The 57,207-nt window shown below is 62.4% G+C and carries 50 protein-coding genes and 1 pseudogene (1 of these 51 only partly in view); 37 read left to right on the top strand and 14 right to left on the bottom strand.

The window, feature by feature from the left end:
* Both AC3WJW_RS21360 and AC3WJW_RS21355 read right to left on the bottom strand, forming a co-directional pair.
* Nucleotides 1-406 carry the 5' end (the start) of a class I SAM-dependent methyltransferase gene (locus tag AC3WJW_RS21360; protein WP_493727276.1) on the bottom strand. 407 nt of this gene lie to the left of the window's left edge, so only the first 406 of its 813 coding nucleotides appear in the window; its start codon is at nt 404-406; its stop codon lies beyond the left edge, outside the window.
* A gap of 44 nt (nt 407-450) precedes the next feature.
* Complete coding sequence (locus AC3WJW_RS21355) at nt 451-720, bottom strand: DUF4242 domain-containing protein (protein ID WP_429397753.1); 270 nt, start codon at nt 718-720, stop codon at nt 451-453.
* 177 nt (nt 721-897) lie between these two features.
* Between AC3WJW_RS21355 and AC3WJW_RS21350 the strand changes: the two genes are divergently transcribed.
* On the top strand, nt 898-1,875 hold the full coding sequence (locus AC3WJW_RS21350) for an AraC family transcriptional regulator (RefSeq protein ID WP_493727275.1): 978 nt from the start codon (nt 898-900) through the stop codon (nt 1,873-1,875).
* Nucleotides 1,876-1,951: 76 nt separating this feature from the next.
* On the top strand, nt 1,952-2,413 hold the full coding sequence (locus AC3WJW_RS21345) for a GNAT family N-acetyltransferase (RefSeq protein ID WP_493727274.1): 462 nt from the start codon (nt 1,952-1,954) through the stop codon (nt 2,411-2,413).
* Nucleotides 2,414-2,430: 17 nt separating this feature from the next.
* On the opposite strand, the gene AC3WJW_RS21340 is transcribed toward AC3WJW_RS21345, so the two are convergent.
* The 3 genes from AC3WJW_RS21340 to AC3WJW_RS21330 all read right to left on the bottom strand — a co-directional run bounded on the left by AC3WJW_RS21340 (nt 2,431) and on the right by AC3WJW_RS21330 (nt 4,360).
* Nucleotides 2,431-3,648: a cytochrome c biogenesis protein DipZ gene (locus AC3WJW_RS21340; protein ID WP_493727273.1), complete on the bottom strand. Its 1,218-nt coding sequence runs from the start codon at nt 3,646-3,648 to the stop codon at nt 2,431-2,433.
* 145 nt (nt 3,649-3,793) lie between these two features.
* Nucleotides 3,794-4,048, bottom strand: coding sequence for a hypothetical protein (locus AC3WJW_RS21335; protein WP_095968207.1), 255 nt, complete (start codon nt 4,046-4,048; stop codon nt 3,794-3,796).
* Nucleotides 4,049-4,096: 48 nt separating this feature from the next.
* Nucleotides 4,097-4,360: a DUF2790 domain-containing protein gene (locus AC3WJW_RS21330; RefSeq protein ID WP_102701713.1), complete on the bottom strand. Its 264-nt coding sequence runs from the start codon at nt 4,358-4,360 to the stop codon at nt 4,097-4,099.
* Nucleotides 4,361-4,666: 306 nt separating this feature from the next.
* Here AC3WJW_RS21330 and AC3WJW_RS21325 point away from each other — a divergent pair, with 306 nt between their 5' ends.
* Nucleotides 4,667-5,407: a response regulator gene (locus AC3WJW_RS21325; protein ID WP_102701714.1), complete on the top strand. Its 741-nt coding sequence runs from the start codon at nt 4,667-4,669 to the stop codon at nt 5,405-5,407.
* Entirely contained in the window at nt 5,404-6,714 is a 1,311-nt protein-coding gene (locus AC3WJW_RS21320) for an ATP-binding protein (protein ID WP_493727272.1), read from the top strand. The genes AC3WJW_RS21325 and AC3WJW_RS21320 overlap by 4 nt, the downstream gene beginning before the upstream one ends.
* Before the next feature lie 353 nt (nt 6,715-7,067).
* Here AC3WJW_RS21320 and AC3WJW_RS21315 read toward each other — a convergent pair whose 3' ends face one another.
* Nucleotides 7,068-7,907, bottom strand: a complete 840-nt coding sequence (locus tag AC3WJW_RS21315; RefSeq protein WP_493727271.1) for a helix-turn-helix domain-containing protein — start codon at nt 7,905-7,907, stop codon at nt 7,068-7,070.
* 94 nt (nt 7,908-8,001) lie between these two features.
* Between AC3WJW_RS21315 and AC3WJW_RS21310 the strand changes: the two genes are divergently transcribed.
* Nucleotides 8,002-8,922: a LysR family transcriptional regulator gene (locus tag AC3WJW_RS21310; RefSeq protein WP_256357968.1), complete on the top strand. Its 921-nt coding sequence runs from the start codon at nt 8,002-8,004 to the stop codon at nt 8,920-8,922.
* 136 nt (nt 8,923-9,058) lie between these two features.
* Here AC3WJW_RS21310 and AC3WJW_RS21305 read toward each other — a convergent pair whose 3' ends face one another.
* Nucleotides 9,059-9,973, bottom strand: a complete 915-nt coding sequence (locus tag AC3WJW_RS21305) for a LysR family transcriptional regulator (RefSeq protein WP_454237830.1) — start codon at nt 9,971-9,973, stop codon at nt 9,059-9,061.
* 71 nt (nt 9,974-10,044) lie between these two features.
* Here AC3WJW_RS21305 and AC3WJW_RS21300 point away from each other — a divergent pair, with 71 nt between their 5' ends.
* From AC3WJW_RS21300 to AC3WJW_RS21205, 20 genes are all read left to right on the top strand, one after another.
* On the top strand, nt 10,045-11,085 hold the full coding sequence (locus AC3WJW_RS21300) for an AraC family transcriptional regulator (RefSeq protein ID WP_493727270.1): 1,041 nt from the start codon (nt 10,045-10,047) through the stop codon (nt 11,083-11,085).
* A gap of 466 nt (nt 11,086-11,551) precedes the next feature.
* A complete protein-coding gene (locus AC3WJW_RS21295; protein WP_493727269.1) occupies nt 11,552-13,492 on the top strand; it encodes an acyltransferase family protein in 1,941 nt (646 codons plus the stop codon).
* Between the two features lie 485 nt (nt 13,493-13,977).
* Nucleotides 13,978-15,330, top strand: coding sequence for a UDP-glucose dehydrogenase family protein (locus AC3WJW_RS21290; RefSeq protein ID WP_493727268.1), 1,353 nt, complete (start codon nt 13,978-13,980; stop codon nt 15,328-15,330).
* Entirely contained in the window at nt 15,327-16,343 is a 1,017-nt protein-coding gene (locus AC3WJW_RS21285; protein WP_493727267.1) for an NAD-dependent epimerase, read from the top strand. The genes AC3WJW_RS21290 and AC3WJW_RS21285 overlap by 4 nt, the downstream gene beginning before the upstream one ends.
* A 145-nt stretch (nt 16,344-16,488) precedes the next feature.
* Entirely contained in the window at nt 16,489-17,235 is a 747-nt protein-coding gene (locus AC3WJW_RS21280) for a sugar transferase (RefSeq protein ID WP_493727266.1), read from the top strand.
* Entirely contained in the window at nt 17,236-17,883 is a 648-nt protein-coding gene (locus AC3WJW_RS21275; protein ID WP_493727265.1) for a CpsD/CapB family tyrosine-protein kinase, read from the top strand.
* Nucleotides 17,884-17,904: 21 nt separating this feature from the next.
* Complete coding sequence (locus AC3WJW_RS21270) at nt 17,905-18,933, top strand: polysaccharide biosynthesis/export family protein (protein ID WP_493727264.1); 1,029 nt, start codon at nt 17,905-17,907, stop codon at nt 18,931-18,933.
* Between the two features lie 16 nt (nt 18,934-18,949).
* Nucleotides 18,950-20,542: a GumC family protein gene (locus AC3WJW_RS21265; RefSeq protein WP_493727263.1), complete on the top strand. Its 1,593-nt coding sequence runs from the start codon at nt 18,950-18,952 to the stop codon at nt 20,540-20,542.
* Nucleotides 20,539-21,633, top strand: coding sequence for a glycosyltransferase family 4 protein (locus tag AC3WJW_RS21260; protein WP_493727262.1), 1,095 nt, complete (start codon nt 20,539-20,541; stop codon nt 21,631-21,633). Before AC3WJW_RS21265 ends, AC3WJW_RS21260 begins: the two co-directional genes overlap by 4 nt.
* Entirely contained in the window at nt 21,630-22,997 is a 1,368-nt protein-coding gene (locus AC3WJW_RS21255; protein WP_493727261.1) for an O-antigen ligase family protein, read from the top strand. The genes AC3WJW_RS21260 and AC3WJW_RS21255 overlap by 4 nt, the downstream gene beginning before the upstream one ends.
* Nucleotides 22,994-23,962 carry a glycosyltransferase family 2 protein gene (locus AC3WJW_RS21250; protein ID WP_493727260.1) on the top strand — a complete coding sequence of 323 codons (969 nt, stop codon included), beginning with the start codon at nt 22,994-22,996 and terminating at the stop codon, nt 23,960-23,962. The genes AC3WJW_RS21255 and AC3WJW_RS21250 overlap by 4 nt, the downstream gene beginning before the upstream one ends.
* On the top strand, nt 23,955-25,091 hold the full coding sequence (locus tag AC3WJW_RS21245; RefSeq protein ID WP_218500434.1) for a glycosyltransferase: 1,137 nt from the start codon (nt 23,955-23,957) through the stop codon (nt 25,089-25,091). Before AC3WJW_RS21250 ends, AC3WJW_RS21245 begins: the two co-directional genes overlap by 8 nt.
* Before the next feature lie 12 nt (nt 25,092-25,103).
* The gene (locus tag AC3WJW_RS21240; protein WP_493727259.1) at nt 25,104-26,105 is read left to right on the top strand and encodes a polysaccharide deacetylase family protein; all 1,002 of its coding nucleotides are present in this window, start codon (nt 25,104-25,106) and stop codon (nt 26,103-26,105) included.
* Nucleotides 26,102-27,406, top strand: coding sequence for a lipopolysaccharide biosynthesis protein (locus AC3WJW_RS21235; protein WP_218480352.1), 1,305 nt, complete (start codon nt 26,102-26,104; stop codon nt 27,404-27,406). The genes AC3WJW_RS21240 and AC3WJW_RS21235 overlap by 4 nt, the downstream gene beginning before the upstream one ends.
* Nucleotides 27,403-29,322: a hypothetical protein gene (locus AC3WJW_RS21230; RefSeq protein ID WP_493727258.1), complete on the top strand. Its 1,920-nt coding sequence runs from the start codon at nt 27,403-27,405 to the stop codon at nt 29,320-29,322. The genes AC3WJW_RS21235 and AC3WJW_RS21230 overlap by 4 nt, the downstream gene beginning before the upstream one ends.
* A gap of 86 nt (nt 29,323-29,408) precedes the next feature.
* The gene (locus AC3WJW_RS21225) at nt 29,409-30,098 is read left to right on the top strand and encodes an N-acetyltransferase (protein WP_493727257.1); all 690 of its coding nucleotides are present in this window, start codon (nt 29,409-29,411) and stop codon (nt 30,096-30,098) included.
* A 4-nt stretch (nt 30,099-30,102) separates the two neighbouring features.
* Entirely contained in the window at nt 30,103-31,314 is a 1,212-nt protein-coding gene (locus tag AC3WJW_RS21220; RefSeq protein ID WP_493727256.1) for a GNAT family N-acetyltransferase, read from the top strand.
* The gene (locus AC3WJW_RS21215) at nt 31,286-32,080 is read left to right on the top strand and encodes a ChbG/HpnK family deacetylase (protein ID WP_493727255.1); all 795 of its coding nucleotides are present in this window, start codon (nt 31,286-31,288) and stop codon (nt 32,078-32,080) included. The genes AC3WJW_RS21220 and AC3WJW_RS21215 overlap by 29 nt, the downstream gene beginning before the upstream one ends.
* A gap of 304 nt (nt 32,081-32,384) precedes the next feature.
* Complete coding sequence (locus tag AC3WJW_RS21210; RefSeq protein WP_493727254.1) at nt 32,385-33,080, top strand: GNAT family N-acetyltransferase; 696 nt, start codon at nt 32,385-32,387, stop codon at nt 33,078-33,080.
* Nucleotides 33,081-33,331: 251 nt separating this feature from the next.
* On the top strand, nt 33,332-33,640 hold the full coding sequence (locus AC3WJW_RS21205) for an addiction module antidote protein (RefSeq protein ID WP_007973802.1): 309 nt from the start codon (nt 33,332-33,334) through the stop codon (nt 33,638-33,640).
* A 14-nt stretch (nt 33,641-33,654) separates the two neighbouring features.
* On the opposite strand, the pseudogene AC3WJW_RS21200 reads toward AC3WJW_RS21205, so the two are convergent.
* Nucleotides 33,655-34,468 (bottom strand): annotated as a pseudogene (locus AC3WJW_RS21200) (class I SAM-dependent methyltransferase).
* A gap of 172 nt (nt 34,469-34,640) precedes the next feature.
* Between AC3WJW_RS21200 and AC3WJW_RS21195 the strand changes: the two are divergent.
* Nucleotides 34,641-35,021 (top strand): hypothetical protein, encoded by a 381-nt coding sequence (locus AC3WJW_RS21195; RefSeq protein WP_493727253.1) that lies wholly within the window; start codon nt 34,641-34,643, stop codon nt 35,019-35,021.
* Here the strand turns inward: AC3WJW_RS21195 and AC3WJW_RS21190 are convergent, their stop codons facing one another.
* The 4 genes from AC3WJW_RS21190 to AC3WJW_RS21175 all read right to left on the bottom strand — a co-directional run bounded on the left by AC3WJW_RS21190 (nt 35,022) and on the right by AC3WJW_RS21175 (nt 41,008).
* Nucleotides 35,022-36,455 carry a sigma-54-dependent transcriptional regulator gene (locus tag AC3WJW_RS21190; protein ID WP_493727252.1) on the bottom strand — a complete coding sequence of 478 codons (1,434 nt, stop codon included), beginning with the start codon at nt 36,453-36,455 and terminating at the stop codon, nt 35,022-35,024. It lies immediately after the preceding gene.
* Nucleotides 36,424-37,917 (bottom strand): sensor histidine kinase, encoded by a 1,494-nt coding sequence (locus AC3WJW_RS21185; RefSeq protein WP_493727251.1) that lies wholly within the window; start codon nt 37,915-37,917, stop codon nt 36,424-36,426. The genes AC3WJW_RS21190 and AC3WJW_RS21185 overlap by 32 nt, the downstream gene beginning before the upstream one ends.
* A gap of 103 nt (nt 37,918-38,020) precedes the next feature.
* Nucleotides 38,021-39,133, bottom strand: coding sequence for an SCO family protein (locus AC3WJW_RS21180; RefSeq protein WP_493727250.1), 1,113 nt, complete (start codon nt 39,131-39,133; stop codon nt 38,021-38,023).
* 429 nt (nt 39,134-39,562) lie between these two features.
* On the bottom strand, nt 39,563-41,008 hold the full coding sequence (locus AC3WJW_RS21175; RefSeq protein ID WP_493727249.1) for a sensor histidine kinase: 1,446 nt from the start codon (nt 41,006-41,008) through the stop codon (nt 39,563-39,565).
* 276 nt (nt 41,009-41,284) lie between these two features.
* On the opposite strand from AC3WJW_RS21175, the gene AC3WJW_RS21170 reads away from it, so the two are divergent.
* From AC3WJW_RS21170 to AC3WJW_RS21155, 4 genes are read left to right on the top strand one after another with little or no spacing between them, the layout of a single operon-like run.
* Nucleotides 41,285-42,631, top strand: a complete 1,347-nt coding sequence (locus AC3WJW_RS21170; RefSeq protein WP_493727248.1) for a hypothetical protein — start codon at nt 41,285-41,287, stop codon at nt 42,629-42,631.
* A 35-nt stretch (nt 42,632-42,666) separates the two neighbouring features.
* A complete protein-coding gene (locus AC3WJW_RS21165; RefSeq protein ID WP_493727247.1) occupies nt 42,667-44,916 on the top strand; it encodes an Ig-like domain-containing protein in 2,250 nt (749 codons plus the stop codon).
* Nucleotides 44,917-44,976: 60 nt separating this feature from the next.
* The gene (locus AC3WJW_RS21160; protein ID WP_493727246.1) at nt 44,977-45,438 is read left to right on the top strand and encodes a curlin; all 462 of its coding nucleotides are present in this window, start codon (nt 44,977-44,979) and stop codon (nt 45,436-45,438) included.
* Between the two features lie 29 nt (nt 45,439-45,467).
* Nucleotides 45,468-46,919: a curlin gene (locus AC3WJW_RS21155; RefSeq protein WP_493727245.1), complete on the top strand. Its 1,452-nt coding sequence runs from the start codon at nt 45,468-45,470 to the stop codon at nt 46,917-46,919.
* A 180-nt stretch (nt 46,920-47,099) separates the two neighbouring features.
* On the opposite strand, the gene AC3WJW_RS21150 is transcribed toward AC3WJW_RS21155, so the two are convergent.
* Complete coding sequence (locus AC3WJW_RS21150; protein ID WP_493727244.1) at nt 47,100-47,393, bottom strand: DUF1330 domain-containing protein; 294 nt, start codon at nt 47,391-47,393, stop codon at nt 47,100-47,102.
* A gap of 70 nt (nt 47,394-47,463) precedes the next feature.
* On the opposite strand from AC3WJW_RS21150, the gene ribBA reads away from it, so the two are divergent.
* From ribBA to AC3WJW_RS21120, 6 genes are all read left to right on the top strand, one after another.
* Entirely contained in the window at nt 47,464-48,573 is a 1,110-nt protein-coding gene (gene ribBA / locus AC3WJW_RS21145; protein ID WP_493727243.1) for a bifunctional 3,4-dihydroxy-2-butanone-4-phosphate synthase/GTP cyclohydrolase II, read from the top strand.
* Between the two features lie 305 nt (nt 48,574-48,878).
* On the top strand, nt 48,879-49,904 hold the full coding sequence (locus tag AC3WJW_RS21140) for an ABC transporter substrate-binding protein (protein ID WP_493727242.1): 1,026 nt from the start codon (nt 48,879-48,881) through the stop codon (nt 49,902-49,904).
* Entirely contained in the window at nt 49,901-50,845 is a 945-nt protein-coding gene (locus AC3WJW_RS21135; protein ID WP_493727241.1) for an ABC transporter permease, read from the top strand. Before AC3WJW_RS21140 ends, AC3WJW_RS21135 begins: the two co-directional genes overlap by 4 nt.
* 6 nt (nt 50,846-50,851) lie before the next feature.
* Nucleotides 50,852-51,661, top strand: coding sequence for an ABC transporter permease (locus tag AC3WJW_RS21130; RefSeq protein WP_007976227.1), 810 nt, complete (start codon nt 50,852-50,854; stop codon nt 51,659-51,661).
* 16 nt (nt 51,662-51,677) lie between these two features.
* Entirely contained in the window at nt 51,678-52,832 is a 1,155-nt protein-coding gene (locus AC3WJW_RS21125) for an ABC transporter ATP-binding protein (protein WP_493727240.1), read from the top strand.
* A gap of 264 nt (nt 52,833-53,096) precedes the next feature.
* Nucleotides 53,097-54,812, top strand: coding sequence for an amidase (locus tag AC3WJW_RS21120; protein WP_493727239.1), 1,716 nt, complete (start codon nt 53,097-53,099; stop codon nt 54,810-54,812).
* A gap of 365 nt (nt 54,813-55,177) precedes the next feature.
* Here the strand turns inward: AC3WJW_RS21120 and AC3WJW_RS21115 are convergent, their stop codons facing one another.
* Nucleotides 55,178-56,176: a bile acid:sodium symporter family protein gene (locus AC3WJW_RS21115; protein WP_218504021.1), complete on the bottom strand. Its 999-nt coding sequence runs from the start codon at nt 56,174-56,176 to the stop codon at nt 55,178-55,180.
* Between the two features lie 84 nt (nt 56,177-56,260).
* Between AC3WJW_RS21115 and AC3WJW_RS21110 the strand changes: the two genes are divergently transcribed.
* Complete coding sequence (locus tag AC3WJW_RS21110) at nt 56,261-57,049, top strand: AraC family transcriptional regulator (protein WP_429398243.1); 789 nt, start codon at nt 56,261-56,263, stop codon at nt 57,047-57,049.
* The last annotated feature ends 158 nt before the right edge of the window (nt 57,050-57,207 follow it).

The following is a 57,207-nucleotide window of genomic DNA, read 5'->3' as shown; positions in this document are numbered from 1 at the left end:
CTCGCGCCAGTTCCGCGGCGGCTTTGGACTGGTCCGGCGTGAACATCACACCGAAAGTGGAAAGCACGACATCGAAGCTGCCGTCGGCAAAGGGCAAGGCTTCGGCATCGGCGACCTGGAAGGCGACATTCAGGCGTTCTGCCCGGGCCCGCTCTTCGCCGCGTTCGAGCAAGGCGGCGACATAGTCGGTGGACGTCACCTGGCAGCCGCGGCGCGCAGCCGCGAGGGTCGCATTGCCGTTGCCGGCGGCGACGTCGAGTACGCGTTCATCGCACAACAGGTCGCAGGCTTCGGCCAGTTGCTCGCCGACGATTTGCAGGGTGGTGCCGATCACGGCGTAGTCGCCGCTGGCCCAGGAGGCCATTTGACGGTTTTTCAAGGCAGTCAGATCAATGGGTGTACTCATGGAGGCAGTCTCTGGGTTGAAACACGAATCGGGCCTGATCGCGGTTACTCCGCTGTCGTCGGGTCGATGATGTTCATGACCCGGGAAATGCGGTTGGCGGGAAAACCACTGATCCTGGCGTGCTCCTGGATCTGCGCCTCGTTCGGCGAGATGTACACGCAGTAGAGCTTGTCACCGGTGACATAGCTCTGCAGCCACTGCACCTCCGGCAATTCACGCAAAGCCTGGCAGGACTTCAGCGAAGCGGCTTTCAAATCCCTTTCCGACAGAGCTCCGGCGCCCTGGATCTCACGTTCAATGACGAACTTAGGCATGGCAACCTCTCTTTATTGTTCTGGATGGCAGGGCGCGTTCACCCTGTGATCAAACTATCGTCCTGACGGGCGCTGGCGTCCTGCCCGATCGTCGCCCAAGCCTGCCCGATCGTCCGGAGATTCCACACGGCGCACCGACGCGTTCACAATCAGGAATCCTGTCACGGGGAAATCCCTATGGACGCTCTGTCACAGACCCTGCGGGTGGTGCACCTGGTCGGCGCGATCTTCATCAACGCCCGGTTCACTGCGCCCTGGTGCTACCAGTCGCCCAGCGCCGACACGGCCGCGCCGTTCCTGGAGCCCGATGCGGAACGGGTGGTGATCTTTCACCTGATCACCGAGGGCGAGTGCTATGTCGAGCTGGGCGATGACCCGCCGCTGCTGCTGAGCGCCGGCGACGTGGTGATCTTCCCTCAGGGCGACGCCCATCGCATGTGCTCCCGACCCGGATTACCCCCGGCCACGGGTGCACGACTGGATGCGGTGCTGGCACGCCGGCCCCGCCAGCTGAGTTATGGCGGTGGTGGCGCGGTCACCCGCCTGGTGTGCGGCTACCTGGCGTGTGACACGCGCCTGGCGGGCATGTTGCTCAAGGGTTTGCCGCCCGTGGTGCGGGTCAACGTGCGCGGTTCGGATGCCGGTATCTGGCTGGAATCCTCCGTGCGCTACGCCCTCGCCGAAGCCCGCTCGCCCCGCCCCGGCGGCGAAGGGGTCCTGGCCAAACTCGCCGAAGTGCTGTTCATCGAAGTGCTGCGCCTGTACATGAACGAACAGGGCGAAGGTCGCACCGGCTGGCTGGCCGGAGTACGCGACCGCATCGTCGGCGCCGCCCTCAACGCCTTGCACAAAAAGCCCTGCCACGCCTGGACGCTGGACGAACTGGCGCGCACCGCCAGCACTTCAAGATCGGTGTTGGCCGAGCGCTTCCAGCAACTGGTGGGGGTGTCGCCGATGCAGTACCTGACGCAATGGCGGATGTTGCTCGCCGCCAACCTGTTGCGCAGCAGCAACAACTCATTGACGCGCATCGCCGAGGAAGTGGGTTACCAGACCGATACCGCCTTCAGCCGCGCCTTTCGGCGCGAGTTCGGTGCACCGCCGGCGGCGTGGCGGCGTGGTCAGGCGGCCTCGAATCACATGAGCGGTCGCTGAACCGGCAGGGGCGACAGCACCGCCCGGGCCCGCTACTCTCGCTACCCAGCGACTGAATTCGGAAAGGACTCATCACATGACACCCCGCCTGGACTGGCTTGCTCGACATATGCAGCACAGCAATACATTCGCTTCGTGGATCCACCGGCAGTTCCACTACGAATACGCCGGACAGCCCCTGCCCGACTGGCAACGGGAATTCGCCGAAGGCCAGGACAACGGCGACTGGAAGTGCCTGATCGCCCTCGACCACGACGACCTGTTGGGCGGTGCGGCACTGGCCAGGGCTGACCTGACCCATCGCCCGGATCTGGGGCCCTGGCTCGCGTGTGTGTTCATCACTCCCGAGGCACGCGGCAAGGGCCTGGCGGAGCGTTTGATCGAAGGGATTTGCGCGCAAGCCAAAGCCAACGGCGAGAAGAGGAACTACCTGCACACCCAGGACCAGAGCGCTTATTACGCCAGGCGTGGCTGGGTTGTGCAGGAGCGCTTTCAGGCATGGGAAAAAGATCAATGGCTCATGGCGCGAGACCTGTGAGCCATTGATCGAATGGTTCAAGCCGCTGGCGCGCTGGCCTTGGCCTCCTCCAGCAACTGCTGGATCACTTTCTCCTGCGTGTCGTAGCTGCCTTCACCGAAGTGGGTGTAACGCACCTGCCCCTTGGCATCGATGATGTAGTGCGCCGGCCAGTACTGGTTGTCGAAGTTGCGCCAGATCGCGTAGTTGTTGTCGATCGCCACCGGGTAGGTGATGCCGTATTCCTTCACCTTGTCCCTGACGTTGTCGATGATGCGTTCAAAGCCGTATTCAGGCGTGTGCACACCGATCACCACCAGTCCGTCCTTTTCATATTTCTTCGCCCAGTCCTTCACGTACGGCAGGGTGTGCTTGCAGTTGATGCAGTCGAAGGTCCAGAAGTCCACCAGCACCACCTTGCCTTTCAGGGCTTCGTTGGTCAGCGCCGGTGAGTTGATCCAGTCGACCGCGCCGGACAACGACGGCATCGCGCCCTGGGCGTTGCCCATAGTGCTGTCGGCCTTGACCTTGCTGACCAGGTAATCGACGACTTTCGGCACGGTCTCCAGCACGTTCTTCTCGACACGGCTGACACCTTGCGATGAGGTGTTGGCCAGCAACAGGTCATTGGCCCCCGTTGCGATCACTGCCGCACCGGCCAACACCGCAACCCCCGCGCCCCGGCGCAGCCAGCCAGTGACCGGAATCGACGGTTTCAAGCGATTGACCAGGCCACGGCCGGCAAAGATCAAGACGCCCAGGGACAGCGCACTGCCCGCGCCATAGGCCACCAACAACAGGCTGGTACCGGCGTTCGCGCCCTGCAGCATGGCGCTGGTGAGAATCACCCCGAGGATCGGCCCGGCGCAGGGTGCCCAGAGCAGCCCGGTGGCGACACCGATCATGATCGACGCCAGCGGCCCGGACATCTTGCGCGAGTCCGGGTCGATGCGATTGCCCAGCAGCACGAAGGGGCGCGCCAGCCAGTCACCGACCCGGGCGGAAATCAGCGACAGGGCGAACAGCACCATGACGAACAAGGCAACATGGCGGCCGGTGTTGCTGGCCTGTATCACCCACTCGGTGCTGACCACGGCCAGGCTGGAGACCAGGGCGAAGGTCAGGACCATGCCACCGAGGGTCAGCAGGATCGAGGCGCGTGTGCGGTCGGCCCCGGCGAACAGGAATGGCACGACCGGCAGGATGCACGGGCTGAGGACGGTCAATATGCCGCCCAGGAAAGCGATGAGTAACATGGGATCACCTGATGCAGGTTAGAGGGCGACACAAGGCCAGTGTGGGAGCGAGCCTGCTCGCGATGGCGTCCGGTCAGGCGACACATCATTGACCGGACAATCGCTTTCGCGAGCAGGCTCACTCCCACAGTGGATTGGGGTGTTTTCAAGCTGTCTGTTCATCCAGCAACTGCCCCTGAGGCGTGCGGCTGGCACCGTTCTCGGCGAGCATCTGCCCTTGCGGCGTACGGCTGGAACCGTCTTGCGCAAGGAAGCCCTGGGTGCCCTTCTCTGCCACGGGTGTCAGCTGGAAGCAGGTGTTGCTGCCGCAGGCGCTTTGCTCGACAGAGGCGTTGGCATGGGCCGCCGCACCGGCGACGGAAAAGGCGATGGCGGTAAGAAAGCGGGATACGTTGTTCATGATGTCCTTCCTGATTCAATGGGATTAAGCGGTCGTTGATCGCGGCACTCAGTTTTCCGAGTTGCAGTGGTCGGCGAATTTGCTGTAATCCAGCACCTGGGTTTTCGACTGGGAGTCGAGGTACGTCAGCCGTGCATTGACCACGCCGCAGGAAGGCGTAGCGTCCTCGGTCAGCGAAACCACTTTGCTGATGTCAAGATGGGTGCCGTAGGTGTAGGTTTTAGGCGCAACATCGGCTTCGGCGCGGGCCGACAGGGTGCAGATGTTCAGGGCGGCAAACAGGCAAGCGGCGTAGACGGCTTTGGTGTTCATGGCGAGTTCCTCAAGGTTTCAACAGGTCGTTGGTTCGTTGGGCCGAGGCGGTCTGGTTTGCCTCGATGGAACCTATTAAAAGCCTGCGAGGTATCTCGTCTGTGTCGGGAATCGGCGTGAATCAATCGGTACGTATCAGAACCGGGCGCAGATACAAAGCAATACAAAACCCCTGAAAATCGGCTTTTTTGCCTTCGTGTGTATCCGCAGGCAGGCCGGATACACTGCAATACAAAGGGCGGCAGGCGACCCCGCCCGGGCTCGATAGACTGTGTGGCAATCCCCATTCATCAGAGGTTTGGCCCAATGGATCACGTTGATCACATCCTCATCGTTGACGATGACCGCGAAATCCGCGAGCTGGTAGGCAACTACCTGAAGAAGAACGGCCTGCGCACCACCGTCGTGGCGGATGGGCGGCAGATGCGCGCGTTTCTGGAAACCACCCCGGTGGACCTGATCGTGCTGGACATCATGATGCCGGGGGACGATGGCCTGCTGCTCTGCCGCGAATTGCGCGCCGGCAAACACAAGACCACGCCGGTGCTGATGCTCACCGCGCGCAACGATGAAACCGACCGCATCCTCGGCCTGGAAATGGGCGCCGACGACTACCTGGTCAAACCCTTCGCTGCCCGTGAACTGCTGGCGCGGATCAACGCGGTGCTGCGACGCACCCGCATGCTGCCGCCGAACCTGGTGGTGACCGAAGCCAGCCGTCTGCTGGCCTTCGGCCGTTGGCGCCTGGACACCTCGGCCCGACACCTGCTCGATCAGGACGGCACCATGGTGGCCCTGAGCGGTGCCGAATATCGATTGCTGCGGGTGTTTCTCGACCATCCGCAACGGGTGCTCAACCGCGATCAATTGCTCAACCTGACCCAGGGCCGCGACGCCGACCTGTTCGACCGTTCCATCGACCTGCTGGTCAGTCGCCTGCGCCAGCGCCTGCTCGACGACGCCCGCGAACCGGCCTACATCAAGACCGTGCGCAGCGAAGGCTATGTGTTTTCCCTGCCGGTGGAAATCCTGGGCGATCAATCATGACGCGGGCGCTGCATTGGCCGCGGACCCTGGCCTCGCGGCTGTCGCTGATATTCCTGATCGGCCTGATCCTCGCCCAGGCATTGTCCTTCGGTGCGCAGTACTACGAACGCTACGAATCCTCGAAAAACACCATGCTGGGCAACCTGGAAACCGATGTTTCCACCTCCATTGCCATCCTCGACCGCTTGCCCGCCGATGAACGAGCCGCCTGGCTCAAACAACTGGAGCGGCGCAATTACAGTTACCTGCTCAACGAGGGTTCGCCGGGCACGCCCATCCGCACCGACATGCCCGATGCGCCCATTGCCATCGCCTCGATCAAGGACGCCATCGGCCACGATTACCCGATGACCTTTATCGACATCCCCGGGCCGAAAAAACACTTTCAAGTGCACCTGAACCTGGCGGATGGCAGCCCGTTGACCATCGACGTCCGCCCGGCGATGGTGCCGCTGTCGCCCTGGCTGCCCATCGTGTTGCTCGGGCAACTGGCGCTGATGCTCGCCTGTTCCTGGCTGGCGGTCAGAATCGCCATCCGCCCCCTCACCCGCCTCGCCGACGCCGTCGAAACCCTGGACCCCAACGCCCACCCCGTGCTCCTGGACGAAAAAGGCCCGACCGAAGTCGCCCACGCCGCCAAGGCCTTCAACGCGATGCAGGCACGCATCGCGGCGTACCTGAAGGAACGCATGCAATTGCTCGCGGCGATCTCCCACGACCTGCAAACCCCGATCACGCGCATGAAACTGCGCGCCGAGTTCATGGACGACTCCAGCGAAAAAGACAAACTGTGGAACGACCTGGGCGAGATGGAACACCTGGTACGCGAAGGCGTCGCCTACGCCCGCAGCATCCACGGCGCCACCGAAGAAAGCCGCCGCACCGACCTCGACTCGTTCCTCGACAGCCTGGTGTTCGACTACCAAGACATGGGCAAGGACGTTCAGCTCACAGGCAAGAGCACCACCGTCATCGACACCCGCCCCCACGCCCTGCGCCGGGTGCTGGTCAACCTGACGGACAACGCATTGAAATTTGCCGGAGCTGCCGAGATGCGCGTGGAAAAACAGGCCGACGGCAAGCTGTCGATCAAGATCCTCGACCGTGGTCCGGGGATCGCCGAGGAAGAACTGAAGCACGTGATGGAACCCTTCTACCGCGTGGAAAACTCCCGCAACCGCAGCACCGGCGGCACCGGGTTGGGGTTGGCGATTGCCCAGCAACTGGCGATCGCCATTGGAGGGTCGTTGACCTTGAGCAATCGTGAAGGGGGTGGGTTGTGTGCGGAGTTGAGATTGCCGGGGTAGAGGGATTGGCTTGGGGGTGAGGATGTTGGACCAGCCCTAGAAAATGGTCGGCTGGAAGGCCGCCTTCGCGGGCAAGCCCGCTCCCACAGGACCTGGTACTGATGGGAGAGTGTTTCCCTGTAGGAGCTGCCGAAGGCTGCGATCTTTTGATTTTGATTTTTGACCATGTCGAAAGGGCGCAAGATCAAGATCAAAAGATCGCAGCCTTCGGCAGCTCCTACAGGCCGAGCGTTAGCTCGCCTGCCGCATCTTGATCCACCCGCCCCCGGATGAATACCGGAGCGGGAGGCCGTACGTAAGGGCGAAACCGTCAGCCGCCGTTACCGAAGAAACGGATATGTACCCAACAAAGACTACACCCCCAGACGAAACTGCTTGGGCGTAACCCCAAACCGCTTACGAAACGCCCGAATAAAATTACTGGCCTGCCGATACCCCAACCGCTCGGCAATCCGCTCAATCGGCTGATCCCCCGCCGTCAACCAATGCCGCGCCAACTCCAGACTGTCGCTGCGACTCTGTTGCGCCGCCGCAGTCTGCCAATGCCGCAACATGCTCTGATGCAAAAACGCATTAGCCCCCAACAACGGCTCATCAAGGCTAACCGCTGGCAGGCTCAAACACGGATGTGCCCCCTCCAGCACCTCGATACCCACGCTACGCAACCACTGCCCGGCCGCCTGCTGCGGCGTCAGGCGAACGCTGACAAACACCTCGGCCGGCGCCCGCCCCAAACGTCGGGCGATGTTGCGCACCAACGTCAGGGTCGCCGCATCGAGGCCGAAAAAATGCGCCTGTCGGCCAGCATTGCGCAGGTGCAGGCGGGCCTGCCCGTCACCCTCCTCCAGTTCCGCCACCACATAGTTGGTCACCCGTGGCAGGAAATCAGTGAAGCACGCCAGGCTCGCGCGCAAGGTGGCGGCGGAGTCCAGCAGGATGTTCAACCCCCGCAACGTGGTGGTCGCCATGCCATTGACCAGCTCACAGCCAAACGACACCCCCGCGCCCGCACGTTCGCATTCGTTCCACAAGCGCTCGACCAGGTGCGCAGGCACCTGCAGATCCTGCCCTTCGAGTAACGAAAGACAGATGCCGGCCCGTTGCAGCAGTTGGTCCTGGCACAGGCCGGACTGCCGGGCATGGCTGAGAATGGTTCGGGTGAAAGCGCTGGAAATGAACGGTTGGCTGGTCATGGCACGTTACGGCGAGAAGACAGGCGTGTACTTATGCCAGCCTCTATGCTATCGATCCAATGCATTAAAAGTATCCGCCAAATGCAGGAGACGCATGATGGATCTACGACAACTCCGCCACCTTGTCGCCCTGGCCGATTACCGCAATTTCGGGCGTGCCGCCGAGGCGATCAACCTCAGCCAACCGGCCTTCAGCCGTAGCATCCAGACCCTGGAGCGCGACCTCGACTGCGCGTTGGTGGAGCGCAGCAGCCGCGAATTCCGCCTGACGGGCCAGGGTGAACTGGTGCTGCAACATGCCCGGCGCCTACTCGCCGGCAGCCAGGCCTTGCACAACGAACTGACGCAATACAACGGCTTGACCGGTGGCGAGTTGCACTTCGGCTGTGGTCCGTATCCGGCACAGTTGCTGGTGCCCGAGGCGCTGGCGGAATTCATCCAGGCGCACCCGGCGATCCGCATCAGTTTCCACCAGGGCGACTGGGAACAACTGGCGGTCTGGCTTCGTGAACAGCAGATCGAATTCCTCGTGGCCGACGCGCGGTACTTCACCGGCGACCCGCAATACCAGGTGCAGCTGTTGCGCCCCCGGCGCGGGCGGTTCTTTTGCCGTGTCGGTCATCCCCTGGCGCACCAGCAGGACCTGTCCCTGCGCGCCCTGCTCGACTACGCGGTGGTCGGCACGCGAATACCGCCGATGATCCGCAAGATCCTCGCCGACGCACAGGGCGAGGCGGACTTCAACCCGAGCGTGGAATGCGCGCAGTTCGATGCCATCCGCCGCGTGGTGATGCGCTCCGACGCGGTGGGCATCGCGACCATCGAGGCCCTGGCCGAACTGGCCGACCAGGGCCTGATCCGCCTGCTGGAGTTTGCCGATGTGCCCAAGGACGACCCCGGCCTGCAATTGCACTACGGCATCGTCAGCCGCGCGGGGCACTCCCTGACACCGGCGGCGCTGGCGATGGTCGAGGCGGTGCTGACGGTTGACCGGCGTTTGCTGGCGTCGAACTAAGGCTTGCCTGCAACGCCGCAATCCTTGTGGGAGCGAGCTTGCTCGCGATAGCGGTGTGTCATTCAACAATGATGTCGGCTGACACGGCCCAATCGCGAGCAAGCTCGCTCCCACAGGGTTCGCCGTTGCCTTGATGTCACGCCCGCCGCGCCAGCGCCTGCAATGCCCGGGGCTCACCGAGGGCGCGCAGCAGGCAATGCATCGCCTCCTCGCGGCTGCGCTCGAAGCGATAGCGGGACTCGATGTACAACGCCAGTTTCAACTCCACGGGCTCGTCCAGGGGCAGCGGCACGTGTTGCAGGCCCAGCACACTGGCGACCCGGCTCGGCAGGCTGATGCCCAGCGGTTGGCGGTCGGCGATCAGCTTCGCGGCCAGGGTGCTCTGGGTGCTCATCGCGATATGGCGGCGCAGGCCTTTCAAGCCCAGCTGCAAGTCCACCGGGCTGAGTCCGTCGCGGCGGCTCGACACCTGAATCTGCGGTTGCTCCAGGTATTCCTGCAGGGTGCGCGGCGGCGCCTTGAGCGCGGTGCCATAGGCGAACACGTAATGGTCGGCGGGCAATGCCTGCTTGTGCAGGCCGGCCAGCCCGGCCAGCGGCTGGTCGAGGTCGATCAGGATATCCAGCTTGCCGCTGGCCAGGTCCTGCAAGGCGTCACGGCGCCGGGGCTGGAAATAGCGCACCTGCCAATCGGCATGGGGCGATTCGAGCAAGGCATCGAGCAGCACCGGTTGCAGGCAATCCAGGCAACTGATGCGCAGCAGCGGATTGTTCTGCCGCGCGGCGGGGATCATGCGCAAGCCATCGCGCAATGACTCGAGCGCCGCACGCACGTAGTCGGCCAGACGATGGGCGACCAGTGTCGGCGTCACGCCCAGGCGACTTTTGATGAACAGCGGATCGCCGCACAACTCGCGCAGGCGACGCAACGCATTGCTCATGGCCGGTTGCGACAGGCACATCACCTCGGCGGCACGGGTGACGCTGCGCTGCTGGTAAATCGCATCGAAGGCGAGCAACAGGTTCAAATCGAGCTGGCGTAAATCAAGCATGGTCTTGCTCCGGCAAATCGCTTAACGTCGGGCAGCCTAACCAGTGTTCCGGAACAAGCTGTGAGCCCTACATGACAAAAAGCGATCAGCCACTGCACGATCAAGCCCTGCCCAATGCGTTCTACGCACCGACCCTGCTGCCGGCCATCGAAGAGCTGCTGGCCCGTGGCGTGGACCGCGAACACATCGAAGGCCTGTTTCGTCGCAGCCTGTTCGAGTTGCGCACACCCTTCATGCGCGTTCCGCTGTTCATGTCGCGGCGCTTCTGGGCGTTTGCCCTGGAACGGACCGGCGACCCGCTGATCGGTCTGGCGGCCGGTCGGCGCTTCGTTTCCACCGCCACCAATGGCCTGACGTACCTGTTCGATGTGGCCGAATCACTGGACAGTGCCTGCCAGTATTTCGTGCGCTTCTTTCCGTTTTTCAATGGGCACTTCCAGGCGCAGATCATGCGTGGGGGCGACACCGTCGAACTGCGCCTGCTCGATCGCGGCAGCGTGAAAGCCAGCGCAGCCACCGCCGATTACATCCTCATCAGCCTGTGCAGCATGTTGCGGCGCAAGTTCCTCGCCAGCGGCCTCGGGCGCGATCCGGTGCTGGGCATCGGGCTGACCGGGCCCTGCACCGCCAACCCGCAGGATCACGAGCAAGCCTTCCGCGCCCCCGTGCAGTGGCAACAGGCGCAACATTCGATCCGCCTCGATCCCCAGTTGTTCGTCATCCCGTTGACGCCGGGCAATCATGAACTGGAGCAGACACTGGTCGAACTGCTGGAACAGACCCGGCGCAACAGCGAACCGACCTTGCTGGAGCAAGTCTGCGACCACTTGATCGTCGACCTCGCACAAGCCAACTGGCAGCAATGGTGCAGCGCCCAGCATCTGCTCGAACGCACCGCAGCCCGACGCTTGAAGGCGTTGGGCTGGAGTTTTTCCGAGTTGCTCGACGAGTACCGCCGCTACCGGGCCGAAGACTTTTTGCAGGGAACAGACCTGGAGCTGGTGGAGATTTCCGACCGCCTGGGCTACAGCGATGTACAAAGCTTCAATCGTGCATGCCTGCGGTGGCTGGGGTGCGCGCCGGGCGCCTGGCGAGCCCGGCAAGGACAATAAAAAGGTTCTTTGCTCATTCCCGGGAAACTGTAGGAGCCAGCCTGCTGGCGATGGACTCCAGTGCGCCGCGTTGATCCAGATCACACGCGTTATCGTTAACGACCATCGCTGGCAGGCCAGCTCCTACACGGGACCGTGCCCACGCGGTGAAAGCCACAAAAAACAGTGCGATACCTCGGGCTCGTGCAGTGGTGATGGTCGTCGGGTAAAGCGCAGAACCCTGTGGGAGCGAGCCTGCTCGCGAAAGCGGTTTGTCAGTCACATCGATACTGGATGTACCGCCGTCTTCGCGAGCAGGCTCGCTCCCACAAAAACCACGCTCGTGCGCCACCGGGTGTCATTGGTTTTTGCGTCCCCCCGGTTTCCAGCTACAAATGATGGGTGGGTTGAGTGTCCGGAATCCTGACAGCGATTGTCACGGGTCGGACGACGAGGGATGGCTACGGTTTTAGGGATGGTCAGGCGCATGGCTCAAGGCAAGTATCGCTCCGACATTGATGGGCTGCGCGCTGTCGCGGTGATTGCAGTGCTGCTGCATCACCTCAAGGCCAGCCTGTTGCCCGGCGGCTATGTGGGCGTCGACATCTTCTTCGTCATCTCGGGATTCCTGATCACGTCCCAGGTGTTTTCCGAGGTCAAGCGCAATGCGTTCTCGCTCAAGGGCTTTTATCAGCGGCGCATCAACCGCATCGTGCCGGCGCTGGCAACGGTGCTGCTGGCGACCGTGATCGCCGGGGTCTTCATCCTGTCTCCGGTCGACCTGATCCGGCTCAACGTCAGCGCCCTGCTCTCGCTGCTGGGCGTCTCGAACATCTACATCTGGGTCAAGTACGGTAACTACTTCGCCGCCGATGCCAGCGAAGCGCCTTTGCTGCACACCTGGTCGCTGGGTATCGAAGAGCAGTTCTACCTCATCTGGCCGCTGTTCATCGTGTTGCTGTATCGCCTGGCGCCGCGTTACGTGTTGCCCGTGCTGGCCATCGGCGTGGTGCTGGCGGTGGGGGTTTCCGAGTACGCGACGGGGGTCTTCGCCACGGCGGCCTACTACCTGCTGCCCACGCGTTTTTTCGAACTGATGCTGGGCGGGCTGTTGGCGATCTACCTCCATTCACCGCGCGTGATCGGCAAACGGGCGGCCCATGGCTATGCGCTGGCGGGCTACCTGCTGATCGGTTTCTCGCTGTTTGCCTTGAACCCCAACTCCACTTTTCCCGGGATCAACGCTTTGATCCCCTGCCTGGGCGCCGCCTTGCTGATCCTGGCCGGCAGCGGTGAACGCCACTCACGCTTGCTCACCAGCCGGCCCATGGTGTTTATCGGCCTGATCTCCTACTCGCTGTATTTGTGGCACTGGCCGCTGATTGCCTTCCTGAACTACGTGGAAATCCCCATCGACCTGCCGGTGGGCGCGCTGCTGATTGCCGCCTCTGTCCTGCTTTCGTGGCTGTCCTGGCGGTACGTCGAGGTGCCGTTTCGCCGTACCGGGGCAGGCCTGCACTTTGCCCGGGTGTTCACCCGCCGGTTTGCCCTTCCGGCGTTGGGGCTGGCCGTGCTGGCAGGACTGAGCCTGCAGTTCAACGGTTTTCCACAACGCTTCAACGCCGGCGTTTCAGCGCTTGAAGCGATGACCCTGAACAAGCCTGCCGAGGTCCGCCGCGGCTGCCATGTGCCCAATGCGCTGTACCAGACCGAACCCAATCAGCACTGCCGATTGGGCGCAACCAAGGAGGCGCTGGACGGCATCATGATCGGCGACTCGTTTGCCAATCACTTCACCGGCATGGTCGACATTCTGGCCAGGCCCGACAACATGATGCTTATGGACTACACCATGGACTCCTGCCCGCCGATCCTCGGCTACACCGCCGAAATGCCTCCGGTGTATGCGGCCCATTGTGCGAAACGCAATGAGCGGGTGTTCAGCCTGATCGAGCAGAACAAGTATCGCTACGTGGTACTGGCGGCGATCTGGCCCAAGGATGCCCGGGCCAGGGATCTGGTCGAAGCGAGCCTGCGGCGGGTGGTGGAGAACAGCGGCCAGGTGATCGTCATCCTGAGCAACCAGCACATCGAGAAGGCGGCGAGTTGCCCGATTCGCCGGCTGATGTTCGGCACCGGGCGCAACTGCTCGGTCGCCCAGAGCGCACTGGCGCCCTATTGGGCGGACGTGCGGGCCAGGTTCCCGCAGATACGCTTCATCGACCCCAATCAGGTGATATGCCCGGCTGGCGTGTGCAGTCCGATCATCGAGGGTCAGTTGCTGTACCTGGACGACTCACACTTGAACGAAGTGGGCTCACGGTTTATCGGCCGCACCTTGCTCGATCGTGGCTTCTCCCTGCTGCACGACCCCAGGGCGAAACCGCAAACCGCCGACGCAAGGTTGGGTGCCAGCGTGGTCAATTGACACCGCCTCCCCCGCTCACGGGCGCCCGGCAGAAGGTGCGCCCGACTCATGAAAATGCCAATGGCCAGCCCCCCCGTCGACCTGTCAGATCATTGAATTTTGCAATGACCCGAAAGGCAACTTGCCAATAGATTGTCGGTCGATTCTTGACACTGGCATATCGCCACATACGCGTAAGAACCGTCTGACCTTGGGCAAAAGCGTCAATAAACCGGTGACTCAAATCTGACACACTCAAGCTGCTACAGCCCTTGTATTTCGCGGCTTACGACCGTTTATCGCTTTCTTTGGACTCTCGCCAAAAGCCCGAAATCGGGGGAAAACCCAACACTGGTGCGAGGTTGATGGCATTTGGCCCCCCGAGTTTGGGGGTGTCTTGCCCTTTTAACATGCCGGATGGCTGACGCGGTTTTCCGAGGCTGGTCTATACCCCTTTTTACAGTTTTCACTTCACGACTCTCCACCGTCTTACGAGGCACGCCAATATGGACGTGAGCGTATTTGGTACGGGCTATGTTGGCCTGATACAAGCAGCGGCACTGGCCGATGTCGGGCATCGTGTCCTGTGCGTCGACATCGACCCGAACAAGATCAGGCAACTGCAACAGGCCGTGCCACCGATCAGTGAACCAGGGCTTTCCGCCACCCTTGAGGAAAACATCAAGGCCGGTCGCCTGCTCTTCACTACCCAGGCCAGCGATGCAGTGGAGCATGCCGATCTGATCTTCATCGCCGTCGGTACGCCCGCCGACGAAGACGGTTCCGCCGACCTCAGCCATGTGCTGAACGTGGCCCGGCAGATTGCCAGTTTCATGGAGGCCGACCGCACCCTGATCATCAAGTCCACGGTGCCGGTCGGCACGGCGGACCAGGTCAGTGCCACCGCTGTCGAAGAGTTGCAGCGCCGCGGCAAAGGCTCGTTGAAAGTTCGGGTGGTGTCCAATCCGGAGTTTCTCAAGGAAGGCAGTGCCCTGGCCGATTGCATGCGCCCGGACCGGATCATTGTCGGTACCGCCGACGATGAAGCCCGCAGCCAGATGAGCGACCTCTACGCACCGTTCTGCCGCAACCGCGAAAAACTGATGTTCATGGACAATCGCAGTGCCGAGCTGACCAAGTACGCGGCGAACGCGATGCTGGCCACGCGCATCAGCTTCATGAACGAACTGGCCAACCTCACCGAGTTGCTAGGCGCCGATATCGAAGCGGTGCGCAAAGGCATCGGTTCGGACCCGCGCATCGGTTACCACTTCATCTACCCCGGTTGCGGCTTCGGCGGTTCCTGCTTTCCCAAGGACCTGCGCGCCCTCCTGCACACCGCCGAGCACTGCGGCATGCCCTTGCGTCTGCTGCGCAGCGTGACCGAGGTCAACGACCTCCAGCGCCATATCCTGTTCAGCAAACTCAAGGCGCAATTTCCCGGCGGGCTGACCGGCAAATCCATCGCCGTGTGGGGCCTGGCGTTCAAACCCAACACCGATGACATGCGCGAAGCCCCCAGCCGTTATCTCATGGAGGCACTCTGGGCCGAAGGCGCGAGCGTGCAGGCCTACGACCCGGAAGCCATGTCCGAATGCCGGCGCCTCTACGGCTACCGCGACGACCTGCATCTGTGCGCCACCCGCGATGACACTCTCGAAGACGCCGATGCCCTGGTGATCTGCACCGAGTGGAAGAACTTCCGCGTGGTCGACTTCGACCTGCTGGCGAGCAAACTGCGTTGCCGGGTGGTCGTCGACGGGCGCAACCTCTACAACCCGGAACAGGTGGCGGCTGCCGGCCTGCACTACAGCGGCATCGGCTTGCGCCACATCGTGCCCGAGGCCGTACGTCCATGAAGATTCTCGTCACCGGAGCGGCCGGCTTCATTGGTGCCCATTGCGTGCTGCGACTGCTGCGCGACGGCCACCAGGTGTTCGGCCTGGACAATTTCAACAGCTACTACGACCCGCAACTCAAGCACGATCGTGTGCGTTGGGTGCAGGAGCAGGCACGCCCTTTCCAGCTCGCAACGGTTGACCTGGCCGATACGCCGGCCATAGAGGCGCTGTTTGCCAGGGAGAAACCAGAGGTGGTGATCCACCTCGCGGCCCAGGCCGGAGTGCGCTACTCCCTGGAGAATCCCCGGGCGTATCTGGACAGCAACTTGAGCGGTTTCCTGAACATCCTCGAAAGCTGCCGCAACCACCCGGTCAAACACTTGATCTACGCCTCGTCCAGCTCGGTGTATGGCGCCAACCAGCACACACCCTACTCGGTGCGCGATGGTGTCGATCATCCGCTCTCGCTGTATGCCGCGACCAAGAAGTCCAACGAATTGATGGCCCACAGCTACAGTCACCTGTTCGGCATTCCCTGCACCGGACTGCGCTTCTTCACGGTATACGGTCCCTGGGGACGGCCCGACATGTCGCCGATCCAGTTCGCCCGGGCCATCGCCGAAGAGCAGCCACTGAAGCTGTTCAACTACGGCGAGCACCAGCGCGACTTCACCTACATCGACGACATCATCGAGAGCATCACGCGCCTGATCGAGTGCCCACCGCAAGCCAATGACCAATGGGACCGCGAACACCCGGACCCGGCTACGAGCATGGCGCCCTGGCGGATTTTCAACATCGGTGGCCAGCACCCGGTAGCGCTCAAGGATTATCTGGCGCTGCTGGAAAAACACATGGGTCAGAACGCCCGGGTCGAGCTGCTGCCGCTGCAGCCCGGCGATGTCCTCAACACCTGCGCCGATGCCAGCGACCTGGCACACGCGACCGATTTCCAGCCGCGCATCGAGCTGGATGAGGGACTTGGGCAATTCGTTGCCTGGTTCCGCGCTTACTACCAACCAACTAATTAAATAATTAGTACTAACTGAGTAGTTAAATAATTAGCACTAACCAAGTAACTAAATAATTAGCACCAATCAACTAATTAATTAGTGATTAACACTAACTAACTGCCTATCGCCCACGCCGCACGCGGCTGAACTTTGCGGAGGAATTATGACTGGTCATGAGAAAAGTGTGCCCCTGGACACAATGCGCAGAGACAAGCGCATGGACCCCGAGCACCGCATGCGCATGGACGCCGCCATTCACATGCAGGGACGTGGCTGGATTACCGGTCGCGACGGTGGCCGACCCTGGACCCTGTCGCGCACCAACCGCGTGTTGGCCAGCTGCGGTGCGCTGCTGATCCTGATGCTGATTGCGCCGGTGCTGCTGGGCCTGGCGCTGGCCATCAAGTGCACCAGTCCGGGGCCGGTGATGTTCGTGCAGAAACGCACCGGTTACCGCGGCCGCCTGTTCGGCATGTACAAGTTCCGCACCATGGTCATCAACGCCGAGGAACTCAAGGAGTCCCTGCGGCACCTGAACAAGCACGGCGCCGACGCCATCGATTTCAAGATCGACAAGGACCCGCGCATCACCGGCATCGGCGGCTTTCTGCGGCGCACCAGTCTCGACGAGCTGCCGAACCTGTTCAACGTCGTGAGCGGCGACATGCGCCTTGTCGGCCCCAGGCCCACTTCGTTCAACGCCTACCGCTACAAGGACAGTCACCTCGTTCGCCTGAGTATCTACCCCGGCATGACCGGCCTGTGGCAGATCTCCGGGCGCAGCAATATCGACTTCGACCAGCGCGTTGAGCTGGATCTGCGTTACATCGCCCAACAGAGCCTGCTGCTTGATTTGAAGATTCTGTTGAAAACCCCTTTCAAAGTATTCAGCGGCCACGGAGCGAGTTAAATGGACGGTTCAACTGCTAAAAGCCTCAGCATTGCCAGCCCGAGCGAGTCCAACCTGACATCGACCGTGCTGGACCAGGAGCTGCGGATCCTGTTCCTGACCGCCGCCAACCCCGGCGCGGGCACCACCACCAGCGCCCTGGCGCTGGCCAGCCAACTGGCGCAGATGAGCAGCGGCCTGGTGCTGCTGGTGGACGCCAGCCAGTCGGCGACCAACCTCACGCAACAGTTGGGACTGACCAGGGAACGGGGGTTTCACGACTTGCTGTTCAACACCCAGAACCCGCCCTTGTTGCAGGACTGTGTGGTGGACGTGTCCAGCCTGCCGTTCCACCTGCTGCCGTTCGGCCGCCACTCCCGGGGCAACGAACACCTCACACCTGAACGCCTGGGCCCGCTGCTCGATCAACTCGGCAGTCAGTACCGCTTCGTGGTGATCGATGGCGATGCCGTGTATTCGGATTCCGACACCCTGGCCATCAGCACCCAGGCGGACGGCGTGGTCATGGTCGTGCGCTCTGAAGACACCCGCTGGGAAGTGGCCCAGGCCGCGGCACAGCGCCTGAGCCAGGCCGGCGCGAAACTGGTCGGCAGCGTGTTCAACCGACGCAAGTACTACATGCCCAAGTGGCTGTACAAAAACCTGTGAGCCACCAGAAAGGATGACGCCATGAACGCCAAGATGCTTGTCCTGCTGTTGCTGCCGCTTGCAGGTTGCTCCAGCACTTCCTCCGACCAATCCCAAAGCATGCCGGTGCAGATCCTCACGGCCCCGCCGGCCAACGCCCAGGCCACCGACGTGCCCAAGGTCGAGCAGACCCTGCGGCCACAAGACGTACTGGACGTGATTTTCCACATCAGCACCAGTGGTTCCGACGCCTATCGCGTGCAGTCCGGGGACATGATCTCGCTGAACTTCACTGCCGCCAGCCAGCTCAACGGCAACCAGTTGGTGCTGCCCGACGGCACCATCGAACTGCCAGGGGCCAACACCTCGGTGAAAATCGAGGGGCTGACCCGCGATCAGGCACGCGAAGCGATTCAGCGCGCCTACGACCGCAAACAGCTGTTCCAGCCCAACCGCAATCAGCTGTCGGTGAATCTGGTGAGCCCGCTGACCAATGAACAGAACCTCAAGTCCGTGCTCAACCACCCCGGCACCGGCATGAGCCGGGAAATCACCGTGGGCACCGACGGCTACGCCAGTTTCCCGGAAATCGGTGCCGTGCCGCTGCAAGGCATGACCGTCAACCAACTGGAGGCCTACCTCAATAAACGCTACGCCACCTTGCCGGGCCGCATGACCGTGGACGTGCTGCTCAAGTCCACCGCCGGCAACGAGATCTTTGTGCTGGGTGAAGTCGGCCAGCCGGGCTCCTACCCGATCCGTCGCCCGGTATCGGTGCTTGAGGCCCTGACCATGGCACGCGGCTCCAACGTCAAGGCGCGCCTGGACTCGGTGATGATCATGCGGCGCAACGGCAACCAGGTGGTCGCGCATCGTTACGACGTGGAGAAAGCCTTGTCCGGCGATGCCTCGCAGATCGCCTACCTGCAAGCAGACGACATGCTGTACGTGCCCAAGACCAAACTGGCCAGCGCCGGCGAACTCGCCCGGCAACTGGCGGACGTGGTGTTGTTCCAGGGCGTGGGCATGAGCTTCAGCTATCGCGTCGACAACAAAGACAGCAACGACTAACTCTCAGGTGACCGCCATGAATCCAAAGGAAAACTACCTGCATGAGTTCTTCAGGATCTTCTTCGCCAACAAGCAATTGGTGAAACGAGTATTCCTGGTCTTTGCAGTGATCGCCGTGGTCTTGCCGCTGATGCTCAAGCAGAGCTTCGATATCACCGCCCAGGTGATCGTGCAGTCCAAGAAACTCTCCCAGGGGGATGCCACCAGCACCCTCAACCAGGAGAACGCGTCCTTCATTCCGCCGTCGCTGGCGGACATGGAGACCGAGAGCAATATCCTGCGTTCGCCGGCCTTGATCCGCCAGACCATCGACCAGTTGCGCGAAAAGGGTGAGTACACACCGCCCGTGAGCGTCTTCAACAAACTGCTGGTGCAGCCGTTCAAACGGTATGTCAGCAATCCCGTTCGCGAGCAGGTGATCAACCCGCTTCGCAACATGCTGGGGCTGCAGACCGATCCGGTACGCGACACCGTGCTCGATGTGCTCACACAGGAAGCGTCCGACGCCCTCAAGGTTGAAACCTTGCCAGGCTCCAACGTGATCTCGATCGTCTACAGCTTCCCTGACCCGGCCCAGGGCACCCGCTTCGTCGCCGCACTGCTGCAGAACTACCTGGTCAACCGCCAGGAAATGCAATCGATCGACCTGCCGCAGAGCTTCTACGAAACCAAGAAAATGCAGTACCAGGTGCGTCTCGATGGCCTGGAAGCCAACCGCCTGGCCTTGCTCGAAAAGATCGGCTCGTCCGATCCCAAGGAAGAAATCACGTTCCGCCTCAACGCGATCAACACCGAGGAGCAAGCGCTGAACCTGTATCAGGACCGGTTGCTGCAAAGCCAGCGCTGGCTCGAATACCTGAAAACCAACCTGGCCAGCGCCAACAACGCCCGGTTCAACGACTACACCTTCCCCTACACCTTCACCACCACGGTCGACAACGTCGCGTTCGAAGACCGCGAGATCAAGCAACTGGGTGAGCAACTGACGACCCTGGTCAGCCGCTACATGAGCGACCTGGCGATCTTTCAGCCCAGAAGTGAACCGATGCTGCTGGCACGTGAGCAGATCACCCGCACCCGTGGGCAGTTCCTGAAGATTGTCAGCAACCGGATCCAGGAGCGCACCAGCGACCTGGCGACGGTCAGCTCGGTCATCGACCAGAAAACCGCGCGCATTGCCGAGTTCAAGAACCGCATCCACCAGCTGCAGGAAACCCAGAGCAAGCTACGGCAAATGGACACCGAGATCGATGCGCTGCATGCGGCGTTCTCCACCTATGCCCAGCGCTTCGCCGAAAGCAGCACCGCGCGCGCGCTGGACAACGACCTGTCCAACGCCCGGGTGCTCAGCCCGCCGTTCGAACCGACCGAAGCGGCGTTCCCCAAGCCGCTGCTGATCATTCCGTTCGGGCTGTTCACCGGTCTGCTGCTGGCGATTGCCCTGGTCTACGTGCGTGAGTTCTTCGACCACCGCTTCAAGCACCCTGCGCAAATCACCCACGAACTGGGCTTGCCGGTGCTGCTGGTGCTCAACGATCAAAGCACCCTGCCAAACAATCCGCACAAGAACTGGAGCGTTCCGGCCCTCGTGCATTGGGTGCGCAATTGAACGCGGCGCTCGGCACCACCCGCGACCTGCCGATCATTCATTTGCTCAGCAGCGGCGGCTTCTATGGGGCCGAGCGGATGCTGCTGGACCATTGCCTGGCGACGCCGGGGCAGCACCAGGTGCTGTTTCTCGATGCGCCGCCAGAACTGATCGCGCGTTTTCGCCAGGCCGGTGTCGATTGCCTGGGCTGCGCGGGCCTGGGCGCGTTGCTGGGGCATTTGCGCCAGCGTCGGGACCCGCGGCCACTGATCAATACGCACAACTTCAAGGGCCTGCTGTTCGGCTGGGTCGGCGCCACGCTGTTGCGCCTGCCCCTGGTGATCACCCAGCACGGTTTCACCCCGCGCAGCCGCAAGCAGAAGTTCTACACCTGGCTGAGCCTGCAACTGTGCCGCACGGCTTCGGTGGACCGGGTAGTGTGTGTCGCCGAAAGCATCGCGGCGCTGCATCGCCAGGCCAACGTGCGCACGGACAAGTTGCAGGTGATCCCCAACGGCCTGCCGGCGGCCAACGACCTGCTGCCGCACAGTGGCGCACGTCAACGCTGGCTGGCCGGTTACGTCGGGCGCCTGAGCAGTGAAAAAGGCCCGGACCTGTTTCTCGATGCGCTGATCCCGTTGTGTCAGCAGTATCCGCAACTGGATGCGGTGATGCTCGGCGACGGGCCTGAGCGGGAAAGCCTGCAGGCGCGCATCGACGAGGCCGGCATGCAGGCACGCATCACGTTGCCGGGCTACCAGACCGACATGCGCGCCTGGTGGCGGCAACTCGATGCGCTGGTGATCAGCTCGCGCACCGAAGGCACGCCGATGATTCTGCTCGAAGCGATGCAGGCCGGCGTGCCGGTGGTGGCCTTTGGCGTCGGCGGAATTCCCGATGTCGTGCAGGACCGCCACAACGGCCTGCTCGCCGCGCCCACCGACAGTGCCGCCCTCGCCCGCCAGATCGGTACGCTGGTGCGGGACCCGGCACTGGCCGGCGAGTTGATCGACAACGCAAAACGTACGCAACGGGATCGCTACGACCTCAAGGCCCTGGCCGAACGCTGGTCGCAGCTTTACATCCGCACTGCACGGGAGGCACGCGCGTGATCTTTCCGCTCTCGATCGTCAGTTTGCTCGGCCTGGTCTGCCTCGGTCTGCTGGCCAGCCCTTATCCGTATCTGGCGCCGGGCGCGGTGCTGGGCCTGGTGGGTGTCGCGGTGCTGTACCGCAAGCCGGCCTGGGGCCTGCTGGGCATTGTCGCCATCCTGCCGTTCGAGGGGCTGTTCAAGGACAACGCGTTATCGGGCTCCAAGTTCCTCGGAGCCTCGCTGGCGCTGATCCTGATGCTGCAACTGGCGATTCGGCAACTGCCAGCCGATCGCCTGCGCAGCAATATCTGGCACTTGCTGGTCGGTTTCATGCTGCTGTACCTGCTCAGTCTGTTGAACACCGACGACATGGGCATCTCCCTGGGCCACCTGCGCGAATTGAGCGTCGGCCTGATTCTGTTTGTCATCACCCTGCTGGTGGCGCGTGAATTGAACCTCGACATGTTCGCCCGGCTGGTCGCCATCAGTGTCGCGGTGACTTGCGCCATGGCCATGTTCTCCAGCAAATACCAGGACGCGGGCCGTGCCTCCGGGCTGCTCAAGGACCCGAACAACTTTGCCCTGCTGATCGCCTTCGCCGTGCCCATGGCGTTGTTGCTGGTAGTGCGTAGCCCTAACCTGTTGCACCGGTTGTTCTGGGGGGGCTGCACCCTCCTGTTGCTGGGCGGCATGACCAAGACCGATTCCCGTTCGGGGCTGGTGGTGTTGCTCCTCAGCCTGTTGATCGGCGCATGGCATTACCGTGCGCTGTTGCCACGCATTCGTCCGCGCCACCTGGGCTTTGCCATGCTCGGCCTGGCGATTGTGATTCCGCTGGGGCTCTATGCGATGCCGGCCGGTTACGTGGCGCGTATCCAGTCGCTGAGCATCCTCGGTTCCGGGGCCAAGAGCCAGGACCCGTCCCTGGGCCGTCGCGCTTCCTACATCGTGGTCGGCAGCGCGATGATCGCCGAGAACCCCTTGCTCGGCACCGGCCCCGGCACGTTCCCGCTGCACTACGCCACCACCGGTTATGCCAAGGCCTTTTCCATCAAGGGCGAGACGCAAGACCTGTACCGGCGTGCCCATAACACTTACCTGGAGATCTTCAGTGAACTGGGGATTCCCGCCGGCCTGATGTTCGTCGGCTTCCTGGCCTTGGGGTTGTACAACCTGCTGCGTGCCCGCCGGGCCTGGCTGTTGCGCGGGAACGCAGCGCAGGCCGATGTGATGACCCACCTGAGCATGAGCTTTCTGTCGTTGACCTTGTTCCTGATGTTCCTCAGCGCGCCGAACCACAAGTACCTGTGGATCATGCTCGCGTTGACCAGCGTGCTGCGCACCAAGGCCGAAGACGCCCCGTCGACGGAGGTCAGGGCATGAACCGCATCAGTATCGTCATCCCGATGTACAACGAAGCCCGGCACATCGCCCGGACCCTGTTCGCGGCACAACATGCCGCCGATGCGGCCAGGGTGGAATGCGAGTTGATCGTGGTCGACAACGGCTCCGACGACCAGGGCCCGCACATCGCCCGGCAGTTCGGCGCCCAGGTGCTGGTCCTGCCCGGCCTGCTCATCGGCGCACTGCGCAATCGCGGCGCGGCGATCGCCCGTGGTGAATGGCTGGCCTTTATCGATGCCGACATCGAGATGCCGGAGAACTGGTTCGAACTGCTGTTCAACCTCGAATCCGCCGGCCAGGCCGATGTCATGGGGCTTGACCTGCACACCCCGGCCGAAGCGCCGTGGTACGCCGATGCCTGGCAGCGCCGCACCTTGCGCCCCGATACGCAGCCGCTGCATGCCGTGCAATGGCTGCCCAGTTCCAACCTGCTGATGCGCCGTCGCTGGTTCGACAAGGTTGGCGGTTTCAATGAACAACTGCGCACCGGCGAGGACAAGGAACTGACCATGCGCCTGGCCGACGCCGGCGCCAGGCTGCGCTCGGTGAACCAGAGCGTGGCGCTGCACTGGGGCTACGAAGGCAGTTGGCGCGAATGGATGGGCAAGGAACTGTGGCGCCAGGGCAGTCATCTGCAACTGCTGCGCACCCACGGCCCGAGCCTGCGCTTGCTGCGTTTTCCGCTGCTGTCGATGGCCGCCTGGGGGATCGACTTCCTGGCCATTTCCGCCCTGCTCGACGGCTTCCCCCACCATGCGGTGCTGATGCTGATGCTGACTCTCCTGCCCGCCCTGGGCCTGAGCCTGCGCCAGAGTGCCAAACACCACGACACGCGCCTGACCCTGCAACTCTGGGGCCTGCACTGGGTGCGCCTGCACCTGGCGGGTGCCGGATTCATCCTCAGCCTTTGTCATTGGAATGCCAGGAGGCCCGCCCGTGGCTGAATTCATTTTCTGGTTGTGCCTGTTGCTACCGGTCTACGCCTACCTCGGCTATCCCCTGTTACTGACGCTGCTGGCACCCTTTTATCGAGCACCGCGTCATGGACCGGCTCAACCGATGGACGTGAGCATCGTGATTGCCGCACACAACGAGGCGCGCCATATCGAAGAAAAACTGCGCACCGTGCTGGCCCAGGATTACCAGGCCCGCTCGCTGCACATCATCCTCGCCAGTGACGGTTCGACCGACGATACCGTGGCCTGCGCCCGCAGGGTCGATGACCCGCGCATCAGCGTGCTCGACCTGCCCCGCCAGGGCAAGGCGGCAACGCTCAATGCCGGGGTCGCGATCAGCAGCGGCGCGATCCTGGTGTTCACCGACGCCGACAACCAATGGTCCACCGACACCCTTGGCCATCTGCTCGCACCGCTCAACGACCCGCAGGTCGGTGGCTGCGCCGGGCACATGGTGATCCCGGTGACCGGCAAGGGCCTGAGCATTGGCGACAGCCTGTATCGGCATTACGAAGGCTGGCTGCGCTACGTGGAGAATCGCACCGGCTGCATGGTCTCCGCCGACGGCGCCTTGCTCGCCCTGCGCCGCGAGTTGTTCCAGAACGTGCCGGCGGAGGTCAACGACGACTTCTTTATCAGCACCTGCGCGCCGGCGGCCTTCAAAAAAATTGTCTACGTGCCCCAGGCCCGGGTCATCGACCAGGGCGTGGACGAAGCCGACAAGCAGTTCCGCCGCCGTCAGCGGGTCACGGTCGGTGGCCTGCAAAGCCTGGCCCAGCGCCGCGAGCTGCTCAATCCGCTGACCCACGGCCTGTATGCGATTGCCCTGATCAGCCACAAGCTGATTCGGCGACTGGCGCCGATTCTGTTGCTGCCGTTGCTGCTGAGCAATTTCTGGTTATGGGAAGACCACGACTTCTATCGCCTGAGCCTGATCGCGCAACTGCTCGGCTACACGGTGGCCATTGCCGGTCTGCTGGATTCGCAACACCGCTTGCCCAAACCCTTCCGCCTCGCCGCGTTCCTTCTGGTGACCCTTGCCGGGATGAGCATTGGCCTGTGGCAGTTCCTGCGCGGTCAGCGTTACGCCCAATGGAACCCCGAGCAAAATCGATGAGAGACGCGTGCCATGGCGATCAAGCAATTGTTAAAACGCACCAGTGGCTGGCTGTACCTCAATTCCCCGGTCGGGCGCAATCAACTGCACGGCGCCGGGGTGATCCTGATGCTGCACCGGGTGCTGGCCAGCGACCGGGCTGCCGCACTGCCCCATCGCAATGAACTGTGCGTTGGGCCAAAGGCGTTTGAACACCTGCTGCTGTGGTTGAAAAAACACTTCGACTGCGTGCCGCTGATGGACATTCTGCAACCCGGCACGCCGCGCTCGGAGCGGCCGAAAGTGGCGCTGACCTTCGATGACGGCTGGCGCGACAACGCAGTGAATGCCTTCCCGTTGCTGCAGGAATACCAGGTGCCGGCGAGCATTTTCCTGTCCACCGATTTCATCGGCAGCCGCCAGCGGTTCTGGTGGGAAAGCATCGGCGAAACCCTGTGGAATAGCCATGGCGAACAGGCACGCCGGCACCTGATCGAACGCTTGCAGCTCGCGGGCCGTCCGTTGCCGACACTGTGCGATGACCCGGACGAGCAGCGCCGCAGCCTGGCGTTGCTGAATTTCCTGCAGAGCCTCAAGACCCTGTCGCCGTCGGACCTCAATCGCCTGACCGACGACTGCCCGCAGGAGTCGTTGCCCCAGGCGCTGGACTGGCAGCAGGTGCGTACGCTCGAAGCGTCCGGCCTGGTGCGCTTCGGCCCCCACGGTGCCAGCCACGCGATCCTCACCGGTCTCGACGATCAACGCCTGGACGAAGAACTGCGCCGCAGTCGCGACGCGCTGCTGATCGGTTGCAACCGGCCGCTGCCGGTCTATTGCTACCCCAATGGCGACAACGATGCGCGGGTGCGCCAACAGGTGGCCAGGCATGACTTCCCGTTTGCCCTGGGCACCGGCACCGGCATTTATCGAGGGACCGAAGATCCGCTGGCCCTGCCGCGCTTCGGCGTCAGCCAGCGTACCGCGTGCAATCCCGAGTTGCTGTCCTGGCGCATCTACCGTGGGGCACGTCCATGAGCCGCAGCCACTACCTCAAGCATCTGGCCCTGAGCATGGGCACTAAACTGGCGATGATCGCCTTGCGCTTGCTGCGCAACGTGCTGCTGGCGCGGATTCTCGGCCCCAGCGAACGCGGCCTGTTTGCCTTGCTGAGCACCCTGCCCGACCTGATCAGCGCGGCCACCAGCGGCGGTTTGAACTCCGCGGTGGGTTATCAGGCGGCCAAGCAGCGACCCATGGGATTGCTGCTCAGCCAGGTGCTGGTGTTCGGTTGCCTGCTGGCGGCGTTGTTGACCCTGCTGGTGGTAGCGTTGACCCGCGAGTTCGGCAGTGAACTGGACATCACCACGCAATTGGGCCTGCTCGCCTGGCTGTTGCTGCTGGCGGTGCCGCTGACGGTGCTCAAAAGCGGTTTGCTGACCTTGCATAACGCCTCGGGCGGCGTAGTCGCCTTCAATGCCTTGCGCCTGATCGAATCGCTGGTGCCGCTGTTGCTGTTCCTCGCCTTGTTCTGGATGTGGCAAAGCGCGGCGCTGGAAGCGGCGCTGATCAGTTGGCTGGCGGGCATCAGCCTGGTGGTGCTGGTCGGTTGGGTGTGGCTCAAGCGCAACCAGCCACTGACCCTGCAATGGGACCGCGCCAGCCAGAACGAACTGCTGCGCTACAGCGCCCGCAGCCATCCGGACCTGCTGTTCCAGCAAGTGATCCTGCGCTCGGACTACCTGTTCATCGGCGCCCTGCTCGGCAGCACCGCGCTGGGTCACTACGCCATGGCCAGCGCCGCCGCCGAGTTGCTGTTGATCGTCCCGGAAGCGGTGACCACGCCGCTGATGAAACGCCTGCTGCAACAGGAAGAAGGCATCGACAAAGTCACGCCGCTGGCCTTGCGCCTGACGGCCACGGTGATGCTCGGCGCCTGCCTGAGCATGGCGTTGATCGGTGAATGGCTGATCGTCACCCTGTTCGGCGTGGCCTACCAACCGGCCTATCCGGCACTGCTCGCCCTGCTGCCGGGCCTGCTCGGGCTGTGCTACGCGAGCATCCTGCGCCTGGACTTGCTGGGCAAGAATCGTCCCGGTTCGATTTCGTTGTTGATGGGCCTCGGTGCCCTGCTCAACCTGGCGCTGAACCTGGTGCTGATCCCGGCCTACGGCATCGTCGGTGCAGCGGCGGCCTCGTCCATCGCCTACCTGGCGGTGACGGTCGCCCTGCTGGTGATGTATTGCCGCCTGAGCCAGGTGCCGTTCTGGCAAACCCTGATCATCCTGCCCAGCGATATCGCGCCGATGCTGCTGGTTCTGCAACGGAAGTCGGCATGAAGTATTTCGCGCTGCTGGTGAGCCTTGGCCTGAGCGTCGACGTCTACGCCGGACCGATGCGCTGGGCCGATATCCGCGACGGCAGCCTGTACCTGCAAACGGATCGCCCCGACACCCTGAGCGTGCAATGGGTGGCGGCGTGGCAGGCCGGGGCCAACGAAGAACATCTGTACCTGCTCGATGGCCAGGGCAAGCTTGCGGGCGAACGGGCGATCGCCGCCGCCGAGACCCAGGGCACCCAGCGCTGGCCACTGGCACCGGGGGCCAGCAGTTATCGCCTGGAGATTCCGGGCTACAGCTTCCGTCGCTACCGCGTGGAACACGATGAGCGCACGGTGGCGCTGTTCGCACCGGCCAAGGTGCATTTCAGCGCGGAAACCCGTGACGGCGACGAGCTGTATTTCAAGGTCGCGGCCGGCGAACACGCCGTCCTCGCCGGCAAGTTCCACGATGGCGTCCAAGCCCTGCAAGCCCAGCGCGTGGGCGACGGCAAGCAACTGACGTTGACCCTCAAGCCCTACCGCGCCTATTGGCAATTCGACAAGGCCGAACTGCCGGTCGCCGACAGCGATCAGGTCTGGCGCCTGCGCCTGCAAGGCAGCGGCAAGGCGGCGTTCTGGCTCGATGGCACGGCCAATCTGTTCGCGCAGAATCCGCAACAGCTCAAGCCGCTGCGCGAGGACGATGGCCGGACCCGGTTGACCCTGCACAAGGACCTGCTCGGCAACACGCCGAACCTGGGCATCGCCCTGCCCTACGTGATGCCACCGCCCGCCAGCTTTGCCGTGCTCGATGCGCTAAAACCGCAGGCGGCGACTTACTACAGCCTCGTCGACATCATGGCCACGCGGCCGCACTACGAAGACGCGTTCCGTCGCCTGTACCAGGAGCGGTTCGGCATCACCCAGGACATCACCCTGTTGGCCGGCAGCCAGCGCCAGGCCGAACTGCGCGCCGACAGCACCAGCCATGGCGGCCTCGAGGCCTGGCTGGCCGCGACCCGTGCCCTGGGCGGCAAGGGCACGCACTACATCGGTTTTGCCGACGAGCCGAACCTCAACTACCCGGACTACGCCAGTTTCCAGACTCAGTTCGACAGCATGGCCCGGCAGGTACGCGGCAACCCCGACAACGCCAGGGCCGGCGTGCGCATCGCCATCCCGGCCAGCTCGCGTTTTATCAACGGCCCGTTGTCCGACCACGCCAGCGAGCGGCGTGGCATCGATTGGGCCCGGCGCTTGCTCAAGGACAACGGCGAGCAGATTGACGCCCTGGCCTGGCACGAATGGATGATCCGCGACCTGCTCGCGACCCGTGTCTACCGCGACAGCGTGCGCCGTGCCGCCGAACTGGTGGGGCTCGACGCCCAGGGTCGGCCGCGCAAGGCCTTGTTGCTCGACCAGACCAACATGTCCAGCGGTGCCAGCCTCAGCCCTTACGATCAGGAAACCCACTACGCCTCGCTGTGGTGGGCTTCGGTGGTGATCAACGCGTCCCAGGACGGCCTGCTCGACATGCTCGGCTGGTTCCAGGCCGCGGACGAACCCGAGTACCCCAAGGGCATGCTGCGGGTGCTCGGCGATGATCGTTTCGAACTCAAACCCGTCGGCCTGGCCCAGCAGTTCATCCAGCAACACTGGCTGCACCAGGTGGTGCGCCTGGACAACGATGCCTTCGAAGTCGATGCGCTGGCCATGGCCGATGACCTCAAGCGCACGCTGCTGGGGGTGAACAAGGGCACGCGTTTGCAGCGTGTCGACCTCAACGGTGTGGCCTGCCCGCTGGGCAAGGGCGCCCTGCGTTACTTCGGTGCTGACAATCGCAGCCGCGACGCGCCCTTCAACTGCCGGGACGGTCGCGTGAGCTTCGAACTGCCCGGGCAAACCCTGTTCGCCCTCAGCTGGATCGCCTCATGACCGCCCTCTTGTGCTTGGCCGTGTCGGCATTTCGCCGCGCGCAGGAATCACTCCACTCACGGGCAATCCCGTCAGGAGCCAACAACATGAGCGCACTGCACAAACTCAGCGAACACATCAAGCGAAGAGGCCTGAGCGCCACCCTGAAAAAAATCTGGAAGCACTTCGTGTTTTCCCACCAGGAACTGCTGTGGATGGAGCGTGACCTGGTCAGCCCGGTGCCACCGCACAAACTCAAGGCCTACCCGCCGCTGCGGGTCGTCAGCATCACCCCGGAGAACGCCGTTGCCTTCACCCGTCACTTTGGCGACCGGGTCGAGACCATGGCGGAACTGGCCCGCGAGGGTTACACCGGGCAAATGCACCTGGACGACAAGGGTGACGCGGTGGCGTTCATCTGGGGGGCCGCCCGCAACTATCACGACAAGCACTACTACGGTTGCTGGTTCCCGGTGAAGCCAGGGGAATTCTTCGAGTTCGGTGGCGAACTGACCAGGGCTTACTGGGGTACCCGGCTGTCGATGGACCTGCAAACCGAGCTGTGGAAAGCCATGCACGCCCAGGGCTGCAACAAGGTGGTGGACGTGTGCGAGTGGCACAACATCCCCGCACTCAAGCTGCATATACGCACCGGCTACAACGAACAGGGACGGATCATGAACGTCTACGAACTGTTTGGCCGCTGGCGCTTCTTCCGCGAAACACGCTACACCGGCTCGCGCCTGGAAACCTTGCGCAAACCGGTGCGTGAACCTGCCACCGCCGAGGCGACGTGATCCCATGACGCTACGATTCGAATGGCACACTTCGCTGTGCACCCACGACTTTCCCGCTGCGGCTTACGAAGCGTTGCGCCAGCGCGTGACGGACCACACGCCGTTCAACACCCTGGCCTGGCTATGCGCATCGGAACAGGCACTCAAACCCGGCGAGCAGTTGCACGTGCTGCTCGGCTGGCAGGGTGACGAACTGGCGCTGTGCCTGCCGCTGGTGGCGTCCGTGGAGCGCTTTGCGCGTGTGCCATTTCGGGTCCTGCATCATTTGGGCTATCCCCTCGCCGACCGCCTCGCGCTGCTGACCAGGCTGGACGGCGACGCTTTAGGCAAGGCGCTGACGCAGATCCGCCAGCGCCTGCCCCATGCCCTGCTGCAATTGAACGAACTGGCCGGTGCCACGGCCCAGGTCCTGGCACCGTGGCAGGCGCTGAGCTCGACCGCCGAACAACGCCTCGGCTGTCGAGTGCCGGTGCACCTGATCAGCGAGGCCGACCATCAGGAAGTCTCCGGCGATCCGCGCTACAAACTGCGCCGCGCACGCAAACGCATCGCCGCCTGTGGCGCCCGGGTGCGGCGGATTACCCCCGACGCGTTGACCATGGGGCCGCTGTTGCAGGAAATCAGTGAAGTCGAAGCCGTGAGCTGGAAAGGCGATGAAGGGGTCGGGATCTTTTCCGATGCACGCCATCGCCAGTGGATGGACCGCGCCTTCACCGCACTGGCCGCCCGAGGCCTGGTGCGCGTGGTGGTGCTGGAGCTTGAGGGGCGCTGCATCAGCTATCGCCTCGGCTTGCTGGAACAGGGCCGGCTGTACGACTACAACCTGGCGTTCCTGCCGCAATATGCCGACCTGGGCAGCGGTCGGGTGCTGCTCGAAGAGTGGATTCGCTGGGGCCTGGAAGACCACTGGCAGTGGATCGATGCGTCACGGGTCAGCCTGGAAAACTCCAGCCATCAACTGCACGAACGCATGACCGGACAACTGGAACACTGGCGCTGGAGTTTTTACTCCTGGCGCCCGAGCGGTCTGGTGCTGGGGCTGGCCTTGCGGGTCTGGCAACGCTTCAAACCCCGATTACAGCAATGGCGCGCCCGGCGTGCAGCGGCTGCAGTCGCCACCCCGGCGCCCGTCGCGACACCGGCTGTCAAAACACCTGCGCCTACGGAAAAACCCAAGGAGGCTGAACATGCCCCGGCAAGTGATAGTCAACGCTGACGACTTCGGCCTCAGCGCCTGCGAAAACGCGGTGATCCTCGGCGCGTTCCAGGCCGGGCTCATCAGCTCCGCCACCGCCATGGCCAACATGCCGGCGTTCGAAGCGGCCTGCGTCCTGGCCCGGCACCCGTTGCTCGAAGGCCGCATCGGCCTGCACTTCAACCTGACCTACGGCCGTCCGTTGAGCCAGGCCATTGTGCAGCGCCCGACCTTTTGCGACGGCGCCGGTGTGTTCGACCTCAACCTGCGCCGCACCCGCCTCTGGCTCGGGCGCCGGGATCGCCACGCCGTGCTCGAAGAACTCGAAGCCCAGTGGCAACGCTGCCTGGACAACGGCTTGCGCCCCAGTCACCTGGACTCCCATCAACACGTGCACAACATCTGGCCGATCGGCGAGATCGTCGCGCGCTTCGCCGCCCGCCAAGGGGTGCCAGTGCGTCTGGCGCGCAACCTGGGACATAACCTCAGCCTGCCCAAGCGCGTATTCAAAGACCTGCTCAACCGTCGCCTGAGCCACCTGGCCGGCACCACCGCCAACTACGTGTGCACCCCGGTGGATCTGCGCAACGCCGCGCCGCCGCCCGACGGACTACTGGAAATCGTCGCCCACCCGAACCGGCTCGGCGCCGACTTTGGCGATGCCTACCTGGAACCGGGAGAGTCCTTGAGTGCATTGCTGGAACAGCGTTTGCCGGGTGTGCCGCGGGTGGCCTATACCGCCGCTGGCGAGGCTGTGCCCCAGCGCGCGCAGGCTGTTCTCGAATAAACCGCAATCCCCTGTGGGAGCGAGCCTGCTCGCGAAGAGGCCTGAACATTCAACCTCTTTGTTGACTGATCCACCGCTATCGCGAGCAGGCTCGCTCCCACAGGTAGTACAGCTTTGAATCGGTGTTTTCCTCCCGAATACGTCCGGGACGAGCAGCTTTTTGACGCCTGAAAACTGTGTCAAGACTGATACACAACTTGAAATACATTGATGACAAGGACATGGCCATGCAATTGCCACTGGTGATCTATACCCATCAATACCTTCACCACACACCACCAATCCTCGGTTAAAGGAGGGCTTCATGAGCGTACTCGACAAGCTTCACGAACACATCAAGCGCAAGGGCCTGGGTCGCACATTCAGTACGCTGTGGAAGCGCTATGTGTTCTTCCATTGGGAGTTGCTGTGGATGGAGCGCGACCTGGTCAGCCCGGTACCGCCGCACAAGCTGCGGCCCTATTCTCCCGTCCGCCAGGTGACCATCACCCCGCAGAACGCCACGGCGTTTGCCAAGCACTTCGGCGATCGCGTCGGGACCATGGCCGAGCTCGCCGCCGAAGGTCATACCGGGCATATGTACCTGGATGACGAAGGCCATGCGATCGGCTTCATCTGGGGCAGCACCCGGGATTATTTCGACCGTCACTATTACGGCTGCTGGTTCCCGGTCAAGGAAGGCGAGTTCTTCGAATTCGGCGGCGAAATGATCCGCGCCTACTTCGGCACCCGCCTGTCCGTGGATGTCCAGGTGGCCCTCTGGGAAGCCATGGCGCTGCAAGGCTGCAACAAGGTGGTGGACGTCTGCGAGACCCACAACATCCCGGCGCTGAAACTGCACATCCGCATGGGCTACCAGGAACAGGGCCGCGTCACCCACGTCTACGGCCTGTTCGGCCGCTGGCGCTTCTTCCGCGAAACCCACTACAGCGGCTCACGCCTGGATCCGCTACGCAAACCGGGGCGGCCGGTGGTGACGCAGGCGCAGGCGCAGGCTTGATTCCGGGATTATCCGCTTTACCGTGTCGCCCCCTTCGCGAGCAGGCTCGCTCCCACATTGGATTTGTGAACGACACAGATCAAATGTGGGAGCGAGCCTGCTCGCGAAGGAGTCGCCTACAACTTCCTCAGAAAAAAACCACCTGATCGCGGAAATGTCTGACTGCTCATCTGTATCCATTTGAGTAATGAATTATCTTGTCCAGCAGCCGATATCAAACGCGCAAAAAAAATGGCAAAGGAGGTTTGACCATGAGCCAGACTTTGACGAATTTCGACATGGCGGCACTGCTCGACAGTGATGAAGCCATTAGCGAGTACCTGTCTCAGGTACTGGCAGACGGTGACAACGAGGAGTTTCTTCGCGCTATCGGCTATGTGGTGAAAGCCCGTGGCATGACACAGATTGCCAAAGACTCGGGAATGGGTCGCGAAAGCCTCTACAAAGCCTTCGCGCCCGGAGCAAAACCACGTTTTGATACGGTCCTGAAGGTCATTCATGCCCTGGGCATAGATCTCTGCGCGCAGCCAGGGCACACGGTCAATCACTCAAATCTCTGATTTGATTCCGCACGTTATGTCGCTGACTTCACCACCACCCAGGTAAAACACAACGGCAACTGCGCCTCCTGCTGCTGATAGCGGTCATACAGTTCTTCGCGGTTGGAGTGCGGGTATTCCTTGAAGTGACGGATCTGCAGGCCTGCGGCAATGGCGGCGCCGAAGAGGTCGCCCAGGGTGTGGACGAACCAGTAGGACGGCGCGGCCGGCTGTTCGATCTTGCCCTCGTAGACGATCGGTTCGTGCTGCACGAACGGTTCGCGACGGAAGTATGAACTGCTCGGGCGAAAAGGATCGGCGGCCTCGGGGTCGAACATTTCCAGGAACGGGTGGGTTTCGTACACCACCAGCGCGCCCCCCGGCTTCAGCGTACGCGCCACATGGCGGAAGAATTCGCCGATGTCCGGCATCCAGTTCAAGACCCCGATGGTGTTCAGCGCCAGGTCGAACCGCTCCTGCAATTGCGCAGGCAAGTGGTGAATGTCCGCTTCGATGAATTGCGGCGCATGGGGCGAGCGGGAAGCCAGTTCCCGTGCCTGCTCGAGAAATGCGCCGGACTGGTCGACGCCCACCACGCTGCGCGCCCCCAGGGCGAACAGCGACAGGCTTTCGCGGCCGTTGTTGCAGCCCAGTTGCAGCACTTCCTTGCCGTCGACACCGGTCTGGGCGAGCAACGCTCGTCAGGGTGTCATCCAGGCAGGAAAAATCCGCCTGTTCCACGCCCATCAACAAGGCTTGCCATTCGCTGGAGTCTTTGTGGTGACGGGCGGAGTCATTCCAGGCCTCGCGGTTGCTGGCGATGGCTTGTTCTTTTGTCGGCAGTTCCATTGCACGCTCCAGGGTTCGGGTTGTCGATTTGACCGGCCGGAGTCTAGATCAACCTCATCCTGACAGATGTTGCGAACTTGTAATCCGCGCAGCACCGACGGCGGCTCCCGGCGCCAGCTATAGTTAAAGACCTTGAGGGAAATGTGGTTAAACCGATTTAGCAGGTGTTGCCATGAAAAAGACCGACCTGACGCTTTTGCTCGCCTTCTGCCTGAGCCTGTCCGCTGCTGCCCGCGCCGACGACTTTCCAAACACCACTGACTACAGCAGTGAATTCAACTATTACGGCGCCGACCAACCCTTCGCCCACCCCGCACCACCGTCCATGAACATCATCCCGCCAGGTTCGTACATCCCGACCGCACCCGGGGATTTCATTCCGGTTTCAAGCCAGCACGTGTTTACCGACTCGCGCCTGCCAACCGTGGCCGATGCCACGGTCCGGGTGTTTATCCGCTCCTACGATCCGGAGCGTGGCGTCTACGTGAACCAGGAAGTCGAGAATCCCGGTTGCTTGATGTCCTGCCTGAGACAGGGTCCCGTGTTGCAGTGATTACCACTGGCGTTTGTCCGGCCGGGCGAGGCCGAGCTTTTCGATCCGGTAGCGCAACATGTCACGGCTAAGTCCCAGCAGGCGTGCCGACTTGGTGACGTTCCAGTCAGTCTTGTCGAGCATCTTGCGCACCATGTCGCGCTCCACTTCCGGCAGGTTCATGGATTCGCCGCCGTTGTAGGACGGACGCTGTTCGCTGAAATGCTGCGGCTCGTGATGAAACATCGGTGGCTCATCCACCAGGCTCAGGCAGACGTTCAATTGATGGGCAGCAATGGTGTCGCTTTGCGCCAGCAACACGGTTTGCTCCAGCATGTTGCGCAGTTCGCGTACGTTGCCTGGCCAGCTGTAGCTGAGCAGCAACTCTTCGGCCTGGTTGCTGAAATACAGGTTCGGCTTGCCGTAGCGTTTGCCATGCAGCCCCAGGAAGTGCCGGGCCAGCAGCAGGATATCGGCGCCACGGGCGTACAGGCGCGGCACCTTGATTGAAATGATGCGCAGGCGGAAAAACAGGTCGCGGCGGAATTTGCCTTGCTGAACCATCTGTTCGAGATTGCAGTTGGTGGCGCTGATCACCCGCAGATCGACCTTGCGCTCCTTCACCGAACCGACCCGGCGAATGGTCCGGTCTTCCAACAGCTTGAGAAGCTTGGCTTGCAACAGCAGGTCCATCTCACCGATTTCATCGAGGAACAGCGTGCCGCCATCGGCCGCTTCCACCAGCCCCATGCGACGGTCCTTGGCGTCGGTGAAGGCGCCCTTCTCGTGGCCGAACAGCTCTGATTCCACCAGGTTGGACGGGATCGAAGCGCAGTTGAATTCTATGAACGGGCCTTTGCTGCGCGGGCCGTCGAAGTGCAGTGCCCGGGCCACCAGTTCCTTGCCGGTACCGGTCTCGCCTTCCACCAGGACCGGTGGCAGATCACTGTTGGCCATCCGCCGTTCGGCGTCGAGCAACTGGCTGATGGTGCCCTTGAGATACACCATCGGTGCCGACTCGCCAATCAGTGCCTGCACCCCCGACTTCTGGGCTTCACGCTCCTGATAAAAGGACAGCGTGCGCTCCATGCGGTCGGTCGCCAGGGCCTTGTCGAGCAGCAGCTTGAGCTCCGGCAGGGCCACCGGTTTGGTGACGTAGTGAAAGGCGCCCTCTTTCATTGCCGCCACGGCGTCTTCGACATTGCCGTAACCGGTCATCATGATCACTTTCAGATCCGGCGCGCTGATGCGCAGCTTCTGGATCAGGTCGTGACCACTCATACCCGGCAACGAGTTGTCGGTCAGTACCACGTCAGGTGCGAAAGAACCCAACTGCTCCAGTGCATCTTCAGCCGAGTGGCAGACGGTCACCTCGAAGTCCTTGCGCTCCAGGTAAGTCTGAATATTCTCGGCCAGGATCTCGTCATCCTCGACCAGCAGAATGCTGTGCTCCATATACCCCTCCCGTTGCCACTTTGAAATTGAGACAAACGCGGGTTCCTTCCTGCTCCCGGCTGGTCAGTTCGACCGAGCCGTCAAACCGCTCCATTATTCTTTTGACCAGGGCCAGGCCTACACCCAATCCACCTTGTTTGGTGGTGAAAAACGGCTTGAAGACCATTTGTTGTTGTTGTTTGGACATGCCCTTGCCGGTGTCGGTCAGGATCATGCTCAAGTAGCCGGGTACCGAGGAGTCGATCTCGATCGTCAGCATGCCCTCCTTGGGCATGGCTTCCAGTGCGTTAGCAAACAGGCTATTGAGTATTTGCGTCAGTAGCACCTGGTGGCTGACGACCGGTGGCACGCTGGCGGGAGCGAAACGCACTTCGACGTTCGAACGCTTGATCAGGGACTCAAAGGCACTCAGGGTGTCTTCGATGGCGAGCACCAGGTCGACCGTTTCAAAGTCGTCATTCATCGGCCGCAACGACACCAGCAACTCCCGGACCCAGCGCGACATGCGGTCGACCTGATTGATGATGTCGCCAATGTTTTTCTGTGCCGGTTGGCTGGCGATGTGCTGGGCCAGTTCGGCGCTGGAACGGATGTTGGCCAGTGGATTGCGCAAGCTGTGGGCGACCGCCGAGGACATTTCCCCCAGGGCGACAAAGGTTTCGTTGGCGATCAGCTGTTTTTGCTGGCTTTGCAACAGGATCGCCGCACGCCGCACGATCCAGAACAACCCCAGGTAGATTGCCGCCCCGCCAATCAGGGTCGCCAGCCAGATCGCCTTGAAGCCACGCTGGATGCGGCCCACCAGATCCACCGGTTCCTTGTAGATCTCCACCATGGCAATCACTTTGCTTTTGTCGGCGTTGAACATCGGAATGTAGTTCTCGACGAACAGGTATTCCGGTTCGTGCAGCAGGCGCTGCTCGGGACGCTCTTCATCGATCTCGTGGTAGCTGGTGGACACCGGCGATTGCATTTCGAAGGATTCATCCAGTTCATCGTCGTCTTCGATGCGCACGCCGATCAACTCGGGGTTGGTCGACCAGACCACGGTGCGGTCCTGGGCATACACCGTCGCCAGCAGGATGTCCGGCAGATGCTCCACATGATCGAGAAACTCGGCGCGTGCGGCGGCCCGGGACTCGGGACGGACGTCGGCATAGGCATGGTCCTGTCGCGGGTCGAGCATTTCGCCCATGGTTCTGCCCGGCGAAATCCCGGCGTGACGGATTTCGGCCTCGCCAATGGCCTGGATGAACTGCGCGGTCAGCATCGAATCGCGCTCGATGCTTTCATCGACCACGAAGCGCGTGGAGATGTAGCCCAGCCCCAGCGCCACCACGGCAATGATGAAAAAACTGGCCAGGGAGAACCAGCGCAGCAAGTTGAATTGGGGCAGCCAACCCTTGCGCGAAGCTGCCGGGGCCTGCGGCGCAGGTACTTTTTGTTGTTCCAGTATCTGCATGGGGTCTGTCCTGAGTCCTTGAAAACCAGCCTTTCCAGCCATGTATCAAGTCAGTGTAGGTAACATTGATAGCAATTGACTGGCCCACATAACTATTTCGACACTATTGCACCGGGGGCATGCCCGGTTGTTCGACGGCGTGATGATGTTCGGGCTCCTCGTTACCGCTGACCAAGGGCGCCACCGGTGGATGCTGACGGTCGGTTTCTTCCTGCAGGAAGTCGATGATGGACTGGGCGGACTTCTGGTCCAGCCGCAGGTTGGGCATCGAGATCCGGTTGTAGCGTTCGAACAGCTCCGTCGCAATCGGGTCCTTTTCCGCCAGCATGCGATCCGGTTCGCGGATCCAGCGGTTGAGCCAGACCGGATCGCGCTTACGGGTCACGCCGATCAGGTCCGGGCCGATGCTGTGCACACCGATACCCTGCCCGTCCAGTGGGCCGAGGCTGTGGCAAGACGCGCAGCGGGTGCGGAACAGCTCTTCGCCATTGCTTGGCGGCCGAATTTCCGGTGCATCGACGTAGCTTTCTTCCACACTGGGCTGCTTCCAGTTCTGCAGGGTGTTGGCCAGTTGGTCGGCCAGAATCCACGGATTTTCGAACGGCGAGGCTTTCATCCAGCGGCCCGTTTCCTGGTTGCCGACGATCAGGCTCAGGTTGTGGTCCTTGTTGCGGCCGTTATCGATGCCTTCGATGAACAGGCCCAGTTTCTGCCGCAGCTCGGTGACGTCGGCGAATTCCCCGGTGAGGAATTTCCACCCGGGCCCGACCTGGAAGCGTTGCGCATAGGCCTTGAGCACCTCGGGGGTATCGCTCAAGGGGTCGATGCTGATGGAGTAGAAGAAGATGTCCTTGCCGACCCTGTCTCCCAGCAGTTTCTGCACCTGGCGCAGACGCGCGGTTTCCAGGGGACAGGAGTCGCTGCACGTGGTGAAGATGAAATTGATCACCACCACCTTGCCTTTGATCATGTCATCGAAAAAACGCAGTTGCCGACCGTCCTGGTCGGTCAGCAGGGTGTTGGGGAAATAGTCGCGCCCCCACGGGGTGGCGTCGTCAACGACAGCGGATTCGGGAGCGACTGCCGGAGCCGGTGTGGGTGTCGACAATGGCTGGCTGGCGACCAGCAACTGGCTGGCCAGCAAACCGGTCACCAGCATCAGCACCAGGTGCATGCCCAAGGCGCGTGAGCGCGGTGAATGCGTCTTCATGTTCATGTCGACACCCTCCCTGTTCAAGTTCAGGACCGAAGCCGTTGCGATTGAGGAAGGTTGGCAGTGCGGCACAACGGGCCAATGGCCGTCGGTGGAAACGGCAAGGGCGCCGTTGGCGTGGTGGGGTAGTCAAAACGGGCCTGCACTGCAGGCGGCAGAGCGTTTTCCACCCGCGCGGTGTTGCGTGAGCCTTTGACCCCGTCAGGCGAATCGAAGGATCCTTCGCTGCACTGCGCTTTTTTTTCCATCACCAGCCGCCTCGATGTCGTGAAGGGGGTGATGGTGGTCGTGCAAGGATCTCGCCAGTTCTGTAACTGCTTTATGCAAATTTATTAACACTCGATAAAACAATGGCTTATCAACTTCAGTGCGCTACGACCGTGGAAATGACTGGGGGTTTGACCCGCTAACGGGGATAGTTCATCCCCATTTTCAGGGGACCAGGTTAAACGACAGGCGAACAGTGGTGCCCTCGCCTTCACGGCTATCGAGGGTCACTACCCCGCCAAAACGTTCCATGATCCGCTTGACCAGCACCAGCCCGACGCCCAGCCCGCCCTGCTTGGTGGTGAAGAACGGCCGGAAGGCCATGGTGCGCTGTTCTTCGCTCATGCCTTTGCCGGTATCGCTGACCGTCACGCTGACACGCTCGGCTTCGCGGGGCTCGATCCGGATGGTCAGCGTTCCGCCGCTGTCCATGGCTTCCACCGCGTTGGACAGCAGGCTGTTGAGGATCTGGGTCAGTTGCACGTGCTGACTCAGGACCATGGGCGTCTGGTCCGGCTCGAACACCACGTTGACCCTGGCCTTGCCGATCTGCTGCTCGTAAGCCAGCAGGCTGTCGTGCAGTGCAGCCACCAGGTTCACCGGTTCCGCCTCGTCATTGAGCGGCCGCAGGGACTGGAGCAACTCCCGTACCCAATTCGACATGCGATCGACCTGACCGATGATGTCGTTGATGTTCCGGTGTGCCGGACCGTCGTCGAACTCCATCGCCAGCTCGGCGCTTGAACGGATGTTCGCCAACGGATTGCGCAGACTGTGGGCGACCGCCGAGGACATCTCCCCCAGTGCGACGAAGGTTTCGTTGGTGATCAATTGCTTCTGCTGCGTCGCCAGCAGGATCGCCGCACGCCGCACGATCCAGTACAGGCCCAGGTAAATCAGCGCGCCGCCCATGGCGGTCGCCAGCCAGATCAGCACCAGGCCGCGCTCCATGCGGTTGATCAGGTCCTGCGGTTCCTTGTAGATCTCGACCATCGCCGTGACGGTGGTGCCATCGGCGTCGAACAGGGGAATGTAGTTCTCGAGGAAGATGAATTTCGGTGGCACCACGAACTTCTGCTCCATGCGGGATTTGTCCACCTCGTGGTAACTGGTCGACACGGAAGTCTTCGAGTTGAATGCCCGTTCGAGGTCTTCATCGTCATGAATCGTGGTGCCCATCAAGGACGGGTTGGTCGACCAGATCACCATGCGGTCGGGGGCATAGATATTGGCCAGGATCACGTCCGGCAGATTTTCGATATGGTCGAGGAATTCATCACGGGCACTGGCCCGGGCCAGCGGGTCGACGTCGGGAAAGTCCTTGTCTGTTCGTGGGTCGAGCAACTGGCCCATGGTCCGCACGTTGGGAATCGACACATGGCGCACCTCGGCCAAGGCAATCGCCTGAACGAACTGTGAGGTCAGCAGCGCATCGCGCTGCACGCTTTCGGTAATCACGAACCGCGTGGACACCGCCCCCAGCGCCACCGCCACCGTGCCGATCACCGCCATGCTGATCAGCGAAAACCAGCGCAGCAGATCGAACGGCTGCTTGCGCGTCCTCAAGCGGACTTCGCTTTCGGTCGCAAGCACTTTCGCGATTGTGGTCATGGACACGTTCCCGGTAACCCCCCATAGGTTTATAGCCCACTCAAGGCAGATTGCCCGAACCCGGGGACCGCGATTCCCCTCCCCCCTACGCCCCATTACCCCAATGTTGGGGACAACCGCCCGCTTGAACACTTCCCGGTCTGTCGGCCGCGACGGCGTCAACGCCTTTGCTCCGGGCCTCTCCCGGGCGTTTTCGCTGATTGGTATGAAAGTTGCCATCCTCCCTGCCAACTGACCCATCCCCAAGGGGCAGGTACTTCGATAGAGGGAATACTCATGCACCCTTTACTGTGCAAAACCGCGACCGCGCTGGTCGTGACCGCTCTAGCCCAAGGCATCGCCCAGGCAGCGCTGTTTGCCGTAGACCCGGGACCCTACCTGCCAGCCAATGGCAATTTCGCCGCCTGGTATCAGGATGCCCACGGCCGAACACTTGACCTGTGTCTGTCAAAGGCTGTCAGTTCCAGGGTTGCCAGCGCGCCTGGCGCCCCGACTTACATGTGCTCGTTGATCCCTAACCCCGGGATTTTCGATGACACCAAACCGTTGGTCTTCCCGACCAATTTCCCCGACGAAGCGTTCTGGGCGACAGGCGAAACGACCATCGTCGACGCCGCCCGAGGCATCGACCTGACCTATGTCTCGGCGCTCGAAGCGGCCTTCAGCGGGGGTGATCCGCTGGAGGGCGATCAGATCAGCTTCGCCCGTATCCGTATCCGCGTCGACGTGCCCGTCGCCGGCACCTATGTCATCACCCACCCCTACGGCGTCGACGTATTCAATATCGACACCCCCGGCCGGCGGGCGATCAACATGACCCGGGACATCGGCATCGGTGCGCCAAAAACCTATGACGGCGCGCTCAAGGGTGACGTCGGACCGTTCCTGCGCAGCGTCAACGGCCCCTACACCGAGACCAACCCGACCACAGGCCAGGCGGAAAAATTCGTCGGCGATCCGAACCTCAACGAAGCCGTCACCGGCAGCCCGTTCAACACCAACTACGTGCGCATCGAAGGCCCCAATGGCCTGGACTTGCGCACCACCCTCTTCGCCGTTTCCGGCAAGTTGTCATCGGTGGTCCGGCCGACCCCTGTGATCGCCGAACGCAGCACCTACTCGCGACAAGCCGGCGCCAGCGCACCGGTGGCCCAGCAGGATGTGTTCGTGATGGCCCCGCCGCCACCAGCCAGCGTGACCCTGACCAGCAACAACCCGGTCCTGAACTTCTCCGAAGCGGACACCACCGGCCACTGGTATGCGCAGTCGCCTAACAATCCGGCCCTGCCGAGCACCTTGCAGGTGACCGCCGACAACCACCTGGCCATCCCCAGCAGCACGCCGACCGTCTTGCCCATGCCGCTGACCGACCTGGTGACGATCTCACGTGCCGAGTACAGCCTGAGCACCGGGCAAATCAGCATCACCGCCTCGACCAGCGACGAAACGTCGCCACCGGTGCTCACCGCTACCACCGGCACCGGTCTTGCCATCGGCGCCCTGAGTGGCGACGGCGCCGTGAAAAGCCTGGCCACCGGCATCACGCCGGTTCCGCCAGCCCAGGTTCGCGTGACGTCAGCCAATGGCGGCAGCGATACCGAAGAAGTGGTCATCGTGCAATGAACGCTCACATGCCCAGATCCTCATCAGGAGGCATCATGAACAAATGGCCACGCCTGGCGGTCAACGCCCTGGGATTGACTCTATCGCTGTCCGGCAGTGCTTTCGCGCAACTCGCCGCCGTCGATCCCGGCCCCTACACCTTTGCCACCGGGAAATTCCCGATCTGGTATCAGGACAACAATCAGCTGTCGATGGAGCTGTGCCAGTCCCGTGCCGTCAGCACACGGGTCGCTGCCAGTGTGCCACCGGCCTACATGTGCACCCTGCTGCCGGAACCGGGCATTTACGATGACACCCAGCCGATGGTGTTCCCGGACAACTGGCCACCGGAAGCGTTCTGGTACCTTGCCGAGACCAACATTCCCAACAACGCCGCTGGCTATGGCATGGACGCCTATGTCGCCGGGATCGAGGCGGCATTCGCTTCGGAAAACCCGGTCGACGGCGATCAGGTCAGCTTCGCGCGGATTCGCATGCGGGTGAACATTCCCACGGCGGGGATCTACACCATTACCCACCCCTATGGTGTGGAAACGGTCAACGTCACCACCCCCGGTCGTCGTGCGATCAACATCACCCGGGACGTCGGCATCGGTGCGCCAGGGGTGTTCAGCGGTGCGGTCAACGGCGCGATCGGGCCGTTCCTGCGCAGCGTCAACGGCCCCTATACCGCGGTGAATCCGGACACCGGCGCCATCGAAACCTTCATTGGCGACCCGAACCTCACCGAGGCCGTGACCGGCAGCCCCAACAACACCAACTTCGTACGCATCCAGGGCCCGGCCGGGACCATCCAGACCAACCTCTTCACCGTGGCCGGCAAGGTGCTCGACAGCCGCGCGCAAACCGCGGTGGACATGAGCCGTGCCACCTACCGGCGTACCGCCGGCACGGGGGGCAACAACACCCGGGTCGAAGTGTTCGCCAAAGCCGCCAACGGTTCGACCCTGTGCTTTCGCGAAAGCATCGCCCTGGTGCCCGGCCCACCACCGACGCCTTGCCAGACCAACATGGTGAGCGATAACAACGGCACGTTCTTCGCCCAGCATCTGCTGGCCAACGGCACCGTGCCACCGGTCGTGGTGGTGACCGCCACCAACCCGGCCGGCACCACCCGCCCGACGGCGGTGTCGAGCAAGCTCTCGGACGTGGTGAAAATCCAGACCGCTCGCTATAGCTGGAGCAACCACAGCCTGCTGATCGAGGCCACCTCCACGGACGAAGTGGCGGTACCGGACATGGTCGCCCAGGGTTACGGACGGCTGTCGAAAACCGGCACCCTGCAACGCCTCACGGTGGCCGACCTGGCCCAACCACCGGCAACCGTCACGGTGAAATCCGCCGCCGGCGGCAGTGACACCGAGCCGGTCGTTGTCGTCGGCACTGCACCGGACACCGGCGCGAACCAGGCACCGATCTCCGTCGCCGATACCGGCAGCACCAGCTTCGGCGTGCCGATCACCCTCAACCTGCTGGCCAACGACAGGGATCCTGATGGCAACACGCCGCTGAGCATTACCGCGCTGACCCCTCCGGCCGCCGGCCAGGGCACCGTGGCATTGAGCGGCACCACGGCGGTGGTCTACACCCCTCCCGCCGTGGTCAACGCGCCACTGACCGCGACCTTCACCTACAAGGCTCAGGACGTCAAAGGCCTGGCCTCGACGACGGCGGCAACCGTGACCATTACCGTGGCGCCTAACCAGCCTCCGGTGGCCGTCGCCGATGCCGTCACGACACTGGGTGTGGCGATCCCGATCAGCGTGCTGGCCAACGACACCGATCCGGAAGGCAACCTGCCGCTGGCCGTCGCCAGCTTCACTCCACCACCGACAGGTCGCGGCACCGTCAGCAGTAACGGCACGGTGCTCACCTACACCCCACCGGCCTCCGTCCCCACGGCCTTCACCACGACCTTCACCTACTTCGCCAGGGACAGCTTCGGCGCGGTATCGACGACGCCGGCCACGGTCACGGTGCAGGTTTCGCCACGGCCTGCTGCGGAAACCTTCGCCGTGACCACCGCAACGGTGAGCGCCCGCTCCAATAACCGCTTCACCTGGGACTTTGCCGGCACCTCATCGGTGACCACCGGCAACACCATCACCATCAAGGTCACGACCCCTGCCGGGCTGGTCACCCTGGGCACCACCTCCGTACCGCTGAATGGACGCTGGAGGTTGACGGTGAACAACACCACCACGGTGGTTCCGTCGGCGAACCCGACCGCCACGATCACCTCGTCCCAAGGCTCCGTGCGTTCGGTGCCGGTGATCGCCAACTGAGCCTGCGCCCCATCAACCGCGCGGGTTGATGGGGCCGGCTTCAACCCTAAGGACAGGCCCATGAAAACTTCGACTGCCGCCCTGCTCTGCCTGCTTCTGCTCTGCGGCATTACAGGCGTGCACGCCGACGATCTGATGGAAAACGAAGACCTCGGCCCCGGTGGCGATCTTGGTGAATTGCCACCACCGGCAGGTCAGCACGCGCTGATCGACCAGAACGGCCAGGCCAACGTCGCGATGCTGCAACAGAACGGTCAGTCGTTGCTCGGCACCATCGTCCAGTCGGGCAGCAATCAGGAGGCCTACATCCTGCAACAAGGAAGCGACTTGATGGCAATGATCAATCAGCAAGGCTCCGGTAACGATGCCTCGATTACCCAGACAGGCAGCCACAACCGCGCCCGTATCTCGCAAAACGGCAATGACAACAGCGCCAGCATCGACCAGGCCGGCACGGGGCTGCAAAGCGCCGTGAACCAGTCCGGGAACGGCATGAGCGTTTCGGTCAAACAATATCGTTAAAGCACTGCACCCGATATGGAGATTCAATCATGTTCAAATTGACGCCCCTCACCGCCGCGATCCTCGTCATGGTCAGTGCCCAGGCCATGGCTGAAGACAGCATTTCCAACCAGTTTCAGGACGGCACCGCCAACATCGCCGACGTGAAGCAGATCGCGGCGCCGCTCAGTAGCGCCAATCAACAGCAGCAAGGCCTGGGTAACGATGCCGCGGCGGTGCAGGACAATGCCACCAGCACCATCGACCAGCAACAGTCCGGCCAGTACAACGCCGGATATGCCGAGCAACTGTACGAAAACGGCAGCACCATCCATCAGCTGCAGTCCGGCACGTACAACAACACCCATGCCAGCCAGTCAATCGGCGTGGGTAGCAGCGAAGCCTTGCAGCAACAGGAAGGTAACGGCAACTTCTCGCTCATCTACCAGAGCAGCCAGGACGGCGCGTCCGCCAAGACCTTCCAGTTTGGTGACAACAACGAAGCCAACGTCGAACAGACGGAGGTGGGCGTCGACAATAAAGCGACGGTCACCCAGCACGGCAACGAGAACTACGGCACCGCCGAACAGGTGTTGCACAACGGCGCCCGGATGGACATCAACCAGAACGGCGACGGCAACTATGCCTATGGCGACCAGCGCAACGGCCAGGGCGGCAACCTGACCATCAACCAGTACGGCAACGGCAACGGCACCGAAGTCTGGCAAGAGACTCAGGTCGCCAGCCAGGCCACCATCAACCAATACGGGAACACCAACGAAACCATCGTCGACCAGAGCTTTGGCGATAACAACGTGGCTTCGGTGCTGCAGGTCGGCAACCTCAACGCCATCTATGCCGACCAGTACGAATCCGCCAACTCGACCCTGGCGCTGTATCAACAAGGCAACAGCAACGTGCATTTCACCTATCAAAACGGCACTGACCAGGTGCTCAATGTCAACACCACAGGTGACGGCAACAAGGTCTACGCCAGCAACTGGAAAGGCCCGCAGACCGGCGGCCAGTTCGGCACCGGCCAGCGTGCGACCATCAACCAGAATGGCTACGACAACGTCGCCAACTTCACCCAGAACGGCACCGGCCATATCGTGACCACTAACCAGACCGGTACCGGCAACAAAACCACCATCAGCCAGGACAATTTGTATAACGAGCTGTACTTCGACCAGAACGGCACTGACAACATCCTGATCTCCGACCAGCGCGGCGAGACCAACCTGGCCATGGGCAGCACAATGGGTACGGGCAACAGCACCGAGTTCAATCAGGACGGCAGCAGCAACCGCGCCTACACCCAGCAATTGTCCGGCAGCAGCGACAACATGATCACCGTCAAACAGGCCAACACCATGAACGTGGCCTACGTCACCCAGGGCGGCACCGGCAACATCGCCAACATCGACCAGAGCGGCATGACCCAGACAGCCACCGTGCAACAGTATGGTTCGACCAACCAGGCCACCGTGCTGCAGCAGTAATCGAGGGGGCTGCGGGGCGGGCGGGTTACGTGGAAAAACGGAACGCCGCCCGACCTGATTCTGATGCGTACGTGTTTCCCTGTAGGAGCTGCCGCAGGCTGCGATCTTTTGATTTTGACCATGTCGAAGGGGCGGAAGATCAAGATCAAAAGATCGCAGCCTGCGGCAGCTCCTACAGGGTCAGCTCTCCACCCCTTCGACAATGATGACCTCAGCCAAAGCCACCCCCTCACGATACCCTCGCGCCTCCTGATACAACGCCGAGTGATAACAAGCCACCGCCAACTCATAGGAATCAAACTCGATCACCACACTGCGCTGCGGCGTCGCCCGACCTTCCATCGCCTCACTACGTCCACCCCGCGCCAGAATCCGACCGCCATACAGGGCAAACGCCTGCGGCGCCCGCCGGGTGTATTGGCTGTATTGATCAGGGTCAGTGATATCCACGTGAGCAATCCAGTACGCCTTCATAGTGACCTCTCGGTTTATTTTGTATTATGGTATACCACATTACTCATCCCACAAACACCGAGACTCCAGCATGGCCTTCAACAGCATCGAAGAAATCATCGAAGATTACCGCCTCGGCAAAATGGTCCTGCTGGTCGACGATGAAGACCGGGAAAACGAAGGCGACCTGTTGCTGGCCGCCGACTGCTGCACACCCGAGGCGATCAGCTTTATGGCCCGTGAAGCCCGTGGCCTGATCTGCCTGACCCTGACCGATGAACACTGCAAACGCCTGGGCCTGGAGCAAATGGTGCCGAGCAACGGCAGCGTGTTCAGCACCGCGTTCACCGTGTCCATCGAGGCTGCCGTCGGTGTCACCACCGGTATCTCCGCCGCCGATCGTGCCTGCACCGTGGCCGCCGCCGTCGCCGCCAACGCAGGTCCTGCCGACATCGTGCAACCGGGCCACATCTTCCCGCTGCGCGCCCGGGAAGGCGGTGTGCTGACCCGCGCCGGCCACACCGAAGCCGGTTGCGACCTGGCCCGCCTGGCCGGCCATACACCCGCCTCGGTGATCGTCGAAGTGATGAACGACGACGGCACCATGGCCCGCCGCCCCGACCTGGAAGTGTTCGCGCGCAAGCACGGGATCAAGATCGGCACCATCGCCGACCTGATCCACTACCGCCTGAGCACCGAACACACCATCGTCCGCATCGGGGAACGTGACTTGCCGACGGTGCACGGCACCTTCCGTCTGATCACCTTTGAGGATCGCATCGAAGGCGGTGTCCACATGGCCATGGTCATGGGCGATCTGCGCCGCGAAGAGCCGACGCTGGTGCGCGTGCATGTGATCGATCCGTTGCGCGACCTGGTCGGCGCCGAATACAGCGGGCCGACCAACTGGACCTTGTGGGCCGCCTTGCAGCGTGTCGCCGCCGAAGGCCACGGCGTGGTGGTGGTGCTGGCCAATCACGAATCCTCCCAGGCGCTGCTGGAACGCGTACCGCAATTGACCCAGCCGCCCCGGCAGTTCAGCCGTTCGCAGTCGCGGATTTATTCGGAGGTGGGCACCGGCGCGCAGATCCTGCAGAACCTGGGTGTCGGCAAGCTGCGCCACCTCGGTCCGCCACTGAAATATGCGGGCTTGACCGGGTATGACCTGGAGGTGGTGGAGAGTATTGCGTTCACCGAATGATCCTCGGCTGAATGCAATCCCCTGTGGGAGCGAGCCTGCTCGCGAAGAGGCCGGTACATCCAACATCTTCGTTGACTGTTACACCGCCTTCGCGAGCAGGCTCGCTCCCACAGGGGGAATGCGTCGACACTGAAAAACCACTTTTGGCGGATAGCCGGTACGGCAAAGTGCTTGCACAAAGTTTGGAATACCATAATATGATATTCCATAGACCGGACAGTCAGCACTGACTCGCCGGACCTACTGCTCCCGATAGGCGGGCACTCGAAGGCCCCGCTCATAAACACAACAATGAGGGCGTGAAAATGGTGTTGAACAAACGTGCGACCGCGGTTCTTTTTGCGGGACTGCTGAGCGTCACCAGCCAGGCATTGCTGGCGGCTGAAAGCGTCAACTTCGTGAGTTGGGGCGGCAGCACCCAGGATGCACAGAAGCAGGCCTGGGCCGATCCGTTCAGCAAGGCCAGCGGCATCACCGTTGTGCAGGATGGCCCGACCGACTACGGCAAGCTCAAGGCCATGGTCGAAAGCGGCAACGTGCAATGGGACGTGGTGGATGTCGAAGCCGACTTCGCTTTGCGCGCCGCCTCCGAAGGCTTGCTCGAACCCCTCGATTTCAAAGTCATCGAGCGCGACAAGATCGACCCGCGCTTCGTCAGCGATCACGGCGTCGGCTCGTTCTTCTTCTCCTTCGTCCTCGGCTACAACGAAGGCAAGCTTGGCGCCAGCAAACCTCAGGACTGGTCCGCGCTGTTCGACACCAAGACCTACCCCGGCAAACGCGCCCTCTACAAATGGCCAAGCCCTGGCGTGCTCGAGCTGGCGCTGCTGGCCGACGGTGTAGCGGCGGACAAGCTCTACCCGCTGGACCTGGACCGCGCGTTCAAGAAACTCGACACCATCAAGAAAGACATCGTCTGGTGGGGCGGCGGCGCGCAGTCGCAGCAACTGCTGGCCTCCGGTGAAGCGAGCATGGGCCAGTTCTGGAACGGCCGGATTCATGCCCTGCAGGAAGACGGCGCCCCGGTCGGCGTAAGCTGGAAGCAGAACCTGGTCATGGCCGACATCCTGGTCATTCCCAAGGGTTCGAAAAACAAGGACGCGGCGATGAAGTTCCTGGCCAACGCCAGCAGCGCCAAAGGACAGGCCGACTTCTCCAACCTGACCGCCTACGCCCCGGTCAACGTCGACAGCGTGGCGCGCCTGGACTCGGCGCTGGCCCCGAACCTGCCGACCGCTTATGCAAAGGATCAGATCACTCTTGATTTCGCATACTGGGCCAAGAACGGTCCGGCCATTGCGACACGGTGGAACGAATGGCTGGTCAAATGAAAATGACGGCAACTGCGCCTCGTCCTTCCACGGCCTCCGGGAGCGCCATCGGCGCTGCCGGTTCGGCAGTCGGCCAGACCGTTGCGAAGCAACCCTCGCCGTCGCTGAAGCAGCGTTGGCGTGGCGCCAGTAACCTGGTCCCCGCCCTGCTGTTCCTCGGTCTGTTCTTTCTCGCGCCGCTGATTGGCCTGCTGCTGCGCGGCGTGCTGGAACCGGTGCCGGGCCTGGGCAACTACGAGCAACTGTTCGCCAACTCGGCCTATGCCCGGGTGTTGCTCAACACCTTCTCGGTGGCGGGCCTGGTGACGTTGTTCAGCCTGCTGCTGGGCTTCCCGCTGGCCTGGGCGATCACCCTGGTGCCGCGTGGCTGGGGGCGCTGGATCCTCAACATCGTGCTGTTGTCGATGTGGACCAGCCTGCTCGCCCGCACCTACTCCTGGCTGGTGTTGCTGCAAGCCTCCGGGGTGATCAACAAGGCGTTGATGGCGCTGGGCATCATCGATCAACCGCTGGAGATGGTGCACAACCTCACCGGCGTGGTGATCGGCATGAGCTACATCATGATCCCGTTCATCGTGCTGCCGTTGCAGGCGACCATGCAGGCCATCGACCCGATGATCCTGCAGGCCGGTTCGATCTGCGGCGCCAGCCCCTGGACCAACTTCTTCCGGGTGTTCCTGCCGCTGTGCCGGCCGGGGCTGTTCTCCGGCGGCCTGATGGTGTTCGTGATGTCCCTCGGTTACTACGTGACCCCGGCGCTGCTGGGCGGTGCACAGAACATGATGCTGCCCGAGTTCATCATTCAGCAGGTGCAATCGTTCCTCAACTGGGGCCTGGCCAGCGCCGGCGCCGCGTTGCTGATCGTGATCACGCTGGTGCTGTTCTACTTCTACCTGAAGCTCCAGCCGGAATCCCCGGTTGGCGCCAGCAACGCGAGGTAAGCCGTCATGCTCCTGACCCCCAATGCCATGAGCCGCCGGATGCGCTTCGGCCTCTATGCCACCACCGGGCTGATCGGTCTGTTCCTGCTGCTGCCGATCGTGTTCATCGTGCTGCTGTCGTTCGGTTCGTCGCAATGGCTGGTGTTCCCGCCGCCGGGCTGGACGCTGAAATGGTACGGCCAGTTCTTCTCCAACGCCGACTGGATGAACGCGGCCATGGCCAGCCTCAAGGTCGCGGTGCTGACGACGTTCTTCGCCGTCGCGTTGGGCCTGCCGACCGCGTTCGCGTTGGTACGCGGCCGCTTCCCCGGACGGGAAATGCTCTACGGCCTGTTCACCCTGCCGATGATCGTGCCCCTGGTGATCATCGCCGTGGCGGTGTACGCGCTGTTCCTGAAACTGGGCTACACCGGGACCATGTTCGCCTTCGTGGTCAGCCATGTGATCGTGGCGTTGCCGTTCACCATCATCTCGATCATCAACTCGCTGAAGCTGTTCGATCAGTCGATCGAGGATGCGGCGGTGATCTGCGGCGCCTCGCGCCTGCAAGCGGTGTTCAAGGTGACCTTTCCGGCGATCCGCCCGGGCATGGTCGCCGGCGCCCTCTTCGCCTTCCTCGTCTCGTGGGATGAAGTGGTGCTGAGCGTGATGATGGCCAGCCCGACCCTGCAAACCCTTCCCGTGAAAATGTGGACCACCCTGCGCCAGGACCTGACGCCCGTGATCGCCGTCGCCTCGACGCTGCTGATCGGCCTCTCGGTCTTGGTCATGGTGATCGCCGCCGCTCTGCGCCGGCGCAACGAAATCAGCGCTTGAGCGCCAGGAGTACGACATGAGTGCAGTGATCAAAGATTCCGCGCAGCAAAATGACAAACCCCTGGTCAGCCTGCGTAACCTGAACAAGCACTACGGCGACTTCGCCGCCGTGGACAACATCTCACTGGACATCAAGGACGGTGAATTCCTCACCTTCCTCGGCTCCAGCGGCTCGGGCAAAAGCACCACGCTGTCGATGCTCGCCGGCTTCGAAACGCCGAGCAGCGGCGAGATCCTGGTCAACGGCCAGTCGCTGGTCAACGTGCCGCCGCACAAGCGCGACATCGGCATGGTGTTCCAGCGTTACTCACTGTTCCCGCACCTGTCGGTACGCGACAACATCGCCTTCCCGCTGGCCATTCGCAAACTGGCCACGGCCGAACGCGAACGCCGGGTCGATGCGATGCTCAAGCTGGTGCAGCTTGAACAGTTTGCCCACCGCCGCCCTTCGCAACTCTCTGGCGGTCAGCAACAGCGCGTCGCCATCGCCCGCGCACTGGTTTACGAGCCACGCATCCTGTTGATGGACGAACCGCTGGGCGCGCTGGACAAAAAGCTGCGCGAAGACTTGCAGGATGAACTGCGTCAGCTGCATCGGCGCCTGGGCATCACCATTGTCTACGTGACCCATGATCAGGAAGAAGCCATGCGCCTGTCCCAACGCATCGCGATTTTCAGCCACGGCAAGATCGTTGGCCTGGGCAGCGGTTATGACCTTTACCAGAACCCGCCGAACGCCTTTGTCGCTTCGTTCCTGGGCAACTCCAACTTCCTCAAGCTCAAGGCACAGGGTAATGCGGTGGCGACCTTCGAGGGGCAACCGCTGTCGATCCGACTCACCGCCAGCCTGCAAACCGACCAGGACGTACTGCTGATGGTACGCCCGGAAAAAGCCCTGGCCCTGAGCAATGAACAAGCCCTCGCCGAACCGCTGGCCGCCGGCTGGAACGAAGTCTCGGCCAAGGTCGTGGAAGTGTTGTTCCTCGGCGAAAGCCAGACCTGCAGCGTAATCACTGTCGGCGGCACCTCGATGACGGTCAAGGCACTGTCCGCCGCCGGCATGCCGCTCAAGGCCGGCGACCCGGTGCGGGTGCGTTGGGCCACCGCCGACGCCTGCGTCTACACCGAATGGGCCGAAAGCGACCTGAACAAGGCTGCCGGCGCTCACTGATCCATTGGCCTGCGCGCGCGGGCCACTATAATGAGTCACCCTCGGGCCACCACAACGTCGGGTTGTGGTGGCCTTTTTTCTGTCGCCTGTAAGATAAATTGGACAACGGATTCCTAAAATCCCGGTTTAATGCTAAATAGTGCTCAGTATTTTTAACACCCGACCCTGTCGTGCCACACAGTGCAACGAGAATAACGATATGAAAGTCCATTTCGAGAAAAGTGAAGTGTTTGGGACCCTCCACCTGCAAGCGGCGGTGGCAGCATGATCGAAGTCACCGAAGTTTCCATTGCCGAGCTGCGCGCCGCGCTCGAATCCGGCCAGACCACCTCGGTTGAACTGGTCCAGGCCTATCTCGCGCGGATCGACGCCTATGACGGCCCCGAGACGCCCACGGCACTGAACGCAGTGGTGGTGCGCAATCCCGAGGCCCTCGCCGAAGCGCAGGCCGCCGACGCCCGTCGCGCCAAGGGCCAGACGCTGGGTCCACTGGATGGCATCCCTTACACCGCCAAGGACAGTTATCTGGTCAAGGGCCTCACCGCCGCTTCCGGCAGCCCGGCCTTCAAGGACCTGGTCGCCTATCGCGATGCGTTCACCATCGAGCGCCTGCGTGCCGCCGGGGCGATCTGTCTGGGCAAGACCAACATGCCGCCGATGGCCAACGGCGGGATGCAGCGCGGCGTCTATGGCCGCGCCGAGAGCCCGTACAACGCCGGCTACCTCACCGCCCCTTTCGCCTCCGGCTCGTCGAACGGTGCCGGCACGGCCACCGCGGCCAGTTTCGCCGCTTTCGGTCTGGCGGAAGAAACCTGGTCGAGTGGTCGCGGCCCGGCTTCGAACAACGGTTTGTGCGCCTACACCCCTTCGCGCGGGGTGATCTCGGTACGCGGCAACTGGCCGCTGACCCCGACCATGGACGTGGTCGTGCCGTTTGCCCGGACCATGGCCGACCTGCTCGAAGTGCTCGACGTGGTGGTGGCCGATGACCCGGACACTCGCGGTGACCTGTGGCGCTTGCAGCCTTGGGTGCCCATTCCGAAATCGTCCGAGGTACGCCCGCAATCCTATGCCGCGCTGGCGGCGAACAGCGAAGCGCTCAAAGGCAAGAAGTTCGGCATTCCGCGCATGTACATCAACGCCGACCCTGAAGCTGGCACTTCCGAAGCGCCGGGCATCGGTGGCCCGACCGGCCAGCGCATCATTACCCGTCCGTCGGTGATCGGTCTCTGGGAACAGGCGCGCAAGGCCCTCGAAGACGCCGGGGCGCAAGTGATCGACGTGGACTTCCCGCTGGTCTCCAATTGCGAAGGCGATCGCCCTGGCGCGCCGACCGTGTTCAATCGCGGCATCGTCTCCAAGGAATTTCTGCACCATGAACTGTGGGACCTGACCGCCTGGGCGTTCGATGATTTCCTGCAGGCCAACGGCGATCCGAAATTGAATCGCCTGGTCGATGTCGACGGCCCGCTGATCTTCCCTCACGACCCGGGCACCCTGCCCAACCGCGAGGGCGACCTGGTTGCCGGCATGGACGAATACGTGCGCATGGCCGAGCGCGGCATCACGCCGTGGGACCAGATCAGCACAGTACCCGACGGCCTGCGCGGACTGGAAAAGACCCGCAAGATCGATCTGGAAGACTGGATGGATCGCCTGGGCCTCGACGCGGTGCTGTTCCCGACGGTCGCCGATGTAGCGCCGGCGAATGCCGATGTCGATCCGCAGTCGGCGGATATCGCCTGGAGCAACGGTATATGGGTCGCCAACGGCAACCTCGCCATCCGTCACCTCGGCGTGCCAACGGTCACCGTGCCGATGGGCGTGATGCCGGACATCGGCATGCCGGTCGGCCTGACCTTTGCCGGACGCGCCTATGACGACTCGTCGCTACTGCACCTGGCATCGGCGTTCGAGTCGACCGGGAACAAACGCATGATCCCGCCACGCACCCCGCCATTGGCGGCTGACAAGCGCTGATGCAGGCGCTGGCTTAGCAAGCTCGCTCCTACAGATGCGGTCTTTTGTGGGAGCTGGCTTGCCAGCGATGGTCGTCAACGATAACGCGTATGAGCTGGATGAACGCGGTCCTTTGTAGGAGCTGGCCTGCCAGCGATGGTCGTTAACGATTACGCGGGTCAACTGGATGAACGCGGTCCTTTGTAGGAGCTGGCCTGTCAGCGATGGTCGTTAACGATAACGCGGGTCAACTGGATGAACGCGGTCCTTTGTAGGAGCTGGCCTGCCAGCGATGGTCGTTAACGATTACGCGGGTCAACTGGATGAAAACGCGGCGCGCTTGAGTCCATCGCCAGCAGGCTGGCTCCTACAGGTTCCCGGGGTTTTCAGGGATCGACCTGGGCCATCAGTTCCGGAATCGATTCCGGCCGATTGGCAAAGCGCTGCGCCAGCACCGCACAGACCATCAGTTGAATCTGGTGGAACAGCATCAACGGCAGGATCAACACGCCAATGGTGCTACCGGCAAACAACACCTGCGCCATCGGCACACCGGTTGCCAGACTTTTCTTCGAGCCGCAGAAAAGAATGGTGATGCGGTCTTCCTGATTGAAGCCAAAAGCCTTGCCCAGCACGGTCGAGGCCACCAACACCAGCGCCAGGACCACGCAGCACGCCACCACCAGCCCGACCAGATCCAGCAACGGAATCTGGTGCCAGAGGCCTTCGATCACCGCTTCGCTGAACGCGCCGTAGACCACCAGCAATATCGAACCCTGATCGACGAACTTCAGCCAACTCTTGTTGCGCCCCACCCAGTTGCCGATCCAGCGTCGCGCGATCTGCCCGGCAATGAACGGCAGCAGCAACTGCACGCTGATCTTGAGGATGGCGTCGAGGGTCGATGAGCCTTCGCCGTGCACATTGAGCAGCAGGGTCACCAGCAAGGGCGTGAGGAAAATCCCGAACAGGCTGGACGCCGCCGCGCTGCAGATCGCCGCCGGGATGTTGCCCCGCGCCAGCGAAGTAAAGGCAATCGCCGACTGCACCGTGGCGGGCAGCGCACACAGGTACAGCATGCCCATGTACAGGTCGTTGCCGATCAGCGGTGACAGCAGCGGTTTGAGCGCCAGGCCGAGCAGCGGGAACAGCACGAAGGTCAGGCTGAACACCAGCAAATGCAGGCGCCAGTGCCCGGCACCGGCAATGATCGACTCGCGGGACAGCTTGGCGCCATGCAGGAAAAACAGCAGCGCGATGGCGATGTTGGTCAGCCAGCCAAAACCGACCGCGACCTGGCCGCTGGCGGGCAGCAGGCTGGCGAGCGCGACCACGCCGATCAGGGTCAGGGTGAAGTTGTCGGGTAACAAACGGGGGCGTGTCATGGGTTGATCATCCGGGGGTTGCCAGTACGTGAAAGCGACTCTAACGTGACTGGATATTACCGACTAACGCCGATGAGCCCACCGATGCCGCCTAAAGGACATGACAAAAGTATCCGGCGCAGTATTCCCGGGCTGTCCAGCCTGCCTCGACCGCTCTACGGCCGTACCGAATCACTGCCCAATCGCGCCCTGACCCGGCGCCACAGCCACCCATGGGTGCAGCTGTCCTATGCGATCCAGGGCGTGCTCGAAATCCAGACCGGCGTCGGGCGCTTCGTCGCCCCGCCGGAGCGTGCGGTGTGGATTCCGGCGGGCATGCCGCACCGGGTGTTCAGTTCGCCGCGCACGGAAATGCGCAGCCTGTACATCGATTGCAGCGTCTCGACCTGGGCGCCGCCAGGCTGCCATGTGTTGGGGGTCAGCGATTTGTTGCGCGAGTTGATCCGCGCCTTCAGTCAGATTCCGGTGGAATACGATCAGGACGGAGCGCACGGCCGGTTGGCCCAGGTGATTCTCGATCAGTTGGCTGAGGCCCCGCAGATCGACCTGATGCTGCCCCTGCCCCAGGACAGCCGGTTGCGGCAGATCGCGCAAAGCCTGGAGTCGCACCCCGAGCAACAAACCACCCTCAGTCACTGGAGCGACCAATTCGGCGTCACCGAGAAAACCCTCAGTCGCCTGTTCCTGCGCGATACCGGCCTGACCTTTCGCGCCTGGCGCCAGCGCTTGCGCCTGCTCGGAGCCCTGACTCCCCTGGAACAGGGCGAGCGAGTGACCGACGTGGCGCTGGCCTGCGGCTACGACTCGACGTCGGCGTTCATTGCGGCGTTTCGTCAGCAGTTTGGTGAAACGCCGGGGGAGTTTTTTCGCTGAGCCTTGCGCCGTACATCTCTGTTGCCTGTCAGTCCGCCATCGCGAGCAAGCTCGCTCCCACAGGGGGCTTTATGTCGTACGCAGAATTTGTGCACAACAACATTCAACTGTGGGAGCGAGCTTGCTCGCGATAGCGGTGGATCAGTCGACACCTGCAT

It is taken from the genome of Pseudomonas sp. GW821-FHT07G06, from assembly GCF_058986625.1.
This window is presented reverse-complemented; position numbering and strand designations above follow the sequence as displayed.

What these genes read in the sequence shown, in the direction of transcription:
- AC3WJW_RS21215 (WP_493727255.1), top strand. Translation starts at nt 31,286, where the DNA reads ATGCCCCGGCAAGTGATAGTCAACGCTGACGACTTCGGCCTCAGCGCC.
- AC3WJW_RS21140 (WP_493727242.1), top strand. Translation starts at nt 48,879, where the DNA reads ATGGTGTTGAACAAACGTGCGACCGCGGTTCTTTTTGCGGGACTGCTG.
- AC3WJW_RS21290 (WP_493727268.1), top strand. Translation starts at nt 13,978, where the DNA reads ATGGACGTGAGCGTATTTGGTACGGGCTATGTTGGCCTGATACAAGCA.
- AC3WJW_RS21230 (WP_493727258.1), top strand. Translation starts at nt 27,403, where the DNA reads ATGAAGTATTTCGCGCTGCTGGTGAGCCTTGGCCTGAGCGTCGACGTC.
- AC3WJW_RS21280 (WP_493727266.1), top strand. Translation starts at nt 16,489, where the DNA reads ATGACTGGTCATGAGAAAAGTGTGCCCCTGGACACAATGCGCAGAGAC.
- AC3WJW_RS21185 (WP_493727251.1), bottom strand. Translation starts at nt 37,917, where the DNA reads ATGCAGATACTGGAACAACAAAAAGTACCTGCGCCGCAGGCCCCGGCA.
- AC3WJW_RS21250 (WP_493727260.1), top strand. Translation starts at nt 22,994, where the DNA reads ATGAACCGCATCAGTATCGTCATCCCGATGTACAACGAAGCCCGGCAC.
- AC3WJW_RS21340 (WP_493727273.1), bottom strand. Translation starts at nt 3,648, where the DNA reads ATGTTACTCATCGCTTTCCTGGGCGGCATATTGACCGTCCTCAGCCCG.
- AC3WJW_RS21160 (WP_493727246.1), top strand. Translation starts at nt 44,977, where the DNA reads ATGAAAACTTCGACTGCCGCCCTGCTCTGCCTGCTTCTGCTCTGCGGC.
- AC3WJW_RS21270 (WP_493727264.1), top strand. Translation starts at nt 17,905, where the DNA reads ATGAACGCCAAGATGCTTGTCCTGCTGTTGCTGCCGCTTGCAGGTTGC.
- AC3WJW_RS21350 (WP_493727275.1), top strand. Translation starts at nt 898, where the DNA reads ATGGACGCTCTGTCACAGACCCTGCGGGTGGTGCACCTGGTCGGCGCG.
- AC3WJW_RS21310 (WP_256357968.1), top strand. Translation starts at nt 8,002, where the DNA reads ATGATGGATCTACGACAACTCCGCCACCTTGTCGCCCTGGCCGATTAC.
- AC3WJW_RS21265 (WP_493727263.1), top strand. Translation starts at nt 18,950, where the DNA reads ATGAATCCAAAGGAAAACTACCTGCATGAGTTCTTCAGGATCTTCTTC.
- ribBA (WP_493727243.1), top strand. Translation starts at nt 47,464, where the DNA reads ATGGCCTTCAACAGCATCGAAGAAATCATCGAAGATTACCGCCTCGGC.
- AC3WJW_RS21155 (WP_493727245.1), top strand. Translation starts at nt 45,468, where the DNA reads ATGTTCAAATTGACGCCCCTCACCGCCGCGATCCTCGTCATGGTCAGT.
- AC3WJW_RS21180 (WP_493727250.1), bottom strand. Translation starts at nt 39,133, where the DNA reads ATGAACATGAAGACGCATTCACCGCGCTCACGCGCCTTGGGCATGCAC.
- AC3WJW_RS21345 (WP_493727274.1), top strand. Translation starts at nt 1,952, where the DNA reads ATGACACCCCGCCTGGACTGGCTTGCTCGACATATGCAGCACAGCAAT.
- AC3WJW_RS21285 (WP_493727267.1), top strand. Translation starts at nt 15,327, where the DNA reads ATGAAGATTCTCGTCACCGGAGCGGCCGGCTTCATTGGTGCCCATTGC.
- AC3WJW_RS21135 (WP_493727241.1), top strand. Translation starts at nt 49,901, where the DNA reads ATGAAAATGACGGCAACTGCGCCTCGTCCTTCCACGGCCTCCGGGAGC.
- AC3WJW_RS21195 (WP_493727253.1), top strand. Translation starts at nt 34,641, where the DNA reads ATGAAAAAGACCGACCTGACGCTTTTGCTCGCCTTCTGCCTGAGCCTG.
- AC3WJW_RS21115 (WP_218504021.1), bottom strand. Translation starts at nt 56,176, where the DNA reads ATGACACGCCCCCGTTTGTTACCCGACAACTTCACCCTGACCCTGATC.
- AC3WJW_RS21275 (WP_493727265.1), top strand. Translation starts at nt 17,236, where the DNA reads ATGGACGGTTCAACTGCTAAAAGCCTCAGCATTGCCAGCCCGAGCGAG.
- AC3WJW_RS21300 (WP_493727270.1), top strand. Translation starts at nt 10,045, where the DNA reads ATGACAAAAAGCGATCAGCCACTGCACGATCAAGCCCTGCCCAATGCG.
- AC3WJW_RS21315 (WP_493727271.1), bottom strand. Translation starts at nt 7,907, where the DNA reads ATGACCAGCCAACCGTTCATTTCCAGCGCTTTCACCCGAACCATTCTC.
- AC3WJW_RS21175 (WP_493727249.1), bottom strand. Translation starts at nt 41,008, where the DNA reads ATGACCACAATCGCGAAAGTGCTTGCGACCGAAAGCGAAGTCCGCTTG.
- AC3WJW_RS21305 (WP_454237830.1), bottom strand. Translation starts at nt 9,973, where the DNA reads ATGCTTGATTTACGCCAGCTCGATTTGAACCTGTTGCTCGCCTTCGAT.
- AC3WJW_RS21225 (WP_493727257.1), top strand. Translation starts at nt 29,409, where the DNA reads ATGAGCGCACTGCACAAACTCAGCGAACACATCAAGCGAAGAGGCCTG.
- AC3WJW_RS21120 (WP_493727239.1), top strand. Translation starts at nt 53,097, where the DNA reads ATGATCGAAGTCACCGAAGTTTCCATTGCCGAGCTGCGCGCCGCGCTC.
- AC3WJW_RS21325 (WP_102701714.1), top strand. Translation starts at nt 4,667, where the DNA reads ATGGATCACGTTGATCACATCCTCATCGTTGACGATGACCGCGAAATC.
- AC3WJW_RS21220 (WP_493727256.1), top strand. Translation starts at nt 30,103, where the DNA reads ATGACGCTACGATTCGAATGGCACACTTCGCTGTGCACCCACGACTTT.
- AC3WJW_RS21125 (WP_493727240.1), top strand. Translation starts at nt 51,678, where the DNA reads ATGAGTGCAGTGATCAAAGATTCCGCGCAGCAAAATGACAAACCCCTG.
- AC3WJW_RS21130 (WP_007976227.1), top strand. Translation starts at nt 50,852, where the DNA reads ATGCTCCTGACCCCCAATGCCATGAGCCGCCGGATGCGCTTCGGCCTC.
- AC3WJW_RS21210 (WP_493727254.1), top strand. Translation starts at nt 32,385, where the DNA reads ATGAGCGTACTCGACAAGCTTCACGAACACATCAAGCGCAAGGGCCTG.
- AC3WJW_RS21235 (WP_218480352.1), top strand. Translation starts at nt 26,102, where the DNA reads ATGAGCCGCAGCCACTACCTCAAGCATCTGGCCCTGAGCATGGGCACT.
- AC3WJW_RS21190 (WP_493727252.1), bottom strand. Translation starts at nt 36,455, where the DNA reads ATGGAGCACAGCATTCTGCTGGTCGAGGATGACGAGATCCTGGCCGAG.
- AC3WJW_RS21240 (WP_493727259.1), top strand. Translation starts at nt 25,104, where the DNA reads ATGGCGATCAAGCAATTGTTAAAACGCACCAGTGGCTGGCTGTACCTC.
- AC3WJW_RS21150 (WP_493727244.1), bottom strand. Translation starts at nt 47,393, where the DNA reads ATGAAGGCGTACTGGATTGCTCACGTGGATATCACTGACCCTGATCAA.
- AC3WJW_RS21205 (WP_007973802.1), top strand. Translation starts at nt 33,332, where the DNA reads ATGAGCCAGACTTTGACGAATTTCGACATGGCGGCACTGCTCGACAGT.
- AC3WJW_RS21335 (WP_095968207.1), bottom strand. Translation starts at nt 4,048, where the DNA reads ATGAACAACGTATCCCGCTTTCTTACCGCCATCGCCTTTTCCGTCGCC.
- AC3WJW_RS21320 (WP_493727272.1), top strand. Translation starts at nt 5,404, where the DNA reads ATGACGCGGGCGCTGCATTGGCCGCGGACCCTGGCCTCGCGGCTGTCG.
- AC3WJW_RS21110 (WP_429398243.1), top strand. Translation starts at nt 56,261, where the DNA reads ATGCCGCCTAAAGGACATGACAAAAGTATCCGGCGCAGTATTCCCGGG.
- AC3WJW_RS21330 (WP_102701713.1), bottom strand. Translation starts at nt 4,360, where the DNA reads ATGAACACCAAAGCCGTCTACGCCGCTTGCCTGTTTGCCGCCCTGAAC.
- AC3WJW_RS21295 (WP_493727269.1), top strand. Translation starts at nt 11,552, where the DNA reads ATGGCTCAAGGCAAGTATCGCTCCGACATTGATGGGCTGCGCGCTGTC.
- AC3WJW_RS21165 (WP_493727247.1), top strand. Translation starts at nt 42,667, where the DNA reads ATGAACAAATGGCCACGCCTGGCGGTCAACGCCCTGGGATTGACTCTA.
- AC3WJW_RS21170 (WP_493727248.1), top strand. Translation starts at nt 41,285, where the DNA reads ATGCACCCTTTACTGTGCAAAACCGCGACCGCGCTGGTCGTGACCGCT.
- AC3WJW_RS21355 (WP_429397753.1), bottom strand. Translation starts at nt 720, where the DNA reads ATGCCTAAGTTCGTCATTGAACGTGAGATCCAGGGCGCCGGAGCTCTG.